This is a genomic window from Nesterenkonia sp. AN1, from assembly GCF_000582475.1.
GTDB classification, from domain to species: Bacteria; Actinomycetota; Actinomycetes; order Actinomycetales; family Micrococcaceae; genus Nesterenkonia; species Nesterenkonia aurantiaca.
Genome location: NZ_JEMO01000025.1, coordinates 1 through 57534, shown reverse-complemented (window position 1 = coordinate 57534; position 57534 = coordinate 1). Strand labels below are relative to the sequence as shown.

Below are 57534 nucleotides of genomic sequence, written 5' to 3'. Positions count from 1 at the left end.
GTCGCGCGAGCTTGCGCAGCTCAGCCGCCGCTGAGGCGCTCCTCGAGCCGGGTCACCTTCTCGCTGAGCTGACCGGTGAAGCCGGGCCGGATGTCGGCCTTGACCACGAGACTGACCCGCGGACTGACCGCGCTCACCGCCTCGGTGGCGCGTCGGATGACATCGAAGACCTCGTCCCACTCACCTTCGATGGTGGTGAACATCGAGGTCGTCTCGTGCGGAAGCCCAGAATCACGCACCACTCGGACGGCTTCGGCCACGGCTGCGCTGAGCGAACCATCGGGGGTGTCTGCGGCGACGGGCGCAACGGAGAAGGCTGCCAACATGGGTCATAGATTACGCCAGTTCCTCGACCAGGCCCAGCACCACCGGAATCACCCCCAGCAGGATGAATCCCGGCAGGAAGCACAGCCCCAGCGGCAGCACCATCTGCACCGAGAGCCGGGCTGCCTGTTCCTCCACCGCGGCGCGGCGACGTCGGCGCGCCTGGAGCGCGGTCAGCTCCAGCAGCTCCACCGTCGGCGCGCCGGTGGCATGGGCGAACGCCAGCTCTTCGCCGAATTCGCGCAGCTGGGGCTGGGAGTCCACGCAGGACCAGGCCTGTCTCCACGGCTGTCCGGCCACGAGTCGCCGGTGCACTCGGCCCAGCGGCGCACAGCCTGGGACATCTTCGGAGATCCGGTGCACCGCGGGCTCGATGCCCACTCCGGCGCGCAGCATCGCCGCCGTGAGGTCGAGCAGCGTCGCGGCATCGGGGGTGTCCCGCGGGGACGCTCCCGATGCCCGCTTGTGGGCTGTCCTCGCCCTGCGGGAAGCACGCCGCCCGGCGGCTGGCCGTCGGCGCGGCGGTGAGGACGCAACCGGCAGCAGCAGCACGAGGAGCCCCATCAGCAGGATGCACGCAAGCCCCAGAAGCACCTGTCCCTCAGCCATGCGGCGTCACCGCGCGGATCATCCGGGCGCTCCAGCGCCAGCCGAGCAGCAGACAACCCAGACCCGACACCAGGCACCCCCACCCCAGAGTCGAGCCGAACAGCACCGCGAGGGGCTGCGCCCCCATCAGTGCACCCATGGCCAGTCCGCCGAGAGGCAGCGCCGCGAGGATGAGCTGGGTCAGTCGCGGGCCGGCGGCCGCGGTTCGCACGGCGGCGTCCAGCGCAGCGGAGTCTTCCAGCGAATCCGCGGCCTTGCGGCACAACCTCGAGAGGGGTGCGCCGGTGGACTGTGAGAGCGCATGGATGCTGATCAATCCCTGGAGCACCTCGGTGAGGACCGCCGCGGCACCGAGGCTGAGACCGGGGCCGGGACCGGCACCGGCATCAGCGGCGGGCTCGGCAGCAGTCCTGGACTCGGTGACCACATGGCTCCAGCCGACGGGCCCGGCCCTGGGGCGGTGCGCCGCGGCGACCTCCGCGAGGCTCCGCCGAAGCCCGACCACCGCGCCGAGACCGGCCTGCTCCGCGGAGGCCGCCCGTTCACAGATCTGCGCCAGCAGCTGCGCGTCCTCTCGCGAGCGCCAATGATCACTCAGGTCAACCCAGGCCTGGGCCTGGGAGCGTCCCGACTGCAGCAGTGCGGCGTACTGGTGCAGCAGAGACCCTGCGCTGCCGCGCAGATCATTCACCTCGCCTCCTTGGCCGGATCTCCACCTCCGCGGCAGCGCGCGAAGCCAGATCCACCCGATCAGCAGTCCAGAGCGCAGCGGCCTGGGGCGCCACGGCCCGCTTGAAGCTCCCCGACGTGGGGTGATGCCCAGAAGCCCAGCGACGATCATGGCACCGCTGAGGACCGCCAGCAGGGGCAGCTGCGCAGGATCAGTCATCGCAGTCCGATCCTCCGGGTCAGCTCATCCCAGCCGACCTGAGTCTGCACGCCCGGAGGGTCCCCTGAGTCGAGGTCTTCTGCGAGAAGCGCCGGCACCATCTGAAGCGCCCGCCCCATGCAGCGGACCATCGAGATCGCGACGGGCATCCGTCGACCTCGGCGACGCTCCATGTGGATGACCGCATCCAGGGCGGCCCCCGCCTGAAGCGCCACGGACTCCGGAGGCAGGTCGGCGAGCGCTCCCATCGCGATGAGTCTGGCCGGCACCGCATGCGGCGAGTTCGCGTGGACCGTCCCCACCGCGCCCTGGTGTCCGGTGTTCATCGCGGTGAGAAAGTCCTTGAGCTCGCCTCCCCGGCACTCCCCGACGATGAGCCGGTCCGGGCGCATCCGCAGCGTCTCGCGGACCAGCTGGCCCATCCCGAGCTCACCGGCTCCCTCCACGTTGCCCCGACGCTGCTGCAGATGCAGCACATGCGGATGATCCGGCCGCAGCTCGGTGGTGTCCTCGACGATGATGATCCGTTCCTGGTGCGGGCACGCCGCGAGCATGGCCCCCAGCAGACTGGTCTTCCCAGAACCGGTGGCTCCAGAGATCAAGCAGTTCAACCGGGCGTCGACGACGCCGCGGATCACCGGGAGCCACACCTCGGGGGCATCCCACTGGAGGGCAAGCTGCTCCAACGTCACCGCGGAGCCGCGCGAGATCCGCACCGAGATCATCGTCCCCTCCACCGCCACCGGCGGGATCACGGCATGGACCCGACAGTCACCGATCCGCCCGTCGGCACAGGGCTGGCCCTCATCAAGCCGACCCCCGGACAGCGCGATGAGCCGCCTGGCCAGTCCGCGCACCTGCTCTTCCGTGGCGAAGCGCACCGCGGTCTGGGCCAACCCTTCCGGGCCGTCGGTCCACACCTGACGGTGACCGTCGATGAGCACATCGGTGACACCGGGCTGTTCGACCAGCGGCTGCAGCGGGCCGAGCCCGACGAGCTCATCGCGCAGCGTCCTGACCAGCTCCCCGGTGGTGCGTGACCCCAGCGCCAGTCCCGAGGCGCGGACCGCTTCAGCGATCCGGGCGGCGGTCACCGGCTCGGCGGAGCTGGTCAGGGTCTCGCGCAGCGCGTGAAGCTGCTGGTCACTCATGCCGCACCTGCTCCTCAAGGTCCAAGACCTCCAGCAGCGCCCCGATGAAGGCCGCACCGCGACGGGAGCGCAGCAGCTCATAGGCGGCATCGAGGGCATCTTCCCGGCGGAGCCAGCGCTGCTCCGGGATGTCCCCGGCCAGTGGGAGATCCGTGGCCACCGCCAACTCCTGTGGACTCCACCCGGCGTGTGAGGCGCCGTTGGCCACCAGCCTCAACGGCACCCCCGTCTCTGACTCGCCCAGCTGCCGTGCGGCCGCGGCGCCCCGTGCGGTGCAAGGCGTCACCAGGAGCAGCTGATCCAGGTGCTCGCGCACCAGGGACACCGCGTCAGAATCGCGCCCGACATCGATGACCACCGTGTCGAAGACCCGCCGGGCCGAGCGCACCACCGGTTCAAGCATGCGCCGCCGCACCTCGACGCCGGGCGCTCCGCTGAGCACATGGAACCCGTCGTGGATCGGCAGTGCGGCCGCCAATTGTGGGGAGGCGAGCTCTCCTTCAAGAGCGGCGAGCTCCGCCCATCCAAGCGCCTCGCCGAGCCCGGCCTCCCCGCCGCCGCGACGTAGCGACCGGACGCGTCGGTTTCGGTCACCGGACCGTCCCTCCTCAGCGCCCAGCAGCCCGGCGAGACCAGCCCCGGGGGCCGGGTCGGCATCGACGAGCAGCACCGAGGCTCCTCTCACCGCCTGTTCGGCGGCGAGCAGGTACGCCACGGTGCTCGCTCCGACGCCTCCGAACACGCCGGCCACCGCCAGCACCCGTCCAGGGTTCCGATCCAGCACCCGCGCGCCCAGATGTCTGGCCAGCCAGGCCTCCCCCGCCGGCAGCGGGACAGGCTGCAGCCCTGGTTGTTCCGCCGCGAGCTTCCACAGCTGCTGCTCCTCACACTGACTCTGGCTCTGGCTCTGAGCTTCCCCGGTGATTCCCAGCAGCAGCGTTCCCCGTCCCAGCCATGAGCGCGGCGGCAGGCGGTCGGTCCCACACATCAGCACTGCCCATTCCCTCGGCACCACTGCCTCCCAGCGCGGGCGGGACTCGAGCGCGGCCCCTACGGTGGCGGCGATCAGCGCGACGTCATCGCGCAGCGCTCGATCCTCGGTGATCAGCAGCAGGCGAGGTGCGACGTCCATGAACCCACCCTGCCGGGTTCGGCATCGGCGGAGCGCGGGGACGGCGGGGCTGTGGGCAGCGACTCTGCCTCGCGCAGTTCATACCAGGGTGGGGAAAACGCTGGCGGCACCCGGCAACGCGGCGGGGCACCCGACAACGCTGCGCGGCAGCCGGCACCAGCCCCTCCGCCCGGACACCCAGCCGCTCCTAGACTGGGCAGATGAGCAAAGATCCCGCCGCCCTGCCCGAGTATCCCGACGCAGAGCTGCGCCGGGTCCTGTGCGTCGTGGCGCACCCAGACGACATGGAGTACGGCGCTTCGGCCGCCGTCGCCCGCTGGACCGCCCAGGGCGCCGAAGTCTCCTACCTGCTGCTCACCGCGGGGGAGGCCGGGATGCGCAGCCAGGATCCCGAGGAGGCCGCCGCGATCCGCGCCGAGGAGCAGCGCCGGGCCTGCGAGCTGGTCGGGGTCACAGACCTGGTGATCCTGGATCTGCCCGACGGCACGCTTCAGGCCTCGTTGGACGCCCGACGGCAGATCGCCCGACGCATCCGAGAGCTGCGCCCCGAGGTCGTGCTGACCCAGACCTGGGCGCTGGAGGTCGGTTGGGGGCTGAACCATGCGGATCACCGCGCCGCTGGACTGGCCACCCTGGACGCGATCCGCGACGCGGACAATCCCTGGGTGTTCCGTGAACTCCTGGAGCAGGAACGGCTCGAGCCCTGGGCGGTGCGCGAGCTGCTGGTGTTCGGAGCCGGGCCGACCCATGTGATCGATATCAGCGGGGAGCCGCTGCAGCGAGGGCTCGCCTCATTGGAGGCGCACGAGCAGTATCTGGCCGAGCTGGGCGGCGCCGCCGAGACCCGAGAGATGCTCGAGTCCATGGCCGCTCAGCAGGCCCAAGGCCTGCCCGGGGTGGACCACGCCCTGGGCGTGGCCGTGCACCGCATGGCCTGACTCGCGCCGCAGCGCCCAGCGACCCGAACCTAGAGACCCGGGAGGTAGTCCTGCGGGTCCACGCTGCGACCGGGGTCCCAAGGCTCCTCCCAGCCCAGGCGATTGAGCACCCGATCCACCAGGATGCCGGTGAAGCCCCAGATCAGCGTGCCCTCCACGAGGAACGCCGGGGCCTTGAACACCGTGCCCGCCCGATGCAGGGCCGCGGTGCGACGGTTCTCCGGGTGGATCAGCGCCTGCAGGCTCACGGTGAGCACCCGTTCCACCTCTCCGGACTGCGGGCGCAGCAGACCGGTGTGTCCGGCCATGCCGATCACCGGCGTCACCATGAAGCCGCTGATCGGCACCGGAGCCGGGGGCAGGGCGCCGAGCACCCGGACCCGGGCGGGGTCCAGCCCCACCTCTTCCTGAGCCTCGCGCAGCGCCGCGGCCGTCGAGTCGCGATCAGACTTCTCCTGAGCGCCGCCGGGGAAGGATATCTGACCAGGGTGCTTCTTCAGTCCTGGGGAGCGCTCGGTCAGCAGCAGGTGCGCCTCGTCGTCCTCGGGCGTGGGGGCGCAGAAGAGCATCAGCACCGCCGCCTGCCGGGCGTCCTGCATCCCGGCCGGGGTGCTCCGGGGCGCTGTGGTGGCCGGACGCTGATTCCACCAGCCGCCGGACCCCGAGGACTCCGGATGCGCCAGGACGTAGTCGCGACCCTGCTGCAGCAGCGCCTCGAGCCTGGTCGGGACCGTGGCGCCGGTCAGCGAGAACCCCACGGGCGCGTCCATGCCAGGCGTATCGGGACCCTGCGGGGCAGTCTCGGCGTCACGCACTGAGCGGGTACCCCTGGGCGCGCAGCTGCCTGCGGGTCTGCCCGGCCTGCATCTTGGCCAGCAGCTCCTCGCGTCCCGGCGCCAACTCATACTTCAGCAGCGTGGCGGCGGTCTCGGGGTCGACCTCTCCGGCCCCGAAGGAGGGGCACAGCGAGGCGATCGGGCAGGCACCGCAGGCGGGTCGGCGGGAGTGGCAGATCCGACGACCATGGAAGACCAGCCGGTGGGACAGATCGGTCCAGTCCCGCCGCTCGAAAAGCTCCGCCACCTCCTGCTCGACCTTCACCGGGTCCTGCTGCTGGGTCATTCCCAGCCGGCGGGCCAGCCGGCCGAAGTGCGTGTCCACGGTGAGCCCAGGCTTGCCGAAGGCATCCCCGAGCACCACGAAAGCGGTCTTGCGGCCCACCCCGGGCAGCTTGACCAGCGCGTCCAGTGAACCCGGCACCTCGCCGTCGTGATCGCTGACCAGCGCATTCGAGAGCCCCAGCAGCGAACGGGTCTTGGCGCGATAGAAACCGGTGGACCGGATCACCTCGGCCAGCTCCTCCTCCGGGGCGTGGGCCATGGCGTGCGCATCCGGCCAGCGCCGGAACAGCTCAGGCGTGACGGCGTTGACCCGCACATCGGTGGTCTGCGCGGAGAGCACGGTGGCGATCAGCAGCTCGAAGGCATTGCTGAAGTCCAGCTCGGCCACGGCGTAGGAGTACACCTGCCCCAGGACACGGTGAATCCGGCGCACGCGGCGCTTCTTTCCCAGCAGGGTCTCTTCAGGCATCGAGACCATTCTACGAAAGCCCAGGAGGGGTGTCCGCTATGTGATATTCGCCTCAGGCCCACGGCGGCAAAGGATGTATTGTGAGCGGCAACACAGGAGTATCCAAGGAGGAGCCACATGACCCCGAATCCCCAGCAAGAGAACAAACTGGACTCGATGCAAAAGTCGGGTCAGGTCTTCCCCCCGAGCGAAACCTTCGCGAAGAACGCCGTGGCCACGCAGGACCGGTATGACAAGGCCGCCGAGGATCGTCTCGGCTACTGGGCCGATCAGGCCCGTTCCGTGCTGAGCTGGGACAAAGACTTCACCGAGGTGCTCGACTGGTCCGAGGCCCCGGTGGCCAAATGGTTCGTCGGCGGCGAGGTGAACGCGGCCTACAACGCAGTGGACCGCCACGTCGAGGCCGGCAACGGCAGCCGCATCGCGCTGCACTTCGAGGGTGAGCCCGGTGACTCTCGCAGCATCACCTATCAGGAGCTGGCCGACGACGTCGCCCGCGCCTCCAACGCCTTCGAATCCCTCGGCCTCACCAAGGGTGACCGGGTCGCCATCTACATGCCGATGATCCCCGAAACTATCGTGACCATGCTGGCCTGCGCCCGCATCGGCGCGATCCACTCGGTGGTCTTCGGCGGGTTCTCCTCCGATGCGCTGCGCTCCCGCGTGGATGACGCCGAGGCGAAGCTGGTGGTCACCGCCGACGGCTCCTACCGCCGCGGCAAACCCTCCACACTGAAGCCAGCCGTGGACGACGCGCTCGCGGCGCCCGGGCACACCGTGGAGCACGTGATCGTAGTCAAGCGCAACGGCGAGGAGGTCGCCTTCAACGAGGACCTCGACGTCTGGTGGCACGATGTCGTGCCGCAGCAGTCCACCGAGCACAGCTACGTGGCGCACGATTCCGAGCACCCGCTGTTCATCCTCTACACCTCCGGCACCACCGGGAAGCCCAAGGGCATCCTGCACACCACCGGCGGCTACCTGACCCAGACCGCGGTGACCCACCGGGACACCTTCGACCTGCACCCAGAGACCGACGTCTACTGGTGCACCGCCGACGTCGGCTGGGTCACCGGGCACTCCTACATCGTCTACGGCCCGCTGGTCAACGGTGCCACCCAGGTCATCTACGAGGGCACCCCGGACACCCCGCATAAGGGCCGGCTCTGGGAGATCGTGCAGAAGTACGGGGTGACGCAGTTCTACACCGCGCCGACGCTGATCCGCACCTGCATGAAGTGGGGCCGGGAGATCCCGGACCAGTTCGACCTCTCGACCCTGCGGGTGCTGGGCACCGTGGGCGAGGCGATCAACCCCGAGGCCTGGCTCTGGTTCCGTGACGTCATCGGCGCCAACAACGGCGTCGGCAAGGCTCCCAAGGAGGAGCCGGCTCCGATCGTGGACACCTGGTGGCAGACCGAGACCGGCGCGCACATGATCGCACCGCTTCCCGGTGTCACCGCGACCAAGCCAGGCTCCGCGCAGACCGCGGTGCCCGGCATCTCCATCGGCATCGTCGATGAGATGGGCACCCCGCTGGAGAAGGGCGAGGCCGGCCTGCTCGTCATCAAGGAGCCATGGCCCGCCATGCTGCGCGGGATCTGGAAGAACCCGGAGCGTTACCAGGAGACCTACTGGTCCCGCTTCGGTGACGTGTACTTCGCCGGCGACGGCGCGCGCACCGACGAGGACGGCGACGTCTGGCTCATGGGCCGGGTGGATGACGTCATGAACATCTCCGGACACCGGCTCTCCACCACCGAGATCGAATCGGCGCTGGTCTCACACCCGGCGGTGGCTGAGGCCGCCGTCGTCGGAGCCAAGGACGCGACCACCGGCGAGGCTGTTGTGGCGTTCGTGATCCTGCGCGGCGATTCCGAGGGCGGCGACAAGGCGCAGATGGAGCAGGATCTTCGCACTCATGTGGGCAAGGAGATCGGCCCGATCGCCAAGCCGCGCAACGTGCTGGTGGTGCCTGAGCTTCCGAAGACCCGCTCCGGCAAGATCATGCGCCGACTGCTCAAGGATGTGGCCGAGGGTCGCGAGGCCGGAGACGCCTCCACGCTGGCCGATCCCACGGTGATGCTGCAGATCGCGGAGGACATGCGCGCCAAGCACGGCGCCTCCTAGCCGCACCGCTCACCCCGTGTTGAGGGGCGGATTTTCCGGGCATTATGCCCCCTTCGAGGGGCTGAATACCCGGAGAATCCGCCCCTCAGCGCGTGGTGGGGGTCTCAGCGTGGCCGGTAAGGTGTGAACATGCCCACTGAGACTCCGCGCCTGCTGATCATCAACGGACCCAACCTGAACCTGTTGGGGACCCGGGAGCCCGGAATCTACGGCTCCTCCACGCTCGCCGACATCGAAACCCTGTGCCGCGAGTCCGCCGCCGCGCTCGGTTTCGAGGCGGAGCTGCTGCAGTCCAACCATGAGGGCACACTCATCGATGCGATCCAGGCCGCGAAGGACAACGCCTCGGGGATCGTGATCAACCCGGCGGCCTACACCCACACCTCGGTGGCGATCGCCGATGCGCTTCGCGCGGTGAACCTGCCGGTGGTGGAGGTGCACCTCTCCAACGTCCACGCCCGCGAGGAGTTCCGCCGGCACTCCTACGTCTCCCCCGCCGCGGCGGCGGTGATCGCCGGCGCAGGGCTCAACGGCTACCGCTACGCCATCGACCACCTGGCCTCGCTGCTGCGCGAGAACTGAGCTGCTCAGGCTCCCATGGAGCTGCGCCACGCCGCGTCGAGCTTGGCGTAGTAGCCACCCTGCGACGCGAGCTCCTCAGGTGCTCCGTCCTCCACCACCCGGCCGTCGTCGATGACCAGGACCCGGTCCGCGATCGCCACGGTGGAGAGCCGGTGCGCGATGATCAGCGCGGTGCGGTTCCCCAGCAGTCGCTCCAGCCCCTGCTGCACCAGCGCCTCACTGGGCAGGTCCAGCGAGGAGGTCGCCTCATCGAGGATCAGCACCGCAGGGTCTGCCAGGAACGCCCGGGCGAAGGAGATCAGCTGCCGCTGGCCGGCTGAGAGCCTTCCGCCACGCTTGTTGACATCGGTGTCATAGCCCTCGGGCAGCTCCAGGATCAGGTCATGACAGCCCACGGCCTTGGCCGCGGCGACGATCTCCTGCTCGGAGGCCTCCGGCCGGCCCAGCGCGATGTTGCCTCGGATGGTCCCGGAGAACAGGAACGCCTCCTGGGTCACCATGGCCACGTGGCGGTGGTGATCGGCCGTCGCGAGGTCCCGCAGGTCCACGCCGTCGAGGCTCACCGCGCCGCTGCTCACGTCGTAGAAGCGCGCCAGCAGCTTCGCCAGAGTGGACTTCCCGGCACCGGTGCGTCCCACCACGGCCACGGTCTGACCTGCTGGGATGTGCAGGTCCAGGGAGTGGAGCACCACCGGGCCGTCCTCGGCGTAGCGGAACGAGGCCTGGCTGAACTCCAGCTCGCCACGGGCCTCGTTCAGATGCCGCGGGTGGCGGGCCTCGGTGACGGTGGGGCTCTCCTCCAACAGCCCGGAGACCTTCTCCAGGGCCGCGGTGGCCGACTGCAGGGAGTTGTAGAACATCGCGATCATGTCCAGCGGCTGGAAGACCCGCTTGGTCGCCAACACCAGGGCGACCAGCACACCGATCCCGAGATCACCTTCGAGCACCCGGTAGCCGCCCCAGAGCAGAACCGCGGTGACCGTGACATTGCCGATGAGCATCAGGGAGGGCTGGAGCACCCCGAAGAGGGAGATCGAGCGGACCATATCCTCTCGATAGTCTGCCGCCAGGCGCCGGTACTGCCGGGATCGCGAGTCTTCTCGGCGGAAGGCCTGCACGGCGCGGATGCCGGTCATGGATTCCACGAAATGCACGATCATCTTGGCCGAGGAGACCCGGGTGCGCCGGTAGGCCACCTCGGAGTTGCGCTGGTACCAGCGACCCAGCACCGCGATCGGGAACAGCGCGGCGACCAGGATCAGGCCCGAATGGATGTCCATGATCCAGATGGTCACACCGGTGAAGAACATGAACATCACACCCTGGACCAGCGAGTTGATCCCGCCGTCGAGCAGCTCGCGCAGCGACTCCAGGTCCGAGGTCTGTCGGGAGATCACCTTGCCCGAGGTGTAGTCCTCGTGGAAGTCCAGGCTCAGCGCCTGAGTCTTGCGGAACACCTCTCCGCGCAGGGTGAAGAGCATCTGCTGCGAGGCCTCGGCGGTCATCCGGGTGTAGTGGAAGATCAGCACTCCCGCGATCACCGCGCAGGCGATGTAGGACAGGCCGGGGAGCCACATGCCCGAGCTCTGCCCCTCGATCATCCGTGGCAGCCCCCAGTCGATGGCCCAGGCGACGATCAGCGGGATCGAGGCCTGGGCGGCCTGGGCGATCACCACGAAGATCGCCGTGAGCAGCAGCTTGCGCCGCACCCCGACGGAGAGCTGGACCAGCAGCTTCCAGGAACGACGTCGGATGAACCGGCGCTCGGCCTTGTCCAGCTGGATCTGTTCCTCGCCGGCGGTGCCGCGCAGGTGCGCGAAGCGGTCATCGGCGGCGAAGTTGGCCCCGGCGTCGGGGACGCCAGCGTGGGCGGCCTCGGCGTCGGGGGGCCTCACCCGCGACGGCGCGGCGGCCTCCGCCGGTCGCTCGCTCGGAAGCCTCACTCATGGCTGAGCACCTCCTCGGCGCTGATGGGGCGCACGCTGGCGCTCATGACCTCGCGGTAGGCGGGGCTGCGCTGCAGCAGCTCCGAGTGGGTGCCGACGTCGCTGATCCGGCCGTGCTCGAGCATCGCCACCCGGTCCGCCATCGCCACGGTGGAGGGTCGGTGCGCGACGATCAGCGTGGTGGTCCGGTTCAGCACCTCGCGCAGCCGGTGCGTGACCGCCTCCTCGGTGCGGACATCCAGGGCGGAGAGCGGATCATCGAGCAGCAGCACCGAAGGGGCGGAGGCGATCGCGCGGGCCAGCGCCAGGCGCTGACGCTGACCGCCGGAGAGGCTCAGCCCCTCCTCCCCGACCGGGGTGTCCACACCCCGGGGCAGGGTGTCGACGAACTCGGCGTCGGCGGTGGTCAGGGATCGGCGCAGCACCTCGTCGAGCTCATCTGGTGCTGGTGCGGCGTCACGGTGCGGGTCCTGCGGGTCGTCGACGTCGCGCAGGTGGGAGGTGCCCAGCAGCACGTTGGACTTCACCGAGGTGGAGAACAGGATCGGGTCCTCGAAGGCGACCCCGATCCGGGAGCGCAGATCTGCCAGGCTGAAGTCCTTCACGTCCACCCCGTCGATCCGGATCGCACCGCCGGTGGCCTCATAGAGCCGGGGGATCAGGTTCAGCAGCGTGGAGGTGCCCCCGCCGGTGGCGGAGACCAGTGCCATGGTCTCGCCCGGCCGGACCTCCAAGGTGACCCCGTCGATCAGGTCCCGGTCCCCGGGCTTGGTGTCGGGGTAGCGGAAATGGACGTCCTCGAGTTGAAGCACCCCGCGCTCCGGGGCCACCACGGGGGCCTCCGGCGAGGTGATCTCGGTGGCGGTGTCCATCACGTCGGCGTGCCGGTCGATGGCGGTCTTGGCGGTGAAGGTCATGCCCAGCATCATGCCCACGCCCTCGATCGGGCCCTTGAGCACCGCGGCGGTGGCGAAGAATGCGGCCAGCGCGCCGATGGTCACGCCGGTGGTCTCCTGGTTGGCGACCTGCCACAGCCCGATCAGCAGGCACAGCCCGAGGATCCCCTCGGGCAGGATCACCATGGCCATCAGGAACTTCGCCAGCGTGCGAGCCTTAGAGACCTCGAGGTCGCGCAGCTCGTCGGCCTCCTCGGTGAAGCCCTCCTGGGCGTAGTCCCCGCGGCCGAAGGCCTTCAGCACCCGGATGCCATGCACCGATTCCTCGACCTTGGTGGCCACGTCCCCGGCCTGGTCCTGCGAGGCCCGCGAGTAGTACACGAACTTCTTCCGGAACCGCGGCCCGATGATCATGATCGGCAGCGCGGCGCAGAGGAAGACCACCGCCAGCAGCGGCGAGAGCGTGGCCATGAGGGTGAAGCCCACCAGCAGGCTGACCACCGAGGTGATCAGCATCAGCGAGCCGAAGGCGAACCATCGGCGCAGCAGGTTCAGGTCGGCGATCGCGCGGGACTGCAGCTGCCCGGCTCCCCAGGCGGCATGGAAGGAGGCGGAGAGGTCCTGGAGCTTGTCGAAGAGCCGGGTGCGCATGGAGGTCTCGGCATCCGAGGCTGGCGGGATCACGAAGAACCGGCGCAGGTAGACCAGTCCGGCCTCCAGCACGCCCAGCGCGAGGATCACCGCTGCGGCGCCCCACACGGCGCTGAGCTGGGCGTCGTCATCAAGCAGCGAGTTCACCAGGACCTGGAGGACCTGCGGGATGGACAGTGCGACGATGCCGGCGCCGATTGCTGCGATCAGGCCCAGGGTCCAGCGGAGCTTGAGGCCCTCGAGATAGGGGCCGAGCCGAGCCAGGGCCTGCCAGAGCGTGCGACTGCGCCCGGAGGTCTCGGTTCTCTCAACTCCAACTACTCGTTGCATCAAGCAACTAACCTATGTCGTTTCGTGCTGAACTTCAATGATGGTGGCCTCCGGAGGGCAGAACAGCCGCACCGGGGCGGTCCGGGAGGTTCCGATGCCTGCGGAGACGTGGAGCGGGACGGTCCGGGCGGGCTCCTCCGGATGGCCTGACACCTTCCGTGCCGGGACCTGCACCGAGCTCAGGCCCTTGGCCTGAGGACGCGGCAGGTCACAGTTGGTGACCAGGGCGTGACCACCAGGCAGGCAGACCTGCCCGCCGTGGGTGTGCCCGGCGAGGATCAGCTCGGCGCCGCTGCCGGCCAGCGTGTTCAGCGCCGCGGAGACCGGAGCGTGGGCCACACCGATGCGCAGCGGGTCGGCACTCGAGTCCTGTTCCGGCGAGGCGGCCGCGTCTGCGGGCCAACCCCGGAAGTCGTCTCGGCCGATGTGTGGATCATCCACCCCGGAGAAGCTCAGGGTCTGACCGGCCACGCTCAGTTCGGCGGTCCGGTTGTTGAGGTTCTTCCAGCCGCTGGACTCGAAGGCGCTGAAGAGGCGCTGCCAGTCCAGATCCTCGGGGTGCGCATCGAGTTTCGAGGGGCCTCGGAAGTAACGCAGCGGGTTCTTCCAGGTCGGCGCGAAGTAATCGTTGGATCCACCGACGAAGACTCCCGGGAACCGCAGCAGCGGCCCCAACGCCTCCAGCACCTCTCCCACCGCATCAGGGTGCGAGAGATTGTCCCCGGTGTTGATCACCAGGTCGGGGTTCAGCTCCGCCAGGGACTGCAGCCAGGCGAACTTCTTGCGCTGGCCCGGGACGTAGTGAATATCGGAGATGTGCAGGATCCGGAGTCCGGCCCCGGCACGCAGCGGCACAGGAACATGGCGGACCTGGAAGTCATTGACACCCAGGCCCACCACCTTCAGGGATGCGGTGGGGCTCAGTCGTCGTCTCCGTCGGAATCGTTGTTGCCGCCGTTGTTCGAGTTCTCGTCGTCGGAATCGTCGTCGGAATCGTCCTCGGAATCGACAGCGGAGCCGTCGGTGCCGGGGTCACCACCCTCGGAGACGGTGCCGCCGTCGCGGTAGCGCTCACGGTCGCGCCGGTCTTCGAACGGGGAATCATCGGCTTCACGGAAGTCTGAGGTGTCATAGTCGCCTCCGACCTGCTCCATGTAGTCCAACCACATCGGGGCTGCCAGGGTGGAGCCGAAGAACTCTTCGTAGAACTCGCCGGCCACGGTGCGTCCGCGGTAGCCCTGGTTGCTCTCGGGGTTGCCGATCCAGCTCGCGGTGGACACTCCGGAGGAGTACCCGACGAACCAGGTGTGAGCCGCCTCGTCGGTGGTTCCGGTCTTACCGGCCATGGGGAACGGCGGGTCGCCGGCGGCGATGGTGCCCTCGGCGATGTTGATGGTGATGTCGTTGACCTGGGCCACGATGTCCTCGTCGATGACCTGATCACAGTTGGCCTCGGGCACGTCGTACTCGTTGCCGTGGGTGTCGGTGACCTCCAGGATCGCGCGGGGCTCGCAGAAGGTGCCGTCGGCGGCGAAGGCCGCGTAGGCGGCCGCCTGGGTCAGGGGGGCGATCTCATCGGTGCCCAGCACAAACGAGGGGTTCTGCGGGGAGAGCCCCTGGCTGGTGTCGGTGGCCCGGTGGACGCCGAGGCGGTCGGTGAGGTTGGTGATCGCGCAGAGGTCCATGTCCGACGCGGTGGCCAGCGTCGCGGTGTTGACCGAGAAGTAGACGCCATAGTCGATGGTCATCCGACGGTTGGAGTCTTCCTCGACGTTGCCCACGGTCCAGTCCTGGTCCGAGGTGGTGTACCCGCGCTCCAGGCAGCTGGCCTCCCAGCGCGAAGTGTCACCCCATTCGTCGACGGAGGCGTCGACGACGTCGTCGGTCTCCCCGCCTTCTTCGAGATAGGCCGCGACCACAAAGGGCTTCAGCGAGGATCCGGGCTGGAACCCGTTGCCGCCGCCGTCCTCCGCATCAACGTTGTAGTTCAACGTGGTGTTTCCGTCGCCCGGCTCCGGGGTGAAGACGCGGTTCTGCGCCATGGCGAGGATGTTGCCGGTCCCCGGCTCCACAGAGGAGATCGCGGCACCGGCGCCAGAGCTGTCATCGGCGGGAACGGTCTCCATGACGCCCTCCTCGGCCGCGGTCTGCGCGTCCGGGTCCAGGGTGGTGGTGATCCGCAGGCCGCCCCGGTCGAGCAGCTCTTCTCGGGCCGCCTCGTCCGGGCCGAAGGTGTCGCTGGCGAGGATCTCGCGGCGCACGTAGTCACAGAAGTACTCGCCCATGCTGGCGGAGACGCAGCCGACCTCTTCGCGGCTGATGTCCAGTCCGAGTCCGGAGGCGACGGCTTCGTCGTACTCCTCCTCGGTGATGACCTCTTCGTCGAGCATCGAGCCGAGCACGATGTCCCGGCGAGCCTGGGAGGCCTCGGGGTCGACCTCGGGGTTGTAGCCGTTGGGCGACTGCACCATGCCAGCCAGCACCGCGGACTGGGCCACGTTGAGCTCAGAGGCCGGGATGCCCCAATAATATTGCGCGGCCGCCTCCACGCCGTAGGTGCGGCCACCGAGCAGCACGATGTTGAGGTAGCCCGCGAGAATCTCGTCCTTGGTCATCTCCTGCTCCACCGCGACGGCGAGCTTCATCTCGCGCAGCTTGTCGGCGTAGGTCTTCTCCCCGGTGCCGGAGATCGTCAGGCGGCCCTCACCGGTGATCACGACCGCGTTGATCAACATGTTGTTCACATACTGCTGGGTGATCGTGGAGGCGCCCTGTTGGGAATCCGAGGTGGCGTTGTGCACCAGCGCGCGGGACAGGCCGCGGGGGTCGACGCCGCCGTGCTCGTAGAAGCGCTCGTCCTCGATCGCGATGATGGCGTCGATCATCTCCTGGGAGATGTCCTCCAGTGCCACCGGCTGACGGTTCTCGGCGTAGAAGGTCGCCAGCTCGGTGCCATCGGAGGCGTATATGTGAGAGGGCACGCTCAGCGGCTCCTCCGCCAGCTCGGCGGGGATGTCCTCGAGGATGTCCGTGCCGGCGGCCGCGGCGGCGCCTCCGGAGGCTGCCAGCGGAAAGATCAACCCTGCTGCCAGCAGGCCACAGAGAGCACTCACGCCCAGGAAGGACATGATCTTGCCGACCGTGGTGGCAGTATCAAACAGGGGAGATTTACGCGACGCCATGGGCTTCATCCTAGCGGCAAGGTCAAAGCCACGCGGGAGGTGACGTCACACGGACCTGGGTGCGGATCGGGGCGGGGATCCGGGCGCGGATCGGCGCGGATCGGGTCGGACGCTTCTTGGTCGCGGCGGGCGTCCGTTAGTCTGAGAATATGAGTGCATCTGAGACCCAATGGGAATACGCGACGATTCCGCTGATCATCCACAACACCAAGGGCATCCTTGACCAGTGGGGCGAGGACGGCTGGGAGCTGGTCACCGTGCTGCCCGGCCCGGAGGGCAACGCCCCCGTCGCCTACCTCAAGCGCCCGCGAAACTGAGCCAGACATATGGCTGAGCAGATCTCTGCTGTTGAAGCGCGCCTGGCCGAGCTCGGCCTGAGCGTCCCCGAGGTGGTCCCCCCGGTGGCCGCCTATCAGCCGGCGGTCATCGCCGACGGCGTCGTCTATGTCTCCGGACAGCTGCCCTTCATCGACGGCGCGCTGCCGATGACCGGCAAGGTCGGCGCCGAGGTCACCGAGGAGCAGGCCTATGAGCTCGCACGGCAGTGCGCGCTCAACTGCATCGGTGCGCTGAAGGCGGCCGTGGGCGACCTCGACCGGATCACCCGGATCGCCAAGGTCAGCGGCTTCGTCGCCTCGGTGCCGAGCTTCACCGGTCAGCCCAAGGTGCTCAACGGCGCCTCGGAGCTGCTCGGGGCGGCCTTCGGCGAGGCTGGGCAGCACGCACGCAGCGCCGTCGGCGTGCCGGTGCTGCCGCTGGACACCCCGGTGGAAGTCGACCTCATCGCCCATGTCCGCTGAGGCCTCCCCGGTCCTGACCCAGGACCCGCGGTGGCAGGAGCAGGAGCGCGCCTGGGCCGAGGTCGGCTTCGCCCCGGTGATCATCGGCGGCGACGCCGGCGCCTATGGCGCGGCCCGCGCCTTCCATGAGGCCTACGGCATCACCTCACTGGTGCTCTCGAAGCACCAGATGTGGATGATCAAGCATTCCAAGATCATCACCCATCTTGAGATCGAGAACGGCACGGTGATGGAGCATGTGCGCACCGGGCTGAACCTCGCCCCGATCCGGCGGCTGCGGGATCAGGGCATTCCGATCCTGCTGCTGGGCGCCATCGACTCCACCGTGCAGGCGATCATCGAGCTGCGCGAGGCCCACCCCGAGGACCTGGGCCAGGACGTCGTCGTCCCCTATGTCGACCGGGCTCGGTTCGACGCCGCGACCGTGAAGGACAACTTCACCGCGCTGGCCGAGAATCTCGGCGTGGACCATCCGGTCACCCGGGTGGTGGACTTCGGCGCCGATCTGGACACCCAGCTCCCGCTGGAGCTCAGCTTCCCGGTCTGGGCGAAGCCTGCCGATGTGACCGCCTGGTACTGGACCGAGTTCGAGGGCAAGCACAAGGTCCACCGGGTGCAGACCCCGGAGGAGCTCGCCGAGCTCTTCGGCAAGGTCCACGCCGCCGGGTACCGGGCCAGCTTCGTGGTGCAGGAGGAGGTTCCTGGCGACGACCAGAACATGCGGGTGCTGACCTGCTATGCCGATCAGAACTCGGTGATCAGGTTCGCCTCCTGGGGCGAGACCGTGGTGGAAGACCACTCCCCCGCCGCGCTGGGCAACCCCTCGGTGATCCTCACGACGAAGAACTCCGAAGCCGTGGATCAGGCACAGAAGCTGCTCACCGAGCTGGACTGGGTGGGCTACGCGAACTTCGACCTGAAATACGATCCGCGCGACGGCAAGACCAAGTTCTTCGAGCTCAACCCGCGCCTGGGCCGCTCCAGCTACTACATCACCGGGGCTGGCAACAACCCGGTCGAGTACTACGTGCGGGACTTCATCCGCGGCGAGCTCTCCGCCGATGGCGAGACGACCCGCGTGGAGGACCAGGCCGAGACGGTCTACACCGTGCTGCCGGGCTGGCTGGCCAGCCGCTACGTCTCAGACCCGGAACGACGACGCCGGATCGCCCGGATCCTGCGTTCTGGCGGCAGGCGGAACCCGTTCTTCTACGCGGCCGACCGCAGCCCGCGCCGCATGGCGCTGCTGCTGGCCGCGCAGGCCTCGCTGGTGCGCAAGTTCCTGCGGTTCTATCCACCCTCGCGGGTCACCGGGGAATAGTCTCCAGGCGCACCTCGGCCGATCCTGCGCGATCCCTGCCGGTCGCGCAGCCCCGCCTCCCCCACAGACGCAGGCAGACACAGAAGGAGCGCCCGGCACTGAGCCGGGCGCTCCTTCTGTGTCTGCAGACTCATCTCTGGAGTCGGTGCTGGGCGAAGCCAGCGGGCTCAGCTCAGCGCGAGCGCTGGCGGATCCGCTGAATGTCCAGGATCACCACGGCGCGCGCCTCCAGGCGCAGCCAGCCGCGCTGGACGAACTCGGCCAGGGCCTTGTTCACGGTCTCGCGGGAGGCTCCGACCAGCTGGGCCAGCTCCTCCTGGGTGAGCTCGTGGGCCACCAGCACGCCGTCCGGAGCCGGACGCCCGAAGCGGTCGGCCAGGTCCAGCAGCGCCTTGGCCACACGGCCGGGCACATCCGAGAAGACGAGGTCCGCGAGGGACTCGTTGGTCCGGGTCAGTCGCTTGGCCAGGGCCTGCAGCAGCTGGACCGAGACCTCGGGGTTGGTGGTGATCACGTTGCGCAGGCTGTCGTGGCGCAGCCCGGCGAGCCGAGTCTCGGACACCGCGGTGGCTGTGGCGGTGCGGGGCGCGGGGTTGAACAGCGCCATCTCACCGAAGATCTCACCCGGGCCGAGCACGGCCAGCAGGTTCTCCCGGCCATCCGGTGTGGTGCGTCCCAGCTTGATCTTCCCGGAGATGATGAAGTAGAGCTGATCACCCTGGTCACCCTCGTGGAAGACCGATGACCCGCGGGAGAGGTCGACCTCATTGAGCTCTTTGATGAGGGCGCTGAAGACGTCGTCGTCGAGCGTGGCGAACAGCGGTGCGCGGCGCAGTACTTCAAGGTCCATGGGCGATCCGTTCTTCCTGGATGTGTGAGATAACAGAGTCTCGTTGCTTAGAAGTTACCAGTTCGCCTCGACGTGCGGAAACGTTCAGCAAGCAGCCAAGGATTCTATGTCATTCTTTGGGGACCGATCCGTGCGGCCCGAGGCTCGACGCAGCGGCCCCGGCGCAGCAGTCCCGAACCGCCGCCCCGAGCCGCATTTCCTCGCCGCGATCCCGGGCAAGAGCCAGAGCCACCTGAACCATAAGGAGTCCGCCACCGATGGGAATCACCCTACTCGACGTGATCTTGGTGGTGGTGCTGCTCGGTTTCCTCCTGGCAGGCCTGCGCAAGGGCGTCTGGGCCACCCTGGGCGGGGTCTTCGGCTTCCTGGTCGGCGCCACCGCGGCCTTCTTCGCAGTCCCGCTGGTCGCGTCCTGGGTCCCTGATCCGCTCTGGCGGGTGATCGCCGTGCTCGCCTCCGTCATCGTGCTGGTGACCGCCGGCCACGGGCTCGGCTCAGCAGCCGGGGCCGAGGTCCAGCGGATGTTCAACTCCCGCGCCGTGCGCGGAATCAGCTCGCTCGTCGGCGGGCTGGTCAACGTGGTGGTCGCCGTGTTCGTCATCGCGCTGCTGTCCTTCTCCATCTCCGCCATGGGCTTCCCCGCGGTGAACCAGGCGATGAAGCAGTCCACCGTGCTGAGCACCATCGACTCCGCAGTCCCTGACCAGGCAGAGTCCTGGTTCGCCCAGGTCCGCACCGCGGTGCTGGACTCTGACATCCCGGAGATCGCTCAGCTGGTGCCTGAACCTGCGGAGCTGCCCGAGGACCAGGATCTCAACGACGCCGGCCTCGCCTCCGCCGCCTCGGTGGGTCGGATCACCGGAGTCGCCGAACAGTGTGGACAGTCCCAGTCAGGGTCGGGCTTCGCGGTCTCCCCCACCCGTGTGGTGACCAACGCTCATGTCATCGCCGGGGTGGCCGAGCCCGCTGTGGAGATGCCCGACGGTGAGGTGCTCAGCGGTCGCGCCGTGCACTTCGATCCGGCCTCCGACTTGGCTCTGATCGCCGTGGAAGGGCTGGATGTGGCGCCGCTTCAGATCAGCCAGGGCCTCGACGTCGGGGACTCCGGCTACGTGATGGGCTACCCGGCCGGGGGCCCGTTCTCCGCAGGCAGCGCGGTGGTCCAGGCGCGCGACGTCTCGCAGGTCAACAACATCTACGGCAGCTCCCCGAGCACCCTGGAGATCTTCCAGCTCAGCGCCGATGTCCGGCAGGGCAACTCCGGCGGACCGCTGATCGATCAGTCCGGGGATGTGGCCGGGGTCGTCTTCGCCCGCGCCGTGGAGGGCAGCAACGTCGGCTTCGCGATCACCGCAGACCAGGCCGGGCCGGTGCTGACCGACCCGGACCGCTACTCCGAGACGGTCTCCACCGGGCAGTGCACCGACCGCTGAACGCGGCTCCGCGGGTCAGAAGATCAGTTCGGTCCCGGTGATCCGCTGGTAGGCGTCCAGGTAGCGCTGACGGGTGGCGTCGGTGACCCGCTGCGGCAGCGCCGGCGGGGCCTGGTTCGAGCTCCGGTCCCACCCGGACTCGTCCGAGGTCAGCCAGTCCCGGACGAACTGCTTGTCGAAGGAGGGCTGCGCCGCGCCGGGCTCCCAGCTCTCCGCGGGCCAGAAGCGTGAGGAGTCCGGGGTGAGCACCTCATCGGCCACGGTGAGCGCCCCGCCCGGGTCGAAGCCGAATTCGAGCTTGGTGTCGGCCAGGATCACCCCGGCCTCGCGGCAGATCTCCTCGGCCAGGACGTAGATTCGCAGCGTCGCCTCGCGCAGCTGCCCCGCCACCGGGACTCCGACGTTCTCGGTGAGCGTCTCGAAGCTGATGTTCTCGTCGTGGTCACCCTGGGCGGCCTTCGAGGAGGGGGTGAAGATCGGCTCCGGCAGCTGCGAGCCGTCGGTGAGGCCCTCCGGCAGCAGAAGTCCGGTCACGGTGCCGTTCTGCCGGTACTCGGCGAGCCCGGACCCGGTGAGGTAGCCGCGGGCGATGCATTCGGCCGGGATCATCTGCAGGTCTCGGCAGATCATGGCGCGTCCGGCCACGGCCTCGGGAACCTCCACCGAGACCACGTGGTGGGAGATCCCTGCCGCCTCGAGCTGGTCGAACCACCACAGGCTCAGCTGAGTCAGGATGATGCCCTTGTCCGGGATGGGCGTGGAGAGCACGTGGTCATAGGCGCTGATCCGGTCGCTGGCGACCATCAGGACCACGTCCTGTCCGGCCCAGGCCGATCCGGGGGCGGGCCGGTAGAGGTCGCGGACCTTCCCGGAGGACAGGTGCACCCAGCCGGGGAGCTCCTGCTCAGACGCGGCCACGGACCCGGCGTCAGTGGACCCGGTCTCGGCGGGGCGCGCTGGTTCGCCTTCCGCTGACCCGCGAGGTCCCCCGCCGAGCTTGATCTCTCCGGCGAGCGCCTTCGCGGCGATGTCGGTGCGGTGCTGCGCGCCCGTCCAGCTGATCTTCTGCACGCCGGCATAGGCGCGGTCCACGGCCTCGGCCAGCGACGCCCCGGTCCCGACGACGGCGAGCACTCGCCCGCCGGCCGTGGTCAGCCGGCCCTGCTCGTCGGCGGCGGTGCCGGCGTGCAGCACGGCCACACCCTCGAGGCTCTCGGCCTCCGCGGTGCCGCTGATCAGGTCACCCTTGCGCGGGGCCTCCGGGTAGCCCGCAGCGGCCAGCACGACGTCGGCGGCGTAGCCCTGCGCCCAGTCCAGGGAGCGGGCGGAGCCGAGCGAGCCGGTGGAGCAGTCCAGCAGCAGCTGACCCAGCGGGGTGGCGAGACGCTCGAGCACCGCCTGGGTCTCCGGATCGCCGAAGCGGGCGTTGAACTCGATGACGCGCACGCCGCGGGAGGTGACGGCGAGCCCGCAGTAGAGCACCCCGACGAAGGGGGTTCCGCGGCGGGACATCTCGGCCAGGGTCGGAGCGGCGACGGTGTCGACCACGATCTGCACGAAGTCGCGCTGCACGCCGGCGGCGTCGGTCTCGGTGTAGCCCTCCAACCAGTCCAGCGGGGTGTAGGCGCCCATGCCGCCGGTGTTGGGGCCGGCGTCGTCGTTGAAGATCCGTTTGAAGTCCTGCGCCGGGGACAGCGGCACCAGGTTCACCCCGTCGGAGAGCACGAAGAGCGAGACCTCGGGGCCGTCGAGGAACTCCTCGATCACCACGGAGCCCCCGGCGGCGAAGCAGGCCTCGGCATGGGCCAGCGCCTCGGCGCGGTCCTCGGTGACCACCACACCCTTGCCGGCGGCGAGGCCGTCGTCCTTGATGACATAGGGCGCGCCGAACCGGTCCACCGCGGAGGCCGCGGCGGCGAGGTCGGTGACATGCACCGCTCCGGCGGTGGGCACCTCGGCGGCGGCCATGATCTCCTTGGCGAAGGCCTTGGAGGCCTCCAGCCGCGCGGCGGCGGCGGAGGGCCCGAAGGCCGGGATCCCGGCGGCCCGGACGGCGTCGGCCACCCCGGCGGCCAGCGGCGCCTCGGGACCGATGACCACCAGATCGAAGCCTCCGGAGACGGCGAGCGCGGCCACCGCGGCCCCGTCCTGGGCATCGATGCTGTGGCAGCGGACCTGCGCCGCGATGCCGGCATTGCCCGGCGCGGCCTCCACGGTGGTGACTGCTTCATCGCGCAGCAGTGCTCGGACGATGGCGTGCTCGCGGCCTCCGGGGCCGACTACAAGTACCTTCACGTCGCTCAGCCTATCGAACGGCACACGGACGCAGGTCCGCTCCGGCAGCGTGGGGCCCGCACTCCGTAGACTGAGGCCATGAATGATGCGCGCCGCTCACCCGTTGCACCCTCGGTGCCGTCCTCCTCCGGAGCCTCCGCGGGAGCCTCCGTCGGGACCTCCGCCGGATCCGATGCCGGAACCTTCGAGCAGCCGGGCCTGGAGCCGGCCTCGGTCGCGGAGTCCGCCGAACTCGCCGTGGTGACCCGCGCCGGCGTCGTGGAATCCCGACATATCGGCTCCGCGGTGCTGGTGGGTCCCGACGGGGTGGTGCTGGAGTCCATCGGCGCTCCTGAGCGGCTGATGTTCCCGCGCTCCACGCTGAAGCCGTTCCAGGCCATCGCCTCGCTGCGGTCCGGCGCGCTGATCTCCCCGGAGGCGGTGGCCCTGGCCTGCGGGTCCCATGTGGGCTCGCGCAAGCATCAGGAGCTCGCCGCGAGCGTCCTCGCCGCCGAGGGCCTCGACGCCTCGGCGCTGAAGTGCCCGGCGGCCTGGCCCGCCCGGCACCAGGACCTGCGGGTGCACCTGGAGGCCGGCAAGACCGAGACCCCGCTGGCCTTCAACTGCTCCGGCAAGCATGCAGCGTTCCTGGCCGCGACCCGCACCAACGGCTGGCGGCTCAACACCTACCTCGAGCGCTCCCACCCGCTGCAGCGGGTGATCATGGACGTGATCACCGAGTACTGCGGCGAGACCCCCACCGTGGTCGGGGTCGACGGCTGCGGCGCGCCCGCCCCGGCGCTCTCGCTGACCGGGCTGGCCCGCGGCTTCTCCAAGCTCGCCGCCGCCACCTCGCGCCGCGACGCCGAGGTCCACGCGTTCACGGTGAACCAGGCGATGCTGGACTACCCGTGGGCGGTGCATGGTCGCGGCGAGGCCAACACCCTGGTGCTCGAGGAGCTGGGCCTGACCGCGAAGCTCGGCGCCGAGGGCGTCCTGGTGGTCGGGGCGCCGGACGGCACCGCCGTCGCGGTCAAGGTCCTCGACGGGTCCTCCCGCGCCACGAACCTGGTGGCACTGAGCATGCTCGCGGCCCGCGGCGTGATCGAGCTCGACGCCCTGGGACCGGTGCTGCGCAAGATCGTCAAGCCGATCACCGGTGGCCTCGGCGCGGAGCAGGTGGGCAGCATCCGGCTGGCCCCGGCGCTGCTCGAACGCCTCTGAACCCCGGTTCCAGGCCCCGCCGCCGCTGCGGCAAGGGCTCCCGGCGAGACCTCCCGGAACAGGTGTGCTGCACGCTGTTTTTATTCCTCAGATCGTTCCGGTTTCGCGCAGTGGTGAACTACCCCCGCTCAGCGCCCGATCGGCTTGTGCCGCACCGCGCGGAGCCATACCGTCGATGAAGTCCGCCGCGTCGGCGGACAGGTCACCTATCGACCACTGAAAAGCGAGGCACAGATTCCCATGGCCGACTACAAAGTCACCAACCCAGCCACCGGTGAGGTCGAGGCGGAGTTCGCCACCCTCACCGACGATCAGCTCCGCGAGACGCTCGATCACGCCGCCGAGACCTTCACCAGCTGGTCGAAGACCGAGCTCTCCGAGCGCGCCGAGCTGCTGCGCCGCGCGGCCGCGATCTACCAGGAGCGCAAGGACGAGCTGGCCACGATCATCACCCGCGAGATGGGCAAGCCGATGAAGCAGGCCCGCTCCGAGCTCGACATCGTGATCTCGATCTTCCACTACTACGCCGACCACGGCGCCGAGTTCCTCGCCGATGAACCGATCACCGACGCCCCGGACGGCAGCGCCGTGATGCAGAGCCGCCCATTCGGCGTGCTTCTGGGCATCATGCCGTGGAACTTCCCGTACTACCAGGTGGCCCGCTTCGCGGTGCCGAACCTGATGATCGGCAACACGATCATGCTCAAGCACGCCTCACAGTGCCCCGAGTCCGCCGCGGCGATGGAGCAGATCTTCCGGGACGCCGGCTTCCCGGAGCACGCCTACACCAACGTGTATGCCTCCAGCGGGCAGATCGCCGACATCGTGATCCCGGACCCCCGCGTCGCGGGCATCTCGCTGACCGGCTCCGAGCGCGCCGGCACCAAGGTCGCCGCCACCGCCGGGGAGCACCTGAAGAAGGTCGTCCTGGAGCTCGGCGGCAACGACCCGCTGCTGGTGCTGGATCGCGAGATCCTGCCCCAGGCGGTCAAGGGCGCGGTCCAGGGCCGGATGGCCAACGCCGGGCAGGCCTGCAACGCCGCCAAGCGTGTCATCGTCCCGGCGGAGTTCTACGACGAGTTCCTCGAGCAGTTCCAGCAGGCGCTCTCGAAGATCGAGCTGCTCGATCCGCTCTCCGAGGAGGCGTTCATCGGCCCGATGTCCTCGGTGCAGGCCGCCGAGGATCTCCACGAGCAGGTCCAGGACGCCGTGGAGAAGGGCGCCACCCTGCACCTGGGCGGAGACTTCGACCAGCGTGGGGGCGCCTGGTACCAGCCCACCCTGCTGACCGGGATCACCCCAGAGATGCGCGCCTACGGCGAAGAGCTCTTCGGACCGGTGGCCATGGTCTACAAGGTCGCCGACGAGGAAGAGGCTGTGACACTGGCCAACGACACCCAGTACGGCCTTTCAGCCTCGGTGTTCGCCACCGACGTCGCCCACGCCCAGCGGGTGGGCGAGCAGATCCACACCGGCATGATCTTCGTCAACGAGCCCGCCGGCACCTCCGCCGAGCTGCCCTTCGGCGGTGTGAAGCGCTCCGGCGTGGGCCGCGAGCTCGGCCCCTACGGCATGGCGGAGTTCGTCAACCGGCGTCTGGTCAAGATCGCCGGATGATGAGCCGCTGAGCATGCCACGACGTCGCATCAGCGCCGAGGACGGCAGGGCCGCGGTCCGCGCGTGGGAGTCAGGAGACTCCGACCGCAGGACCGTGGCCGCTGCCGTGCGGTACTGCCTCGAGGAGCTTGCCGAGCTGGCCCCGGGGAACTCCGTGGAGGTCCGGGTCCCGCCCTTCGGGGTGACCCAGTGCATCGAGGGGCCCAACCACTCCCGGGGTACCCCGCCCAACGTGGTCGAACTCGCCCCGCAGGACTGGCTGGAGCTCGCCACCGGGGCCACCGGCTGGGCGAGCGCCAGTGCCGCCGGGCGGATCTCCGCCTCCGGCACCCGCGCGGACCTCTCGGCGCTGCTGCCCCTGCTGCCGCGCCACCGGTGAACCCTCCCCGGCCCCGCCGCTGCGGCCGATCAACCCGAGCACCAGTTCGCAGGTGCCAGGCACCCAGGCTGGGCCGGTAGCATGGGGGATATGTCTTCACGCGAGCAGTCCGGCGAGTCGGAGCCTCGGCAGGTGACCGTTCGTCCCACCCCCAGACTGAGCCCCTTCCTCATCGCAGGTGTGTTCGCGGCCGTGCTGGCCGCCGTCGTCGTCGTGCTGGTCACCGGACCGGCTGATGACTATTCGCTCGGCGGTTCGCTGGGCTATCTCACCGTCGCCTTCGCGATGCCTGGCCTCGCCCTGGGCGCTGTGACCTGGCTGTTCATCGACTGGCGCTCTCGGAAGCGCACCCGCACTTATGACCTGCAGAAGCTCGACTCTGCAGAGAGGACTCCTGCGCATGACCCGGAATGATGGTCGGCTGAACTTCAATCTCCTCGACGAGGACCCGCTGCCGCAGGACGAATGCGGTGTCTTCGGCGTCTGGGCACCCGGAGAGGAAGTCTCCAAACTGGCCTACTACGGGCTCTACGCGCTGCAGCACCGCGGCCAGGAGTCTGCCGGGATCGCCGCCTCCGACGGCAAGAGCATCCGGGTCTACAAGGACCTCGGCCTGGTCTCCCAGGTCTTCGACGAGTCCACGCTGAACTCGCTGACCGGGCACATCGCCGTCGGGCACTGCCGCTACTCCACCACCGGGGCCAGCCAGTGGTCCAACGCCCAGCCCACCCTCGGGGACACCCCGCACGGCACCGTGGCCCTGGGCCACAACGGCAACCTGACGAACTCCGCAGATCTGCGCGACCGGATCATCGAACGCCACGGACGTGCCGACTTCGGCGAACTCAACCAGGGCAACACCACCGACACCGCGCTGGTGACCGCGCTGCTGAAGGAACAGCCCGGAGACAGCCTCGAAGCTCAGGCGATGGCGCTGCTGCCCACCCTGGAGGGCGCATTCTGCCTGGTGTTCATGAACGAGAACACGCTCTACGCCGCCCGGGATCCGCACGGCGTGCGCCCGCTGGTGCTGGGACGCCTCGCCAGCGGCTGGGTGGTCGCCTCGGAGCAGTCGGCGCTGGCCACCGTGGGCGCCTCGGTGATCCGCGAGATCGAGCCCGGCGAGCTGATCGCCATCGACTCCGACGGCGTGCGCTCCCACCGCTTCGCCGCCGCCAACCCTTCGCGCTGCGTCTTCGAATACGTCTACCTGGCCCGCCCGGATGCCAACATCAATGGCCGCTCGGTCTATGAGTCCCGGGTCGAGATGGGCCGCCAGCTGGCCCGCGAGGACACCCACGACGCCGACATCGTGATCCCGGTCCCCGAATCCGGAACCCCGGCGGCGGTGGGCTACGCCGAGGCCTCCGGGCTCCCGTTCGCGCAGGGGTTCATCAAGAACGCCTATGTCGGTCGGACCTTCATCGAGCCCTCGCAGACCCTGCGCCAGCTCGGGATCCGGCTCAAGCTCAACGTCCAGGACCATGTGGTCCGCGGCAAGCGCGTGGTGGTCGTGGATGACTCGATCGTGCGCGGCAACACCCAGCGTGCGATCGTGCGGATGCTCAAGGAGGCCGGCGCCGCCGAGATCCATGTGAAGATCTCCTCCCCACCGGTGAAATGGCCCTGCTTCTACGGGATCGACTTCGCCTCCAGGGCCGAGCTGATCGCCAACGGCGCCACCATGGACGAGATCACCCAGGCGGTGGGGGCCGACTCGCTGGCCTACATCTCCGAGGACGGGATGATCGCCGCCACCCAGCAGCCCCGCTCCACCCTGTGCACCGCCTGCTTCTCCGGGGTCTACCCGATCAAGCTTCCGCCGGAGAGCCGCCGGGGGAAGATGCTGCTGGAGCAGCCGGCCGATTCCTCGCAGAACCCTGGCGGCGGCTGCGACCCAGGACCCGATGCCGAATTCGAAATCGACGAAATCCCCCTCGCGGAGGCCAAGAAGTGACTTCTGAGAACACCAGCGCCGAGACCAGCTCCGGCGCTCCGATCACCTATGCCTCCGCCGGAGTCGACGTCGAGGCCGGTGACCGCGCCGTGGAGCTGATGAAGGCCCATATCGAGGCCACTCACACCCCGGCGGTGCTCGGCGGTGTGGGCGGCTTCGCCGGGCTCTACGACGCCTCCGAGCTCAAGCGGCTGCCCCGGCCGCTGCTGGCCACCTCCACCGACGGGGTCGGCACCAAGGTGGCCATCGCCCAGGCGATGGACATCCACGACACCATCGGCTTCGACCTGGTCGGCATGGTGGTCGATGACATCGTGGTGATGGGCGCGAAGCCGCTGTTCATGACCGACTACATCGCCACCGGCAAGGTGGAGCCCGCCCGGATCGCCGCGGTGGTCTCCGGGATCGCCAAGGCCGCCGCCGAGACCGGCACCGCGCTGATCGGCGGGGAGACCGCCGAGCACCCCGGACTGCTGGCCGAAGATGAGTACGACGTCGCGGGCGCGGCCACCGGCGTCGTGGACGCCTCCGCCGTGCTGGGCCCGGAGCGGGTCCGCGCCGGAGACGTGATCATCGGCATGGCCTCCTCCGGCATCCACTCCAACGGCTACTCGCTGGTCCGCCGCGTGGTCTCCTCCGCAGGCTGGGGCTACGAGCGCGAGGTCGAGGAGTTCGGCCGCACGCTGGGCCAGGAGCTGCTGGAACCCACCCGGCTCTACACCACGCCCTGCCTGGACCTGGTCACCGCGCTCAACGGCGACCCGACCGAGGGTGAGATCTCCCCCGAGGCTCCGGTGCGCGGGTTCAGCCACGTCACCGGCGGTGGCCTCGCGGCCAACCTGGCGCGCGTGCTGCCCGCGGGGCTGATGGCCACCGTGGACCGTTCGACCTGGTCCTGGCCCGCGGTGTTCTCGCTGATCGCCCGGCTGGGCTCGGTCCCACAGGCCGATCTGGAGCGCACGCTGAACCTCGGTGTGGGCATGGTCGCGGTGGTCTCCGCCGAGAGGGCCGAGGACGCCGTGGCTCACCTCACCGCCTCGGGCCAGACCGCCTGGGTGATGGGCGAGGTCAGCGCCTACCGTCCCGAGGAGTCCCGAGTGGCCGACGCCGGCCTGGACTTCGTGCAGGGCGCCAAGGGCGTCGACGGCGGCGGCGTGCTGCTGACCAATCGCTACGGCTCCTGAGCCCACCTCGCCTCGACGCTGCGACCGCTGAGCGAGGCCCCCACCCCGGAACCCAGGGGTGTCTCATCGCAGGTCAGGAACGATCGTCCGGTGTCCCATGGGCTCGGAGGAGACAAGGAGAACCCGGATGATCGTCTTCGACCAGGTGTCGAAAACCTACCCGGACGGCACCGTGGCCGTCGACAGCCTGAGCCTCGAGGCTCCGCAGGGCGAGATCACCGTGCTGGTCGGGCCCAGCGGCTGCGGGAAGACCACCTCGATGCGGATGATCAACCGGTTGATCGATCCCACCTCGGGCAGCATCACCATGGACGGCGAAGACACCTCCGGCATCGACAAGGTCGAGCTGCGCCGTCGGATCGGCTACGTCATCCAGAACGCCGGGCTCTTCCCGCACCGCACCGTGGTCGACAACGTCGGTGCACTCCCCCGGCTGCTAGGGACCAAGAAGTCCCCGGCACGAGAACGGGCCATGGAGCTGCTTGAGCTGGTGGGACTGGATGAGTCGCTGGCGCAGAGGTATCCCTGGCAGCTCTCCGGCGGCCAGCAGCAGCGCGTGGGAGTGGCCCGGGCCCTGGCCACCGACCCGCCGTTCCTGTTGATGGATGAACCCTTCAGCGCGGTGGACCCGATCGTCCGGGCCCAGCTGCAGCAGGAGTTCCTCCGGCTCCAGGAGCGCATCGGCAAGACCATCGTCCTGGTCACCCACGACATCGATGAGGCGCTCATCCTCGGCGATCAGATCGCGGTGCTGCGCCAGGGCGGTCACCTCGCCCAGGTCGCGTCACCGGAGGTGCTGCTCCGGGATCCGGCCGACGCCTTCGTCGCGAACTTCGTGGGCCGCTCACGCGGGTACCGTTCGCTCGGCTTCACCGGGGCAGATGAACACACCCCGATCCTGCAGACGGCGTCTGCGGTGCTCGGCGAAGCTGCCGAGGCGCTGCGCTTCCGCCCGGACGGGTGGCTCGTCGCCGTCGACGCCCAGCGTCGTCCCATCGGCTGGGCGCACCGTGACCAGGTGGGCGCCGCACTGCAGGACTCCGCCATCAACCACGCCGGTTCCACCGCCTCGCTCGGCGCACCGCTGCGCGATTTCCTCGACGCCGCCCTCTCAAGCCCCAACGGGACGGGATCGTCACCGACGCCGAGGGCGCCCTGCTCGGGGTGGTCAGCACCGACGACGTAGTCGCAGCCATCCGCCGCGCCAAGGGTGCCGCAGCCGCCACCCGGGCCGCGTCGTGAACCTGACCTGGCTCAGCTCCAACCTCTCCTGGATCCTGGAGCTGACGCTCGCGCACCTCTGGCTCACGCTGATCCCCACCGTGGTGGGACTGGCCCTGGCACTGCCGCTGGGCTGGTGGGCCCACCAGGTTCCGCGACTCTACGGGCTGATCGTCGGCACCTCGGGGCTGTTCTACACCATCCCCTCCCTGGCCTTCTTCGTCCTGCTGCCCGGAGTGATCGGCACCCAGATCCTGGACCCGATCAACGTGGTCATCGCGCTGACCATCTACACCCTGGCCCTGATGGTCCGGGTGGTCGCCGACGGCCTCGCCGCAGTGCCCCGCGAGACGGTGGAGGCCGCTGAGGCGATGGGGTATCGCGCCTTCCAACGCTTCACCCGGGTGCAGCTTCCGGTCGCGGTGCCGGTGATCCTGGCCGGGCTGCGGGTGGCCGTGGTCTCGAACATCAGCATCGTCACCATGGCCGCGATCATCGGCGTCCAGCAGCTCGGCTCGCTCTTCACCCAGGGCTACTCGCTGGGCCTGATGACCCCGATCGTCACCGGCATCATCCTGTGCCTGCTGATCGCCGTGGTCCTGGACCTGCTCATCCTCGGGCTCTCCCGGATGCTGACCCCCTGGCGGCCAGCCGCAGCCCGGTCCGTCACGGCCCGGTCCGCCAGCGCCACCAAGACCCGGCCCGCCAGCGCGGGCGCCACCACAGGCCCGAGCCGGCCATCACCCTCCGAGGGATCCGGCAAGGGGGTCCTGTCATGAGCGGACTCATCGAATTCTTCGCGGATCCGGGGAACTGGAGCGGGAGCACCGGGATCCCGGTCCGGATCGGATATCACCTGCTCTACTCGCTCATCGCACTCGGCCTCGCGCTCGCGATCGCCGTCCCGCTGGGGATCTACGTGGGGCACACCGGACGCGGCGAGGCCGTCGTGGCGGGGATGGCGAATGCGCTGCGCGCGCTCCCGACCCTGGGTCTGCTGATCGTCGTGGTGATGCTCGCCGCCCCGCTGTTCAGCAGCTCGCTGGTGTTCACCGCGCCGGCCATCCTGGTCCTGGTGCTGCTGGCCATCCCCTCGATCCTCACCGGGACCTCCACCGGGATCCAGACCGCAGACCGCAGCGCCGTGGACGCCGCCACCGGGCTCGGCTACACCCCGATGCAGGTCCTGACCCGGGTCCAGCTTCCCTGCGCGCTGCCGCTCATGATCTCGGGCGTCCGCGGCGCCATGCTTCAGATCGTCTCCACCGCCACCGTGGCCGCCTATGTCTCACTCAACGGGCTGGGCCGGTACATCATCGATGGGCGGGCGAACAACGACTTCGGCCAGATGGCGGCCGGCGCCGCACTGGTCGCCGTCGTCGCGCTGGTCCTGGAGCTGGGGTTCCTGCTCGCCGGGCGCCTGACGATCTCTCCGGGGCTGCGCCGCTCCGAGCGGCGCCTGAAGGTCACCGCGGGCGCCGCGCCGGCGACCTGAGGGCCAGCCCCGACACCGAGGCTTCCACACACACGCATCCACACACCCACACACCAGAGCACCCCAGACAACGACATCCGCACCCGCACAGGAGAACCCTTGAGACGACTGACCCTGACCTCCGCCGCTGTGGCCGCAGCCGGCCTGCTGACCCTCTCCGCCTGTGGCGGAGATCCCCTGGAGAACGACGACGCCGCTGGCGGTGACGCCTCCGAACCGGGCGCCGTCACCATCGGTTCGGCGGACTTCCCGGAGAGCCAGCTGATCGCGAACATCTACTCGCTCGCGCTGCAGGACGCCGGGATCGAGGTGTCCGAGAACTTCAACATCGGCAGCCGCGAGGTCTATATCGAGGCGGTCCAGGATGGCTCCATCGATCTGGTCCCGGACTACGCCGGGGCGCTGATGATGCACCTCGACGCCGAGTCCGAGGCCACCGAGACCGAGGACGTGCTCACCGCGCTCCAGGAGCTGCTCCCGGAGCGCGGACTGGCAGGCCTCGACGCCGCCGAGGCGCAGAACCGCAACGTCCTTGCGGTCACGCAGGAGACCGCCGAGGAGTACGAGCTGGAGACCTTCTCGGACCTCGAGCCGCACGCTGAGGAGCTCGTCCTGGGCGGACCGCCCGAGTGGATCGACCGGTACAACGGCGTGGTCGGGCTTCAGGACGTCTACGGACTCGAGTTCCAGGACTTCCAGGTCCTCGACGCGGGCGGACCGCTGACGCTGACCGCGGTCACCAGCGGGCAGATCGACGTGGCCAACCTCTTCAGCACCGATCCCCAGGTCGAGGAGAACGGGCTCGTGGTCCTCGAAGATGACCAGTCGCTCTTCGCCGCGGAGAACATTCTGCCGATCCTCTCGGAGGGGGCCGCCACGGAAGAGGTCGCAGAGGCGCTGGACGCCGTCTCGGCCGAGCTGAGCACCGATGACCTCATGACCATGAATCAGCGCGCCACCGACGGTGAGAACATTCGGGGCATCGCGGAGGACTGGCTCAGCGAGAACGGGCTCCGCTGAGCCGCAAGCGGGCTGCCTGCGCTCGGTGATCGCTGGTGATCCCGGGTGATCCCGGGTGATCCCGAGAATCCGTATCTTCAAGGTCGTGGAGTCTCGCTGTTCGGCGGCGACCAGGCTGTGCACCCGGTCGTAGACGTCCTCAACGATGTCTCCTGCGGGGCGTGAGCCGTCGGTGTACATGTCGATGAAGATCAGCACCTCGGATCCCTGGGTGACGATGTCGACCACGGTGGCCTCGGCGTCCTCGGCGTCCCCGGCGCCGAGGAGCTGACTGGTGGTGGCGGTGAGCGCCTCGCGGCACGCAGATTCTCAAAGATTCTTTCGAACGGCGTCATCACTGCCCCGGGCACCGCTCACCGCAGCGCCGCCGCGGGGTCCCCCGGCGCCGTGCCAGCGGCCGCCAGCTCCCGCGCCATCCGGGTGGATTCGGTCCGCTCCGACCGGCTCGGGCGCATCGCCAGCAGCGCCCACAGGATGCAGGCGAGGTCGACCACCTCCTGCAGCCAGGCACCGACGATGGCCGGGAGCAGGCCGGCCGCGGCGATGAGCATCAGCACCACGGACATGCCCACGCCGATCCAGATCGCCTGCCAGGCGACCCGCATGGTGCGCCGACCGATGTGCACCGCGCGTGCACTGCGGCCGAGGTCATCGACCGTGATGACGACGTCGGCGGACTCGCTGGCGGCGCTGGAGCCGCGCGCCCCCATCGCCACCCCGACGTCGGCGACCGCAAGCACCGGCGCATCGTTGACCCCGTCGCCCACCATCATCACGGGCCGCGGCTGCGCGGCCTGCACCGCGGTGACCTTGTCCTCGGGCAGCAGGTCGGCGCGCACGTCGTCGATGCCGGCCTGCTGCGCAATATGGCGGGCCACGTGCTCTCCGTCGCCGGTGAGCATCATCGTGGTGTTCACCCCCGCCCGGTGCAGCGAGGACATCGTGGCCCGGGTCTCCAGGCGCAGCTCGTCGGCCAGGGCGATATAGCCCGCGTAGCGGCCGTCCACGGCCACGTGGACCCCGCTGTGCCCCACCGGCGGGGTGTCCGGGGTCGAGCCGGTCTCCCGGGCGATGAACCGGACGCTGCCGACCAGCACGACGCGACCCTCCACCGTCCCACGCACCCCGTTGGCCGGGACTTCGGTGACCTCCTCCGCGGGCGGCACGCCTGCTCCGCCGGCGCGGGCGGCGGCGACCACGGCGGCGGCCAGTGGATGCGAGGAGTACTGCTCGACTCCCGCGGCGAGCGCGAGCATCAGCTCTGGGGCGAGGCCGAGCGCGTGGACCTGGGTCACCTCTGGCCTGCCGTGGGTCAGGGTGCCGGTCTTGTCGAAGGCGGCGGTCCTCACCCGAGCCAGCTGTTCCAGCGTGCCGCTGCTCTTGACGATGATCCCGTTGCTGGCCGCACGGGACATGCCCGCCATGAACGCCACCGGCGCCGCGATGATCAGCGGGCAGGGCGTCGCGACGACGAGCACCTCGGCTGCGCGTGCGGGGTCCCCGGAGAGCGCCCAGGCCCCGGCGGCCAGTCCCAGCGCGCCGAGGGTGAAGGGCACCGCGACCCGGTCGGCGAGCCGGACGAAGGGGGCCTTGGATTCCTGGGCCTCTCGGACCAGCGCGATGATCCGCTGGTACTGGGACTCCGAGGCGCCGGCGGTGGCGCGCACCTCGATGGCTTCACCGCCGTTGACGACTCCGGAGAGCAGGTCCTCGCCGCGGACACGTTCCACGGGCAGCGATTCCCCGGTGAGTGAGGACTCATCGAAGGTGGCGGCGGCAGAGGTGAGCACGCCGTCCACCGGCACCACCTCGAAGGGCCGCACCAGCAGCCGGTCACCGACCCGGACCGCTTCCACCGGGATATCTGTGGGGCCGCTGTCGGGGCCGCTCTCCGGGCCCAGCCGGTGCGCGGTGTGCGGGGCGTTCTCCAGCAGGCCGGTCAGCTCCCGGCGGGCACGGCCGGCGGCGTAGTCCTCGAGCGCCTCGCCGCCGGAGAGCATCAGGCAGACCACCAGTGCGGCCCAATACTCCCCCACCGCTACGGTGGAGCCGATGGCGGTGACCGCGAGCAGGTCGATGCCGTAGGTTCCGGCGCGCAGGTCCTTGACCATTCGACGGACCTGCAGCAGCGCGATGACCACGGCGAATCCGGAGATCAGCCAGCGAGCCGCAGGTCCCTGAGCACTCAGCTCCAAGGCACCGCCGAGCAAACCGACGGCAAGGGTCGCCAGGACCATCGGATAGCGTCTGAGGCCCGCAAGGAGTGCCTTCATACCTCATTGATACGCCTGAATCTCGGAGACGTATAGAAAGGTGCTGCTGGCACGATTACGGCCGAGGCTTCGGAGCTAATCGGCGCCGGCACCTATGGGCGCCGATACAGAGCTTCCCCGATGCGGTGCTGCCAGACCGCCCGCATCTTTCAGAGAGTGCCCCAGGGATTCTCCACCCCGATGTACTGGGTGCTGGTGTACTCCGCGATGCCTTCCGCTCCTCCCTCGCGGCCCAGTCCGGACTGTTTCACACCGCCGAAGGGGGCGGCTGCGTTGGAGATCACGCCCACGTTGAGCCCCATCAGGCCGAACTCGACGCGGTCTCCGATGCGCAGGCCACGCGAGATGTTCTCGGTGAATACGTAAGAGGCCAGGCCGTACTCGGTGCTGTTGGCCAGAGCCACCGCTTCGGCTTCATCGCGGAATGTGATTACCGGGGCGACTGGACCAAAGATCTCTTCCCGGAGCACCCGGGCATCCGAGGCGACGTCACGCAGCACCGTCGGTTCGAAGAAGTACCCGGCGCCTTCTGCGCGCCTGCCACCGGTGACCACCTGCGCACCGCCGCCAACAGCATCGGCCACGAGCGATTCCATCGATTCGCAAGCCCTGGCATCGATCAGCGGCCCGACATCGACACCGTCCTCGAGCCCGGAACCCAGCGTCAGCACAGACATCTTCTCAGCGAGCCGGGCGACGAACTCATCAGCCACCGATTCATGGACCAGCAGGCGGTTCGCCGCCGTGCAGGCCTCACCCATATTGCGCATCTTCGCCGCCATCGCCCCTGCGACGGCCTTGTCCAGATCTGCATCCTCGAAGACGATCAGCGGTCCGTTGCCGCCGAGCTCCATGGAAGTTCTCAGCACGTTCTCGGCAGCCAGCTTCATCAGGTGCTTGCCCACCGGCGTGGAGCCGGTGAAGGAGACCTTGCGCAGCCGGGGGTCCCGCATGATCGGTTCGGAGATTGCTGAGGCATTATTGGTCGAGACGACGTTGAGCACGCCATCGGGAAGTCCTGCATCAAGCATGATCTGAGCGAAATACTGCGCGGTCAGCGGCGTCAACGCAGCGGGCTTCAGAACCATCGTGCAGCCTGCGGCGACCGCGGGGGCTACTTTGCGGGTCGCCATGGCCAGCGGGAAGTTCCACGGAGTGATCAGCAGGCAGGGCCCGACTGGCTTCCGCGTGACCAGCATGCGCAGACTGCCCTCGGGGGTCTGGGCGTATCGGCCATAATCACGGACGGCCTCCTCAGAGAACCAGCGCAGGAACTCTCCACCGTAGGCGACCTCCCCCCGGGACTGGGCCAGAGGCTTGCCCATCTCGAGGGTCATCAGCAGTGCGAGCTCCTCGGCCCGCTCCTGGACCAGATCGAAGGCTCGCCGCAGGATCTCCGCCCGCTCCCGGACCGGGGTCCTCGCCCATGGTTCCTGGGCCGCGGCAGCCGCGTCCATGGCCGCACGGGCATCTTCTTCGGTGGCCGAGGACATCGTCGCGATGACCTCCTGGGTGGCCGGGTTCTCCACCTCGAAGGTCGAGCCGTCAGAGGACTCCCCCCAGACGCCATCGATGAGGAGCCCCTTAGGGGTGGCAGCGAGCAAGGCGTCTATGCGGTCCTGCACCCCCTGCGTGAGCGGGGTCTGGTCTGAGCTGTTCATCTATGAGACTTTCTGATCGGCGCCACGGCACGTCCGAGCCGGAGGACCTGGCGCGAGGTGGCGGATGGGGAGACCGGCGAGCTCAGGCTGCGGTGAGCGCGTCGGTGATGACTGTGAGGCCTTCTTCGAGCAGCTCGTCGCTGATGGTCAGAGGGGGAAGCAGCCGAACCACATTGCCATAGGTCCCGCAGGTCAGGGCGATGACACCCGCTTGGCGCGCCGCGGACGCGACCGCGGAGGTCAGCGCCGCGTCGGGTGCCTGAGTCTGGGGATCTACAAGTTCAAAGGCAAGCATCGCCCCTCGCCCGCGGATCTCTCCGATGCGGGGGTCCTGGCGCTGGATCTCCTCCAGATGCGCGAGGACCAGCTTCTCAATCCGCAGCGCCTCCTGATCCAGACGACCCTCTTCGATCGTCTCGATGGCAGCCAGGGCGGCTGCACATGCGACGGGGTTTCCGCCGTAGGTTCCCCCGAGACCCCCAGGGTGAGCCGCGTCCATGATCTCTGCCCGTCCAGTGACCGCCGAGAGCGGCATGCCTCCGGCGATGCCCTTGGCCGTGGTGATGATGTCTGGCTGCACGTCCTCGTATTCTGAGGCGAACCAACGACCGGTGCGGGCGAATCCCGTCTGGATCTCGTCCGCGATGAACACGACATCGTTCGCGTTGCACCACTGAACGATATCCTTCAGGAACCCGGGTGCTGGAACGATGAATCCGCCCTCACCCTGGATCGGTTCCATGATGACCGCCGCAAGGTTCTCGGCGCGGATCTGCGTCTCCAGCTGCGCGATGGCGCGGGCCGCGGCCGTATGACCATCGAGCTGGTCCCGGTATGGGTAGGAGCCCGGCACCCGGTAGATCTCGGGAGCGAAAGGGCCGAAGCTGTGCTTGTACGGCATCGACTTGGCCGTGAGCGCCATCGTGAGCGTGGTGCGTCCATGGTAGGCATGGTCGAAGGCCGCGACGGCCTGCTTCCCGGTGTACGCCCTGGCGATCTTGACCGCATTCTCCACCGCCTCGGCGCCGGAATTGAACAGTGCGGTGCGCACCGGACCTGAGACGGGGGTGATCTCCGCGAGCTTCTCGGCCACGGCCACGTAGCCTCATAGGGGGTCACCATGAAGCAGGTGTGGGTGAACTCAGCGACCTGCCGCTGCACTGCCTCGACCACCTTCGGCGCACTGGCTCCAACGCTTGTGACGGCGATGCCCGCCCCGAGGTCGATGAGCTGGTTCCCGTCGACATCCTCAAGGATCCCGTCCTGGGCTCGGACGGCGAAGGTGGGCATCAAGGTGGAGACACCGCGGGCCACCGCAGCGTCCTGCCGCTCCATCAGCGCGCGAGCTTTCGGGCCAGGCAGCTCAGTAATGAGGCGTCGAGTCTGTTCCATGGGGCACTCCTTACACGGTGGGGGTCAGATGACCATTGATCTGATGGTCACCTAGGCGGGAGCATGCTGTCGAATGCCTAGTGCTGATACAAACCATGCCTTAAGCGCATGGGATGCTGGATAGGTGAACCATAGACTGCTCAGGTACTTCGCCGCTGTCGCTGATGAGGGGACTGTGTCAGCGGCCGCAGAGACCCTGCACATCACCCAGCCAGCGCTCTCCCGACAGATCAGGGAGCTCGAGAAGAACCTCGGACTTCAGCTGTTCCGCCGCGGGGGCAATCGACTGATCCTCACGTCAGAGGGCGCAGAGTTCCTCTCGGTCAGCCGAGAGGTGCTGCGCGTCCACAGCCACGCCGAGATGATCGCCGAGACGCTCGCCTCAGGCACCATGCGCAACCTCACGATCGGTGCGCCGCAGACCACCCTGATCGACATCGTTGCCCCATTCGTCGCGACCTTCTCCCAGAACGACCCGACCCCGCACGTCTCCGAGATTGCGCTCAGCCCAGAGATCACCAAGGACAGCTCCGATCACGATCTGATCATCACGCCACAGCGAGCGGCCAATGACCATGCGTCACTTCTGCTTGCCACACTTCCCATCTGGGCCTACGTGCCCCGGTCACACGAATGGGCGTCTCGAGACTCGATCGACCTCGGGTCTCTGTGTGAACAGGCGCTGATCCTCGTGCCAACAATGCAGAAATCCCGACAGATGCTCGACGCCGCACTGAACCTCGCGAACCTTGCACCCCGCAACACCATTGAAGTCTCACAGGGAAGGCTGGCGCAGGCCCTGGCCGCAGCCGGACGAGGAGTCGCGGTCCTCTCGGACGACACACACTTCGCTCTGCACCCCCTGAGGATTCTCGACGAACGGGGGCAGGCTCTCCGATTCCACCTCTACGCCGCCTGGCGGAGGGATCACCATGGAAGCGCAATGCTGCTGAACATGGCGCAGCGGCTGCGCGACTTCTGCCAGCTCCGATACGGCCGGAGCACGGCCCCAGCCCCGGAGGACGACACCCTGGAAGACATGTCCACAGACACATGTTGACCAGCGGTGAAATGATGCAAGGAACTCTGCCCTTGCACAAAGCCGCGGACCCGCAGTGGGCACCTACACGATGCCTTTGCGCCGTCGCGCAGCATGTCGCCTGGTCGGTCGCCCAGGTCATCGCGTCCGACGACTCACGCGACTCTGGATCTTCACCTTCAGGGTCGCAATCCGGGTCTTTCGAAATCCTGGAGGTAGGTGTTGACGGACCGCGCTTGCTCGATGGACGCAACATCTACTTCCGCAAGCGCAACGCCTTCACCGTCCTCGATGAGCGCAGCCAGGCGGCCGTAGGGGGTCGCGATGCAGCTGTGGGCCGTGAAGCCAGGTGCCGCATGGTTCGCATAAGCAATTACGACACCATTCTCGAGTGCCCTCGCAGGAACCTGCAGCAGGGAGGTCTGTGTTGCGTCGTAGCTCCACGCGGCATCACGGTGAGGATCTTGAAAGTTCAGCGTCGGGACAGCCGTAGGAACGAAGAACACCTGCGCCCCCAACCGCGCACCATGTCGCACGAACTCCGGAAACTCAATGTCGTAACAGGTGCCCATAGCACAGCGGAGTCCGCGCCAGGAGAATACTGAACCGTACCCCATCGTATCGATGCACCCTTGCTCTATTGGGCCGAATAGGTGAGCCTTCCTGCTGCGCGCTAGCTCATGACCCGAAGCATCTACGAACGACGCGGTGATGTAGTACTTTGCCTCACCCCCCACGCACCCGCTTTCGATAGTCGATCCAACGACTGCCACATGGTGGCGTCGCGCGAGATCGGCTATCTGAGCACGGATCCGCTCACCGTCATGAAGCACGGCTTCGGCTGGATCGTAACCTGTCGCAAAGAGCTCAGGCGTAACCACGACATCAGCCCCCTCATTCGCCGCGCAGGCGATCAGCCGCTCCAAGACAGCAAGGTTCTCCTCGATGTCACCGATCGAGGCCTCCCCCTGAGCCACTGCGACTACAGCGCAAGATGTCCACGGACTGCTCTGAGGTGTCGTCTTCTTGGGCACTTCGCCATCCTCCCATTCCGCTCGAACCTGCCTGCCATCGAGCTGACATTAATCCACCCGGCACCTCTTGACGAGACGTAGGTCACATGTGAAGATTCTAAACCAAATGCAGTTTGATTAAGCGACGCCGAGCGGCGCCGCCTTGTTCCTAAGGAGCACCTATGACACGGCCACCTTCACCGCCGGTCAACTTCGTAGAGACGATGACAAGTAGCGGCACACCGAGAAGCATCGCCGAGGAGCTAGAGCGCCGCATCGAGATCGTAGAATCGGCAGAAGCCCACCAGGATGCACGGCAACCCTTGTCCATCGCGGACATTGGCGTCTACGTGGCCGCGACCGTTCTGGCCTGCCTGATCGGATTGGCAGTGATGGCGCTGTGAAGAAGACACCCGGCGCACACGCTGACGCTTTGCCAGTCGATTCCGAGGAACTTCGTCGGGAGCATATCTACGGCACATTCCCGTTGCTGGAGTCCGAACGAAAATGGTCGGGCTGGGATTTCACTTGGGTCAACACTGCCCTAGCCATCGCAACATGGGCGTTCTTGGTCGGAGGCTCAACGGCCCTGCTGGTGGGCTTCAAAGACGGCATCGCCGCCATGCTCATCGGCAATGCGATCGGCCTGTGCTTCATGGTGCTGGCCGCAGTCCCCGCTTCCCAGCGGTACGGCACGGAGCAGTACACACTTCTGCGCGGGGCTTTCGGGGTCGTCGGCGTCGGAGCCATCGTCTTCACCATCATCTTGATCACCGAGATGGGGTGGTCTTCACTGCTCGCGGTCATGGCGGGACGTGCGACCAATGAAGTAGCCGGCTCCATCACTGGGGCAGAGATGAACCAATACGGGCCGATTGTCACCGTAGGCGCGCTAGCGGCAATCCTGATCTCCTGGTTCGTCCTCTCCCGAGGTCCAGTTGTCATCGGGCGACTCAACAAGATCGTCGCTCCAGGCCTCGTCATCATCACAATCGCCATGATGATCGTACTGGTCAGCGCTACATCCTGGGACACTCTGCTCTCCGCCGCACCGTTGGCGCCTTTCGACGATGAAACGCTCAACTTCATGGTCGCCGTCGAATTCAACGTTGGCGTCGGAGTCTCCTGGTACCCCGTGATGGGTTCGCTGAGTCGCATGACTCGCCACCGCAAGGCCGCACTCTGGCCGGCCTATGGGGGCCTGTTGGTAGCGACGCTCATTGCACAGGTCGTTGGCATGGCTGCAGCACTGACCATCGGCGATTCTGACCCAACCATCTGGATGGTCCCATTCGGAGGACCCGTTCTGGGCGTGGCGGTGTTGGCGTTCATCGCCTTCGCCAACATCACCTCGATGTCCTCGATTGTCTATTCAACAATCTTGGCCCTGCGCCAGTCCTCCGGCCGCCTACTGGCCCGCGTGCCGTGGAAGTTGCTGACAGCGGCATTCTTCATCCTGCCTGCGATCATGTCCTTCTTCCCGCAATTCATGTACGAGCAGTTCATGACTTTCGTTCTACTCTCCGGTGCCTTCTTGACGTCGATCTGCGGTGTTGCCCTCACGGACTACTTCTTCCTCCGGCGGCAGAGCATCGATTTGCGGCAGCTGCACCTGGCCAACCGCGGCCAGCTATACGCCTTCGCCGGGGGTGTCAACTGGGCGGGCCTCGCAGCAGTGCTCATCGGAGCAGTGTTCTATCTGTGGCTCTACAACCCAATCACCCTCGAGACCGCTGCAGTCTTCTCGATCGTCACAGCCAGCCTTCCCGCAGCTCTTGTGGCGGCAGTCGCTTACCTCGTACTGTTCCACCTCCTCTACCGGCGGCGACCTACGCGCCCGTCCCCCCTTCAGGAGGCATGATGTCCACTCCTTCACGTGCAGCACTACACACACGCACACCAAATATCGACATCGTTGATCTGAGGGTCAAAGATCCCGGCGAGGGTGAAGTCCTCATACGCATGGGAGCCTCAGGAGTGTGCGGCTCGGACCGACACGTCCTCGACGGCGAGTGGAAAATGCCCTCGCCGACTGTCATGGGCCACGAGGGCGCCGGCGTAGCCGTTTCTGTCGGTGCGGGCGTCACTTCGGTCACCCCCGGAGACCACGTGATCCTTGCCTGGTTCGCTCCTTGCCTGAAATGTCAGGCATGCGCCGAAGGCAAGACATGGGTATGTACGGGGTCACACTCTGAGACCGGCCTTCTCCCCAACGGCACTTCTGCCATGACCCGAGAGGACGAGACGGTGTATCCATATCTGGGCATAGGGTCGATGAGCGAATACACCCTGGTGCCCGAGCAGGCAGCCATCGCGGTCCCTCGGGAAGTACCGTTCGACGTGGCCTGCTTGATCGGCTGCTCGGTGGCTACGGGTTTCGGCGCTGTCGTTAACGACGCGGCGGTACCCCCTGGCCGCTCCGCAGTCGTCATCGGTGCTGGCGGCGTCGGACTGAGCATCATCATGAGTCTCCACCTCGCCGGAGCGACACCGATTATCGCCATCGACGTCACTGACGAAGCGCTCGAGCTGGCACGATCTTTTGGAGCCACACACACTTTCAAGGCGAACAGCGATACAGCCAGACATGTCAAAGAAGTGACCGATATGGGAGCAGACTTCGCATTCGAAGCTATCGGACGGCCAGCTTCTATCGCAGAGATGCCCGGCTACCTGAAACGCGGGGGCACCGCAGTGGTCGTTGGCCTGCCGTCAGGAGAACACCCGGTGCCCATCGATGCGCTGGCTCTCGCAGAGCATGGACAACGCCTCGTCGGTTCCAATTACGGATCAACAGTTCCGCGTCGTGACTTCCCCCTGCTGGCATCCCTCTATCTGAGTGGCAAACTGCCAGTGGATCGGCTCATCAAGCGACGGGTTCCACTCGAAGAAGTGGACACAGCGTTCGAGGCTCTCCGCACTGGCGCTTACGGGCGCTCCGTCATCGTCTTCTGACCGACCCATCATCGTCATCATGCCGCGCCCCAGACGGAAGATCCTTTCCAGACGCATCATCGCCGAGGCAGCCCTTAGCGTAGCTGAGCGCGAAAACGACTTCACGATCCCAGCGATCGCCAGAGAATTGGGCGTCCATCCGTCGTCTTTGTACCACCACGTCAAAGGCGGGAAGAACGAAATCATCCATTTGATGCGGGCAATGCTCTACGAACGCATAGACCTCACTCGGTTCTCAGTTCAAGACCGATCTTGGCGTGATCGATTCACAGAATGGGTCGAGGCATACAGTGCATCCATGGCGCTGTTCCCTGAGGCGCTCCCATTACTGGTTCGCGAACCCGTAGACGACGACCTGACGCTGAAACTCTACGAGGCGGCCTTTGCCCTCATGGCAGAGGCTGGGATCCAGGAACATGAACAAGTCGATGTGCTCACTCTGATCGACATCGTAGTCCTCGGATCGGCACTTGACTCGATGGCCCCAGTTCCCCTCTGGCAGCCGGGGGAAGTCCACGTACCAACGCTTTTCCGCGCCTCTCACCATGGCGACGACGCAGGCCGCAGTCTCCGTGGACTGCAGCTCGCCATCTCCGCGATCGCCGATCACATCATCAAGGTCGGCTCACGGACAGGCGGGCAAAGCCCAGCGCTGACCACTGAAGAAGAACCCTGAGACGAAACCGTGAGCTCCCCTTGGCCATCCGTGGGCACAGCCCCTGTGACTGCTGGCATCAGAAACCGCAGCGCCCAGCCGCCCCCGACGCTCAATCCGCGATGTAGAGAAGTCGCTTGTTGACGAACTCGTCCATACCGAGCGGTCCGAGCTCGCGGCCGTAGCCAGAGTTCTTCACGCCCCCGAATGGCATCTCCGGACCTTCCGCGGCGGGCGTGTTGACACTGGCCATCCCCACCTCAAGCTGAGAGGCGACTGCCGCCGCACGCTCGGTGTCCACGGAGAAGACCGCACCCCCCAGGCCATACTGACTCTCGTTGGCAAGTCGGATCGCTTCCTCGTCGCTTCTGCACTTGTAGACCACGGCGACTGGGCCGAAGAGTTCTTCGCTATAGGCGCGCATCTCCGGCGTGACCCCCGTCAGCACTGCGGGAGAATAGTAGAACCCCGAGGAGCCGGAGGTCTCTCCGCCTGCATGCAGCCGCGCACCTTTGGAAACGGCGTCATCGACCTGCTCCTTCAGGAGGCGCACAGCGCCCCGCGAAGACATCGGCGAATACGTCTCCGAAGTCAGGGCCAAGGGGTCTCCGGGCCGCAGGCCCGCAGCGCGCACCGTCAGCTGCTGGACGAACACATCGTAGATGTCCTCGTGGACGATGATCCGCTTGTTAGAGTTACACGCCTGACCCATGTTGTACACGCGGGTCTCCCATGCGGTGTCAGCGGCAGCTGCCACATCCTCGGCGTCCAGCACGATGTAGGGGTCCGAACCTCCAAGCTCGAGCACGACCTTCTTCAGATGGGCTCCGGCCTGTTCGGCGACAGCCGCTCCGGCGCGCTCAGATCCGGTGAGCGAGATGCCGCGCAGTCGCGGATCAGCGATCATCGTCGCGACCTGCTCGTGAGTGGCGAAGATGTTGGTGTACACGCCGACTGGCACGCCCGCGTCGTGCAGAATCTGCTCGATGGCGAGGGCTGAGCGGGGACACGACTCCGCGTGCTTGAGGATGATCGGGTTTCCCAGGATCAGGTTGGGCGCGACGAAACGGGCGACCTGGTAGTACGGGAAGTTCCAGGGCATGATCCCCAGCAACGGACCGATCGGCAGGTGCTCGATGACGGCTCGTCCGCCTGAATAGCTTTCTATCTCCCGGTCGGCGGTGAGCTCGGCCGCCTTCTCCGCGTAGTACGCGAAGATGGCGGATGCGAACTCGACTTCTTCTTCGGACTCGCTCAGCGGCTTCCCCATCTCGATGCTGATCGTCCGCGCCAGTTCATCGATTCGCTCAGCAAACAGCTCCGAGATCCGAAGGGCTGTCCTCGTTCGACTCTCCAGGGAGGTTCTCTTCCACTCCGCAAAGGCTTCTGTCGCCGCGGCCAGGACGGCCTCCACCTCCTCGGGGGTTGCGGCTGGAAAGCTTTCCAGCGTTTCCCCCCGTCGCAGGATTCGTGACGTGGTAAGTGTGCGATGGTGTCATGGATCGTCTCCTAGTTTTCAGCTCGCGAAGCGGGGTTCTCGCTCATTCGTGGCAGTCAGAACCGGACGCCGGTCAGACTGCTGCTCGACACATCATCGTTGCGCGGCCATGGCAGAGATCACCTCGTAGGCGACATGAGAGCCCGCGACGGCCGTGAGCTGAGCGTGGTCGTAGGGGGGCGACACCTCCACGACGTCGGCACCGACGAGCCTCGTGTTCGAGAAGGCCCGCAGCATCCGAAGCAGCTCCCGACTTGTCATACCCCCAGCTTCAGGGGTGCCGGTGCCCGGAGCATGCGCAGGATCAAGCACGTCGATGTCGATCGACAGATATACCGGTCGATCACCGATGCGACGATGCATCCGCTCGATCGCCGCTTCGACGCCTTCGACCTCGATGTCGTGCGTGGATATGATGGCGAATCCCAGACGCTCGTCGTCTCGAAGATCCTCTTTGCCGTAGAGCGGACCGCGGATCCCGACGTGCAGGCTGGCCTCCATGTCGATGAGGCCCTCCTCGGATGCCCTCCGGAACGGCGTGCCGTGGGTGACGGGCGCACCGAAGTAGGTGTCCCAGGTGTCGAGGTGTGCATCGAAGTGCACCACAGCCACAGGGCCGTGCGTCTTCGCGACTGAGCGAAGCATCGGAAGAGCGAGCGTGTGGTCCCCGCCGATCGCCAGGATCCGCGTGCCCCCGGCCCGAAGCTCGTCGGCGGCGCGCTCTATATCGAGGACAGCCTCGTCGAGGCTGAACGGATTCACCGAGATGTCACCAGCATCGGCTACCTGCACCTCGGCAAAGGGGGAGATGTCGGCGGCAGGATTGTACGGACGCAGAAGCCGCGACGCCTCACGCACGTGCGCCGGACCGAACCGCGCGCCAGGACGGTAGCTCACTCCAGAGTCGAAGGGCACACCCAGAACCGCGATATCGACGTGGTCCACCTCCTCTGCCCTGGGAAGCCGAGCAAAAGTCGCGATTCCCGCGAACCTGGGCGACTTGCTCGCATCGGCGGGGCCGACGTTCCCCGAGCTGAACTTCACATACTCCGTCGCTGACATGGGTACATCCGATCTCTCGCCACTTCCGGGCCAGGAATAGTTATAGAGAATATTTGTACTCTATTAGACACCCTAGGCGAAAGAGCAGACAGCCTCAGCGGCAAGGGATCAGACCAACCCGCTCCACGGCGCAGGCACGAGCACCCAGAGCGCGGCACTCTCCACGGGTGCCCACCAGCTATGCGGCTCATTGCCTGGAAACGTGATGGTATCCCCGGCATAGAGCACCTCACTCGACGCAGCGAAGCGAATATGCAGCTCTCCGCGGATGATGTGCAGCGATTCGACTTTGCAGTTGATCGTGTAGAGATTCTCACCGCCGTGAGCTCCGCTTGCGATCTCCGAGTGGATCACCTGCACCTGAGACTGGCCGCGCGGTGTGACCATGTGCTCGACTGCCCCGATTCCGCCCAGATTGATCAACGGTGCATCGTCGAGGCGCACGATTGCACTGTCCGGCTCCTCAAAGAGCTGGCCCAGCGATAATCCCAGCACCTGGCATATGGACATCAGCGACGCGACGCTCGGCGACGTGTCATCTCGCTCCACACGGGAGATGTAACCCTTGGTGAGATTCGAGTGCTGGGCCACGACGTCAAGCGTGAGTCGCTGAGCCTGTCGAGCGGCACGCAGCTTCGCGCCGACGGGAGGTGGTGAGTCATTTGCGGCGGGATTGACGTTTCGCATTCATCCTCTTTCTCGTCGATCCGAGACCCCAGCGTATCGGGCAGCGGAACAATGTTGACTCATGTACAACTCTTGTTGCATGCTGACCCCTGTATCGAGCGTCACATCAATCGACCCACAGCGGAGTCGAGGTGTCGCACTGAAGGGTTGGATCCGATGACTGAAATACTTCCACACCACATCTCGTCGGCCGCAGAAGCGATAGTGCGGGCATTCGAACGTAATGATGAAAACGATTACTTCAGCCGCTTCTCACCCACCTGCACGTTCATATTTGCTCCCGACGATACCGTTCATGCTGACCGTGCGAGCTGGCACTCTGCGTGGGGCAAGCTCCAGGAGTCGGGCTGGCGGGTCGTCTCGTGTCGCACGCTGGAATCTGGAGTCCGGATCCTCGCCGAAGGCGGCGTCTTCTGGCACGTGCTGGAGACGACCGCGATCGTCGACGGTGAACCGCAGACATACCGCGAACGCGAAACCATAGTCTTTGAAAAATCCCAGGAGGGGCTGCTCGCCGTCCATGAGCACCTTTCCTCGGTCACCGAGGAAGGTACTGCCCTGTGAACAGCTCCCCGAAGAACGCAACGTTGACCGCAGACGCAGAAGAAGAACAGGTGCCACTTCGGGGCACCCTCGGCGGCGGTCGAATCATGCTGATCTGGCTGGCCGCAAACCTCGTCGTCACGACCCTGCTCACCGGCACACTGTTCGTCCCAGGCATCTCGTTCGGCGATTCTCTGCTCTGGATCGTCTGCGGCACCGTTCTCGGCGCCGGCGTGCTCACCCTGGTCGCGGTCATGGGTGTTCGCACCGGCCTCTCGACCATGGCACTGACCAAGGGATCCTTCGGGCTGCGCGGTTCGATCGTTCCCTCGCTGTCGAACCTGGTCATCCTGATGGGTTGGTCCTGGGTGCAGGCCATGCTCGCCGGAATCTCGGTCGACTACCTCATCCACTCGTGGACCGGGTACTCCAACCCGATCCTGTTCGCAGCGCTGTGTCAGGCGTTCGTCGTGTTCCTTGCCATCTTCGGCCACGTCGGGATCTCCCGCATTGAACCGCTCTTCGGGCTCGTCATTGTGAGCATCATCGCCTATGTCTTCGCCGTCGCCTTCTCGACGCACCCCCCGGCCGAGTATTTCGCCATCGCGATCGATCCCGCACTGGGAATGGACGGCGCGCTGGTATTCGACATCGTGTTTGCCACCGCGATCTCCTGGACGGTGCTCAGCGCGGACCTGACCCGCACGGCTCGCAGCGTCCGCGCCGGAGCAACAGGCGCAGCCATCGGATACACCACCTCGACGATTCTCGCGATGACGCTCGGCGCCACTGCGATCTCCTACGTCCTGCTCGAAGGCGACGAGGCTATCGCGTTTGACCCGACCGTGATCATCATGGCATTCGGAGCACCCCTGGCTGCGGTGATGTTCCTGTCCGTCATGGCGACGAACACGATGGTCATGTATGGCATGACCCTCTCGCTGCAGCATGCTTTTCCCCGTCGCCGGCCGCTGCCGTTCCTGCCGACCGCGCTCGGGCTCGGCGTAGTCGCGGTGATCGGCTCTACCTGGCTCGGGCTGCTCGACCAGTTCACGAACTTCTTGGCAACGATCGGCGCGCTGTTCATCCCAGTCTTCGCTGTGATGATCGTCGATTACTACTTGGCTCGTCGACGCAGCTACCACCGTGAGATTCTGAATCACAAGGGTGGGAAGTATTGGTTCACCGGTGGCTGGAACATCGGCGCGATCCTGGTCTGGGCGACCGGCGCAGGCTTGTACACGCTCCTGACGACCGTCTGGTTCTCACCCGTCGGGGCCGCCCTCCCGACAGTGCTGTTCTCGGGCTTGTTCTACTGGCTGTGGACCAGGATCGCGGGAATCTCTGAACCCCAGGGCGTCGAATCGCAGCACCTCGCAGACCAGCTCGAACTCACGACGACGAAGTAGGAGATAGGACATGGCGCGGTGGGTTGATCTGTCTCATGAGGTGCTTTCAGGGATGCCGGTGTTTCCCGGCGACCCACAGGTGTCGATCCAGCCTGCCGCGACAGTCTCCGTCGATGGATTCGAGGTGCACTCCTTGCACCTGGGTACGCACTCCGGCACCCACGTCGATGCTCCCTCCCATGTCATTCCCGGCGGTCACACAGTTGATGCCATCGATGTCCAGGATCTCATCGGAGAGGCGATCGTGCTTCGCGCCGGGGCGTTGAACCCTGGGGCCACCGTGACTCTTGAGAGTGTGGAGGAGCAGTTCGCCGATGGCCTTGGAGACGCTCGGATCGTCCTGGTGGCAACTGGGTGGGATCGGCACTGGGGCTCCGAGCTGTATCGAGATCACCCGGTTCTGGAGCCCCAGCTCGCCGAGCGCCTGCTGGAGGTAGGGGCCCGCGTGATCGGAGTCGACACGTTGAATCCCGACTCCACCCGCGCTGCCGATCAGGGCCTGCCTGTGCACGACATCGTGCTTGGCAGCAAGCGACTGATCGTCGAGAACCTGAGGGAACTCACACAGCTGCCCGCTCGCGTCACTTTCGTAGGGCTCCCGCTGCGGCTCTCAGGCATGGACGGGTCACCCATTCGAGCAGTGGCACAGCCTCTGTGAGCACCATCGGGCACAGCGTCGTGGCAGCCGTTCGGAAGCCCGGCATACTCCGCTGAGCCGCTGCGTCAGTCAGAGAAAGCTGGGCATCGGGGTTGCGCCCCGTGTCTCGATGCTCACCGGCACGGGCCGCGCGGAGCAAGCGCGGCAATCGCTGAACGCCGGGTAGAAGACGCCCGACCCCTGCACGGCGAGGTGGACCTGGGTGCCGGCCGCAAGCGGCACTGCGTTGAGCTGGCGCAGTCGCAGTGGCGCCTCCACACCCTCGAGCTGGACCAACGCGGTGGTGTCATGGCCGAAGTACTGGGAGCTGAGCACGGTACCGGCCACGCCCTGGTCGCTGAGCGTGATCTGCTCGGGTCGCAGCATCACCTGACCCGCAGCCCCGCTCACCGTGAGGTGCGCGGTGGCCAGGTTCGGGCAGACCAGCTCCACGTTCACGCTGCCCAGCGGGGTGGTGGAGTCCCACACCGCACCGGCCTTGCCGGTGAGCTGGCCTGGGAGCTGGCTCGTAAGCGCTCCGGGCAGCAGCACGGCGTCGCCGAGGAACTGCGCGGTCTCCACGTCGCAGGGACGGGTGTAGACCTCTTCGGGCGCACCGATCTGGCGCAGCCGCCCGTCTTTGAGCACCGCCACCTGATCGGCGAAGGAGAGCGCCTCGTCCTGGTCGTGGGTGACCAGGATCGTCGTGGTCCCGGTGATCCGCAGGATGTCGCGGATCGCCTGGCGGGTGCTCTCGCGCAGCCCCGCGTCCAGGGCCGAGAACGGTTCATCGAGCAGGATCATCTCCGGCTGGCGAGCCAGCGCTCGGGCCAGGGCCACTCGCTGGCGCTGGCCGCCGGAGAGCTGGTCCGGACGACGGGAGGCCTGGTCCGCAGTGAGGCTGACCAGTTCGAGCAGCTCCGTGACTCGGCGGTGCCGCTCGCGGCGGGAGGTGCCGCGCGGCAGTCCGAAGGCAATGTTGCCCGCCACGTCGAGGTGCGGGAACAGCGCTCCGTCCTGGGCGACCAGACCGATGCTGCGCCGGTGGGCAGCGACGCTGGTCACATCCTCGCCGTGGAGCCGGACCTCACCGTGCTCGGGCACCAGGAATCCCGCGATCACACGCAGCAGCGAGGTCTTGCCGGAGCCTGAGGGGCCCACGATCGCCGTCGTCGTCCCTGCTCGGACCTTGAGGTCGATGTCATGGAGGACCCGCTGGTCACCGAATCGCACCTCGATCCCTGAGACCTGAAGCATCGTGGTGTCGTTGTCCGTGGCGTTCATCGAACCTCCTTGAGCAGTCGTGAGATCATCATCCAGGCCGGGACCGCGGCGACGAGCACCAGCATTGCGGCGAAGGGCGCGGCGGCCGCATAGGACTCACCGCCGGTGTAGGTCCACAGCCGGGTGGCCAGGGTGTCGAAGCCGGTGGGGCGCAGCATCAGCGTGGCCGGAAGCTCCTTGATCGTGGTCAGCAGCACCAGCAGCGCACCGGAGAGGATCCCGGGCAGCATCAGCGGCAGCGTCACCCGCAGGTAGCCCGCGCCCGGGCTGCTGCCCAGTGACTGCGCGGCCTCCTCGAGCTCTGGCGGCGCCGAGAGCGCGGAGGCGAGCACCGGGCCCAGAGCGAGCGGCAGCATCAGCGCGCAGTAGGCCAGGGTCAGCATCCACATGGTCTGATACAGCGCCGGCAGCACCGCGATACCGAGCATCACCACCGAGAGCCCGATCACCACGCCGGGCAGCGAGTGCGCCAGGTAGGCGGTGCGTTCCAGCAGCCGGGCGAGCCGCGAGGGACGGCGCGCGAGCCACAGCGCGAGCGGGATCGCGATCGCCGTGGTGGCCAGCGCCGCGAGCCCGGCGGCCCAGAGCGAGTTCAGCAGCGCCGAGCCGATCTCGCCCAGTGAGCCGGGCCGGGAGACGCCGCGCACGCTCCAGACCAGCAGGGCCGAGAGCGGGACCGCCAGCGCGATGAGCACCGGGGCCCAGGCCAGTGCCATGATCGGCAGCGTGAAGCGTCCCATCGAGAACCGGGCGGGGCGGGCTCGCCCCTCCCCGGACATGGTGGAGTAGCGCGTGCCGGTGCGGCGGACCCGTCCTTCGAGGATGAGCAGGCACAGGGTGAAGACCAGCAGCACCGAGGACAGCGCCACCCCGCCGAGCCGGTCGAAGCCCATCGAGAAGCTGGTGAACACGGCGCGGGTGAAGGTGTCCACGCGCAGGATCGAGACGGCCCCGAAGTCGGCGATGACGTAGATGGCGCACAGCAGGGTGCCCGCGGTGATCGCGGGGGCGGCCTGGCGGACGGTGACGCTGAAGAAGGTGTCCACCGGTCCGCGGCCCAGCGCCCGGGCGGCCTCCTCCTGGGCGGGATCCACCGAGACCAGCGCGGCGACCACCGGCAGGTAGATGTACGGGTAGGTCACCGAGGTGATCACGATCGCCGCGGCGAGGAACCCTTCGAAGCTGGTGCCCGGGTTGATCAGGGCGTTCATCGACTGCCAGCCGAAGGCCGCGACGTAGCTGGGGACCGCCAGAGGCAGCGCGGCGGCAACGCCGAGGATCAGCCGTCCGGGGAGCTGGGTGCGGGTGACCAGGAAGGCGAGTCCCACGCCGAGGATCAGGCACAGCACGGTGACCGTGCCGGTCAGGGTCAGTGAGGTGTAGGCCAGCCGGGCGCTGCGCGCACTGAACACCGTGTCCAGGAAGTCCGGGAGCGGGAACTGGGCCATCCGGATGATCAGGTAGAACAGCGGCAGCATCGCGACCAGCGTGGCGATGACCGCGGCGGCACGCAGCCACAGCGGCACCGCCACACGCCCGTTCCCGGCGGAGCGGGAACGGGCGGCGGTGCGCGTTGGAGCGTGGGCCGGGGCGGTGATGGGTCAGCCCACCAGACCCGATTCGACGATCATCTCCACGGAGGTCTCCAGGTCATCGAGCCGGTTGAGGTCGATGTCGGGGGCGTCGAGCTCTTGGAGGCTCGGCATGCCCTCGGGTCCCTCCACGCCTTCGATCATCGGATATTCGGCGGTCTCCTCGGCGAAGTAGGTCTGGCCGTCGGTGCTGAGCATGAACTCGGCCAGCGAGGCAGCAGCCGGGTTCTCGGAGTTCAGCACGCCGACTCCCGCCACGTTGATCAGAGAACCGACGTCTCCGCCGCTGAAGAGGTGGTTCGCGACGTTGAGCTCCGCGGGGTCTTCGCCGAGCTCCTTGGCGCGGCCGTAGAGGTAGTAGTGGTTCACCAGGCCCATGTCGATGACCCCGTCGGCGACGTCGGTGACGATCTCGCCATTGCCCTCGCGGATCTGCGGATCATTCGCGGCCAGGTCGTCGAGGAAGGTCTGGGTCGCCTCCTCGCCCTCGATCTCGCGGTGGGCGGTCACGAAGGACTGGAAGGACGCGTTGGTGGGGGCCACGCCGACGCGACCGGTGTACTGCGAGCCGGTCAGCTCGTCCACGCTCTCGGGCAGGTCGGCCTCATCGACGGTGTCGGTGTTGTAGATCAGGGTGCGGACTCGTCCGGAGAGGCCCACCCACCGATCCTCGGCGTCACGGTAGGCCTCAGGCACCTGATCAAGCAGCTCGGCGTCGAGCTCATCGAACAGACCTTCCTCCGCCACGGCGCCGAGGGCGCCCGCGTCCTGGGCCAGGAAGACATCGGCCGGGGAGCCCTCGCCCTCTTCCAGCAGCTGCGCGGCCATCTCGGCGGTGCCACCGTAGCGGACGTCGACCTCGATGCCGGTCTCCTCGGAGAAGGTATCGATCAGCGGCTGGATCAGCTCCTCGTTGCGTCCCGAGTAGAGCACCAGGCTCTCCTGCTCGGCGGAGGTCTCGTCACCGTTGGAGGCGGGCTCGGTGGTGTCGCCACAGGAGGTCGCGGTCAGCGCGACGATCGCGCCCAGGGTGACCGCAAGGGAGGTTCTGCGCATGGAGGTGTTCCTTCTTTCCGCATCGGAGGCTCACCGATGCGAGCCTGACTGATCTGATCCAAGGCTACCCTAAGTTACGCAAGGTTGGTGTGTCTTAATTGAATAAGGCTCTGTGTTGCGCCGAGAGATTCCGCCGCACCCGGCACAATGGTGCAGGTGATCCCCCTCTTTCTGGACTGTGACCCCGGCATCGACGATGCACTCGCGCTGGGCTGGCTGTTCTGCCAGGACGACGTCGAGATCCTCGGCATCGCCGCCAGCGGCGGCAACGTCTCCACCGCCCAGGTGCTGACGAACACGCTGGGTTGGCTGCAGCTGGCCGGGCGCACCGAGCTCAGTGTCCACCCCGGCGCCGAGCACCCGCTGGCTGGGGCGAGCGAGTACGCCGAGGAGACCCACGGCGACACCGGCGCCGGGTACGCGCGCCTGCCCACCGGCGGGTTCACCGCCGACGAGCTTCCCGCCGCGCAGGCATGGGTCCGAGCGGCCCGGGCATACCCGGGTGAGCTGATCGGGGTGCTCACCGGACCGGCCACCAACCTGGCCCTGGCGCTGCAGCTGGAGCCCCAGCTCCCGCAGCTGCTGAAGCGGCTCTTCATCATGGGCGGGGCCTTCAACTACCGGGGCAACACCCGGCCCACCACGGAGTGGAACGTCAGCTACGACCCCGAGGCCACCAAGGCTGTGATCGACGCGTTCGGTGCATCCACCCACCTGCCGGTGATCGGCCCGATCGAGGCCACCGAGGCGGTGGCGCTGACGCCTGAGCGGCTGCAGCAGATGCTTGATCGGCCCCGGTCGGAGCCGTGGTCAGGCTTTCTGGATCAGCTGGCCGAGGCGCTGCGGTTCTACTTCGAGTTCCATGAGACCGACGGTCACGGCTATCTGGCCCATGTCCACGATCCCTATGTCACCGCCGCCGCCGTGGCATGGGCCCGGAACCAGACGGCGGCAGAACCTGAGCAGGATTCGTCCCCACACGGCGCAGCCGGGATAATTCCCTGGGCGCACGAGACTGAGAAGGCAGCGGTCGACGTCGAGCTCCTCGGCTCCCTGACCCGTGGCGAGACCGTAGCCGACTGGCTCGGGCGCTGGGGCCGCGTGCCCAATGCAGAGATCATCCGCAGCCTGGACGCCGAGGCGTTCCTGGAACACCTGACCATCACCTTGAGACAAGGACCACAACATCATGGCTCACACTGACCCGCACTCTGGGCAGGGGTCCGTCGCCGCGGCGGATCCCGGAGAAACCCCGAAGACTCGCGCGAAGAAGACCGGCACCCCCCAGACCCGCCACACCGACCGCGCCGGGAACCACCTCCGACCCGCTCCCCCGCTGTGGTCGGTCCTGGCGCTCACCGCCGGCGCCGCCGTCATCGTCGGCACCTATCTCTGGGTGCTCACCAGCCAGCCCGCCACCCTCGGCGCAGACCTGGGACACACCACCCTCGGCGTGATGGTCGGCTACCTGCTCGGCGCGGCGCTCATCGCCGCCGGCACGCTCCCGCGGATCCCGCGCAGCGTGCTCGCCCTGATGCCGGTGATGATCGCACTGAACATCGCCACCGGCCAGATCGTGGGCACCATGACCCCGATCCCGCTCTACCTGGATTCCCTGGGCACCGTGATCGTCGGTGTCATCGCCGGCCCCGCCGCCGGCGCCCTGACGGGGATCCTCACCAACGTCATCTGGGGCGTGACGATCAACCCGACGGTCATCGCCTTCACCGCCGGCTCTGCGTTCATCGGCGCCGCGGCCGGCTGGGCCGCCCGGCTCGGTGGCTTCCGCCGCATCTGGTGGGCCGTCCTCGCCGGAGCCCTGGCCGGCATCCCCACCGGCCTGATCGCCACCCCGGTGGCCGCGTTCATCTACGGCGGCGGACTCGGCGTCGGCACCGGCAGCATCGTCGCCGCCCTGCAGGGCGCCGGCGCCTCCATGCTCGGCGCCGCCACCATCCAGGGACTGGGCAGCGATATCGCCGATAAGGCGATCATCTTCGCGCTGGCCTTCCTCGTCATCGCCGCACTCCCGAACCGGCTGCGCAGCCGGTTCCCCTTCACCGAGCACTCCGCCGTGAAGCGGACTGCGGCGAGGCGTGGGACCCCGCACACCGCAGGATCCTCGCATGCGGCTGCACCCAGCCACTGAGCTGGTCCTGCTCGGCTGCGCGCTGCTGCTCGTCTACGGAGTGCCCTCCCCGCTGATCCCGGCCGCCGTGCTCATCGCCGCGGCGGTCGGGGCGGCGGCCTCTCCCCGAGTCCGCTTCCGCAGCTGGGCGCTGACCCTGGTGGTGCTGGCCGGGCCCATGCTGATCATGGTCGGCATCATCCAGGGACTCTTCTACCCCGGCGAGCAGGCCGAGGTCCTCACCGAGTTCGGCCCCGCGGCAGTCACCGTGGAGGGCCTCGCCCTGGCTATCCAGCTCTGGCTGCGGGTGGCCGCCATGGTCGCGGTCTGCGCGCTGTTCGCGTTCGGATCGGATCCTTCGCGCGCCTTCGACGGCCTGCTCACGCTGCGGCTGCCGCTGTCCCTGGCCTACGTGTGTGCCGCCGCGATGAGCCTGATCCCGCTGGCCCAGCATCGGGTCCGCGCCGCATTGGCCGCCCGCTCTGCCCGCGGCTGGGACACCGACCGGCTCTCGGTGCGCCTGCGCCTGCTCACCGGCGTACTCACCGGTCTGCTGGTCACCGCGATCACCCAGCTGGATCAGCGCCATGACGCCCTGACCCAGCGCGGATTCGGCCAGTCCTCGCACCCCACCCCGGCCCAGTTCTATCCCGCAGGCGCGGGCCAGCGCGGTCTGCGCTGGGGCGCCGTCCTCGGGTCGGTGCTCGCGGTGGGCGCCTCGCTGGCCGGGCTGCTGCCGCTGCCCTCGGCCACCGACCTCCTGAGAGCCTTCGATGCCTGACCTCACCTCCTCACGGCTGCCGTTGCTGCGCCTGTCCGAGTTCGGCTTCCGGTACCGCGGCGCCGAGACCCCCGCCCTGGAAGGCGTGGACCTCACACTTCACCCCGGGGACGCCCTGGCGGTGCTCGGGCCTCAGGGCGCGGGCACCTCCACCCTGGCTCGCGCTGCCGCCGGGCTGCTCGGGGAACACGGGCACAGCACCGGGGTGCGCGCGCTGCGCGGTGATCACCGCGCGGGCATGCTCGGCGATGACCCAGAGGCCCAGCTCACCGGGTTGACCCGCACGGTCCGCGAAGAGGCTGCGCTTCCCGGGCGGCTGCTGGGGCTGCCGCTGCCAGAGTGCCTGGAGCGCGCCGAGGCCGGCCTGCAGGAGCTGGGCCTCGCAGGCCTGGCTGAGCGGGCCCTGGACACGCTCTCCGGCGGGGAACGCCAGCTCACCGCGCTGTCCGGGCTGCTCACCCTGCGCCCGAGCGTGCTGGTGCTGGATCAGCCCTCACAGGCCCTGGATGCCGGCGCACGACGGCGCCTGGCCCGGTCCCTGCGCGCGTTCCGTGACGCCGGGGGCGCGGTGCTGCTCACCGGACACCAGCACGACGACCTCACCGCCACCTGTGACCAGGTGCTGTTCCTGGACCAGGGCCGCCCCGCCGCGATCACGCCCAGAAGGAGCGCGGCCGGACAGCGACCGCTGGACCCAGCACGGGAGTCTGGGACGCCCGGCGCGCTCCGGCGGTACAGGATCTG

Annotated in this window: 52 protein-coding genes and 1 pseudogene (1 of these 53 only partly in view); 30 read left to right on the top strand and 23 right to left on the bottom strand. The window is 67.8% G+C overall.

The features are described 5' to 3' along the window. Positions 1-34 carry the final stretch of a DUF4031 domain-containing protein gene (locus tag BG28_RS13045; protein WP_036477699.1) on the top strand. The gene continues 935 nt to the left of window position 1, outside the view, so the window shows 34 of its 969 coding nt (coding positions 936-969); its start codon lies beyond the left edge, outside the window; it ends in the stop codon at positions 32-34. On the opposite strand, the gene BG28_RS13040 is transcribed toward BG28_RS13045, so the two are convergent. Genes BG28_RS13040 through BG28_RS13020 form a run of 5 tightly spaced genes read right to left on the bottom strand, consistent with a single transcriptional unit; the run spans position 21 to position 4105 of the window. Next, on the bottom strand, positions 21-326 hold the full coding sequence (locus BG28_RS13040) for a thiamine-binding protein (protein WP_036477695.1): 306 nt from the start codon (positions 324-326) through the stop codon (positions 21-23). The two genes, BG28_RS13045 and BG28_RS13040, sit on opposite strands and share 14 nt — an antisense overlap. 10 nt (positions 327-336) lie before the next feature. Next, positions 337-933, bottom strand: a complete 597-nt coding sequence (locus BG28_RS16560; RefSeq protein WP_051501459.1) for a type II secretion system F family protein — start codon at positions 931-933, stop codon at positions 337-339. After that, complete coding sequence (locus tag BG28_RS14580) at positions 926-1822, bottom strand: type II secretion system F family protein (protein WP_051501458.1); 897 nt, start codon at positions 1820-1822, stop codon at positions 926-928. Before BG28_RS14580 ends, BG28_RS16560 begins: the two co-directional genes overlap by 8 nt. Then, positions 1819-2973 (bottom strand): TadA family conjugal transfer-associated ATPase, encoded by a 1155-nt coding sequence (locus BG28_RS13025; RefSeq protein WP_051501457.1) that lies wholly within the window; start codon positions 2971-2973, stop codon positions 1819-1821. The genes BG28_RS14580 and BG28_RS13025 overlap by 4 nt, the downstream gene beginning before the upstream one ends. Then, a complete protein-coding gene (locus BG28_RS13020; protein WP_036477692.1) occupies positions 2966-4105 on the bottom strand; it encodes a hypothetical protein in 1140 nt (379 codons plus the stop codon). The genes BG28_RS13025 and BG28_RS13020 overlap by 8 nt, the downstream gene beginning before the upstream one ends. A gap of 200 nt (positions 4106-4305) precedes the next feature. Between BG28_RS13020 and BG28_RS13015 the strand changes: the two genes are divergently transcribed. Further along, a complete protein-coding gene (locus BG28_RS13015) occupies positions 4306-5043 on the top strand; it encodes a PIG-L deacetylase family protein (protein WP_036477690.1) in 738 nt (245 codons plus the stop codon). Between the two features lie 29 nt (positions 5044-5072). On the opposite strand, the gene BG28_RS13010 is transcribed toward BG28_RS13015, so the two are convergent. Together BG28_RS13010 and nth are read right to left on the bottom strand one after the other, a co-directional pair. Then, on the bottom strand, positions 5073-5813 hold the full coding sequence (locus tag BG28_RS13010) for a CoA pyrophosphatase (RefSeq protein WP_200869347.1): 741 nt from the start codon (positions 5811-5813) through the stop codon (positions 5073-5075). A 37-nt stretch (positions 5814-5850) separates the two neighbouring features. Beyond that, positions 5851-6633, bottom strand: coding sequence for an endonuclease III (gene nth / locus BG28_RS13005; protein ID WP_235181115.1), 783 nt, complete (start codon positions 6631-6633; stop codon positions 5851-5853). Positions 6634-6750: 117 nt separating this feature from the next. Here nth and acs point away from each other — a divergent pair, with 117 nt between their 5' ends. Both acs and aroQ read left to right on the top strand, forming a co-directional pair. Further along, positions 6751-8763, top strand: coding sequence for an acetate--CoA ligase (gene acs, locus BG28_RS13000; protein WP_051501455.1), 2013 nt, complete (start codon positions 6751-6753; stop codon positions 8761-8763). Between the two features lie 129 nt (positions 8764-8892). After that, positions 8893-9345: a type II 3-dehydroquinate dehydratase gene (gene aroQ, locus BG28_RS12995; protein WP_036477684.1), complete on the top strand. Its 453-nt coding sequence runs from the start codon at positions 8893-8895 to the stop codon at positions 9343-9345. A gap of 5 nt (positions 9346-9350) precedes the next feature. On the opposite strand, the gene BG28_RS12990 is transcribed toward aroQ, so the two are convergent. The 4 genes from BG28_RS12990 to BG28_RS12975 all read right to left on the bottom strand — a co-directional run bounded on the left by BG28_RS12990 (position 9351) and on the right by BG28_RS12975 (position 16350). Then, entirely contained in the window at positions 9351-11156 is a 1806-nt protein-coding gene (locus tag BG28_RS12990; RefSeq protein WP_036477854.1) for an ABC transporter ATP-binding protein, read from the bottom strand. 128 nt (positions 11157-11284) lie between these two features. Further along, positions 11285-13168 carry an ABC transporter ATP-binding protein gene (locus tag BG28_RS12985; RefSeq protein ID WP_051501454.1) on the bottom strand — a complete coding sequence of 628 codons (1884 nt, stop codon included), beginning with the start codon at positions 13166-13168 and terminating at the stop codon, positions 11285-11287. A gap of 12 nt (positions 13169-13180) precedes the next feature. Then, the gene (locus BG28_RS12980; RefSeq protein WP_235181114.1) at positions 13181-14068 is read right to left on the bottom strand and encodes a metallophosphoesterase; all 888 of its coding nucleotides are present in this window, start codon (positions 14066-14068) and stop codon (positions 13181-13183) included. Between the two features lie 20 nt (positions 14069-14088). Next, the gene (locus BG28_RS12975) at positions 14089-16350 is read right to left on the bottom strand and encodes a transglycosylase domain-containing protein (protein ID WP_051501452.1); all 2262 of its coding nucleotides are present in this window, start codon (positions 16348-16350) and stop codon (positions 14089-14091) included. Positions 16351-16499: 149 nt separating this feature from the next. Here BG28_RS12975 and BG28_RS15905 point away from each other — a divergent pair, with 149 nt between their 5' ends. From BG28_RS15905 to BG28_RS12965, 3 genes are read left to right on the top strand one after another with little or no spacing between them, the layout of a single operon-like run. Further along, positions 16500-16667, top strand: a complete 168-nt coding sequence (locus tag BG28_RS15905) for a hypothetical protein (protein WP_166645872.1) — start codon at positions 16500-16502, stop codon at positions 16665-16667. A gap of 9 nt (positions 16668-16676) precedes the next feature. Then, entirely contained in the window at positions 16677-17150 is a 474-nt protein-coding gene (locus tag BG28_RS12970; RefSeq protein ID WP_200869346.1) for a RidA family protein, read from the top strand. Next, complete coding sequence (locus tag BG28_RS12965) at positions 17140-18471, top strand: hypothetical protein (protein ID WP_235181113.1); 1332 nt, start codon at positions 17140-17142, stop codon at positions 18469-18471. Before BG28_RS12970 ends, BG28_RS12965 begins: the two co-directional genes overlap by 11 nt. A 172-nt stretch (positions 18472-18643) precedes the next feature. Here BG28_RS12965 and BG28_RS12960 read toward each other — a convergent pair whose 3' ends face one another. Further along, positions 18644-19321, bottom strand: a complete 678-nt coding sequence (locus BG28_RS12960) for a Crp/Fnr family transcriptional regulator (protein WP_036477681.1) — start codon at positions 19319-19321, stop codon at positions 18644-18646. A gap of 257 nt (positions 19322-19578) precedes the next feature. Between BG28_RS12960 and BG28_RS12955 the strand changes: the two genes are divergently transcribed. Then, positions 19579-20754 (top strand): MarP family serine protease, encoded by a 1176-nt coding sequence (locus BG28_RS12955; protein ID WP_036477678.1) that lies wholly within the window; start codon positions 19579-19581, stop codon positions 20752-20754. A gap of 15 nt (positions 20755-20769) precedes the next feature. Here the strand turns inward: BG28_RS12955 and purD are convergent, their stop codons facing one another. After that, positions 20770-23049, bottom strand: coding sequence for a phosphoribosylamine--glycine ligase (gene purD / locus BG28_RS12950; RefSeq protein ID WP_036477675.1), 2280 nt, complete (start codon positions 23047-23049; stop codon positions 20770-20772). 78 nt (positions 23050-23127) lie between these two features. Here purD and BG28_RS12945 point away from each other — a divergent pair, with 78 nt between their 5' ends. The 10 genes from BG28_RS12945 (at position 23128) to BG28_RS12900 (ending at position 33125) form a co-directional block, all read left to right on the top strand. Then, positions 23128-24252, top strand: a complete 1125-nt coding sequence (locus BG28_RS12945) for an asparaginase (RefSeq protein ID WP_084479735.1) — start codon at positions 23128-23130, stop codon at positions 24250-24252. A 240-nt stretch (positions 24253-24492) separates the two neighbouring features. Continuing rightward, positions 24493-25869, top strand: coding sequence for an NAD-dependent succinate-semialdehyde dehydrogenase (locus tag BG28_RS12940; RefSeq protein WP_036477673.1), 1377 nt, complete (start codon positions 24493-24495; stop codon positions 25867-25869). A gap of 13 nt (positions 25870-25882) precedes the next feature. Further along, positions 25883-26248 carry a sterol carrier family protein gene (locus BG28_RS12935; protein ID WP_200869345.1) on the top strand — a complete coding sequence of 122 codons (366 nt, stop codon included), beginning with the start codon at positions 25883-25885 and terminating at the stop codon, positions 26246-26248. A 90-nt stretch (positions 26249-26338) separates the two neighbouring features. Continuing rightward, positions 26339-26662, top strand: coding sequence for a hypothetical protein (locus BG28_RS12930; RefSeq protein WP_036477668.1), 324 nt, complete (start codon positions 26339-26341; stop codon positions 26660-26662). After that, positions 26649-28205, top strand: a complete 1557-nt coding sequence (gene purF / locus BG28_RS12925; protein ID WP_036477665.1) for an amidophosphoribosyltransferase — start codon at positions 26649-26651, stop codon at positions 28203-28205. Before BG28_RS12930 ends, purF begins: the two co-directional genes overlap by 14 nt. Continuing rightward, the gene (purM, locus tag BG28_RS12920; protein ID WP_036477663.1) at positions 28202-29389 is read left to right on the top strand and encodes a phosphoribosylformylglycinamidine cyclo-ligase; all 1188 of its coding nucleotides are present in this window, start codon (positions 28202-28204) and stop codon (positions 29387-29389) included. Before purF ends, purM begins: the two co-directional genes overlap by 4 nt. Before the next feature lie 127 nt (positions 29390-29516). After that, positions 29517-30575 carry an ABC transporter ATP-binding protein gene (locus BG28_RS12915; RefSeq protein WP_369797258.1) on the top strand — a complete coding sequence of 353 codons (1059 nt, stop codon included), beginning with the start codon at positions 29517-29519 and terminating at the stop codon, positions 30573-30575. Between the two features lie 52 nt (positions 30576-30627). Next, positions 30628-31389 (top strand): ABC transporter permease, encoded by a 762-nt coding sequence (locus BG28_RS12910; protein WP_369797257.1) that lies wholly within the window; start codon positions 30628-30630, stop codon positions 31387-31389. Next, on the top strand, positions 31386-32105 hold the full coding sequence (locus BG28_RS12905) for an ABC transporter permease (protein WP_036477656.1): 720 nt from the start codon (positions 31386-31388) through the stop codon (positions 32103-32105). The genes BG28_RS12910 and BG28_RS12905 overlap by 4 nt, the downstream gene beginning before the upstream one ends. Before the next feature lie 99 nt (positions 32106-32204). After that, positions 32205-33125 (top strand): ABC transporter substrate-binding protein, encoded by a 921-nt coding sequence (locus tag BG28_RS12900; RefSeq protein WP_036477652.1) that lies wholly within the window; start codon positions 32205-32207, stop codon positions 33123-33125. 353 nt (positions 33126-33478) lie between these two features. On the opposite strand, the gene BG28_RS12895 is transcribed toward BG28_RS12900, so the two are convergent. The 3 genes and pseudogenes from BG28_RS12895 to gabT form a co-directional block, all read right to left on the bottom strand. Next, positions 33479-35362, bottom strand: a complete 1884-nt coding sequence (locus tag BG28_RS12895; RefSeq protein WP_235181112.1) for a heavy metal translocating P-type ATPase — start codon at positions 35360-35362, stop codon at positions 33479-33481. Positions 35363-35547: 185 nt separating this feature from the next. Beyond that, on the bottom strand, positions 35548-37059 hold the full coding sequence (locus BG28_RS12890; RefSeq protein ID WP_051501450.1) for an NAD-dependent succinate-semialdehyde dehydrogenase: 1512 nt from the start codon (positions 37057-37059) through the stop codon (positions 35548-35550). Between the two features lie 82 nt (positions 37060-37141). Then, positions 37142-38451 (bottom strand): annotated as a pseudogene (gene gabT, locus BG28_RS12885) (4-aminobutyrate--2-oxoglutarate transaminase). A gap of 124 nt (positions 38452-38575) precedes the next feature. Between gabT and BG28_RS12880 the strand changes: the two are divergent. After that, positions 38576-39511 (top strand): LysR family transcriptional regulator, encoded by a 936-nt coding sequence (locus BG28_RS12880; RefSeq protein ID WP_036477649.1) that lies wholly within the window; start codon positions 38576-38578, stop codon positions 39509-39511. Positions 39512-39669: 158 nt separating this feature from the next. Here the strand turns inward: BG28_RS12880 and BG28_RS12875 are convergent, their stop codons facing one another. Next, positions 39670-40524 carry a nitrilase-related carbon-nitrogen hydrolase gene (locus BG28_RS12875; protein ID WP_084479734.1) on the bottom strand — a complete coding sequence of 285 codons (855 nt, stop codon included), beginning with the start codon at positions 40522-40524 and terminating at the stop codon, positions 39670-39672. Between the two features lie 161 nt (positions 40525-40685). Here BG28_RS12875 and BG28_RS12870 point away from each other — a divergent pair, with 161 nt between their 5' ends. The 4 genes from BG28_RS12870 to BG28_RS15110 are packed head-to-tail and all read left to right on the top strand — an operon-like array spanning position 40686 to position 44134. After that, positions 40686-40907 (top strand): hypothetical protein, encoded by a 222-nt coding sequence (locus tag BG28_RS12870; protein WP_036477644.1) that lies wholly within the window; start codon positions 40686-40688, stop codon positions 40905-40907. Beyond that, positions 40904-42364 (top strand): cytosine permease, encoded by a 1461-nt coding sequence (locus tag BG28_RS12865; protein WP_036477641.1) that lies wholly within the window; start codon positions 40904-40906, stop codon positions 42362-42364. Before BG28_RS12870 ends, BG28_RS12865 begins: the two co-directional genes overlap by 4 nt. Beyond that, entirely contained in the window at positions 42361-43458 is a 1098-nt protein-coding gene (locus tag BG28_RS16520) for an alcohol dehydrogenase catalytic domain-containing protein (protein ID WP_084479733.1), read from the top strand. Before BG28_RS12865 ends, BG28_RS16520 begins: the two co-directional genes overlap by 4 nt. A 19-nt stretch (positions 43459-43477) precedes the next feature. Continuing rightward, on the top strand, positions 43478-44134 hold the full coding sequence (locus tag BG28_RS15110; protein WP_084479732.1) for a TetR/AcrR family transcriptional regulator: 657 nt from the start codon (positions 43478-43480) through the stop codon (positions 44132-44134). A gap of 91 nt (positions 44135-44225) precedes the next feature. Here the strand turns inward: BG28_RS15110 and BG28_RS12850 are convergent, their stop codons facing one another. The 3 genes from BG28_RS12850 to BG28_RS12840 all read right to left on the bottom strand — a co-directional run bounded on the left by BG28_RS12850 (position 44226) and on the right by BG28_RS12840 (position 47360). Then, positions 44226-45527 carry an NAD-dependent succinate-semialdehyde dehydrogenase gene (locus BG28_RS12850; RefSeq protein WP_369797256.1) on the bottom strand — a complete coding sequence of 434 codons (1302 nt, stop codon included), beginning with the start codon at positions 45525-45527 and terminating at the stop codon, positions 44226-44228. Between the two features lie 177 nt (positions 45528-45704). After that, positions 45705-46673, bottom strand: coding sequence for an agmatinase (gene speB, locus BG28_RS12845; RefSeq protein WP_051501448.1), 969 nt, complete (start codon positions 46671-46673; stop codon positions 45705-45707). A 108-nt stretch (positions 46674-46781) separates the two neighbouring features. Continuing rightward, complete coding sequence (locus tag BG28_RS12840; protein ID WP_036477632.1) at positions 46782-47360, bottom strand: helix-turn-helix domain-containing protein; 579 nt, start codon at positions 47358-47360, stop codon at positions 46782-46784. 156 nt (positions 47361-47516) lie between these two features. Here BG28_RS12840 and BG28_RS12835 point away from each other — a divergent pair, with 156 nt between their 5' ends. Genes BG28_RS12835 through BG28_RS12825 form a run of 3 tightly spaced genes read left to right on the top strand, consistent with a single transcriptional unit; the run spans position 47517 to position 49970 of the window. Next, complete coding sequence (locus tag BG28_RS12835) at positions 47517-47924, top strand: nuclear transport factor 2 family protein (protein WP_036477629.1); 408 nt, start codon at positions 47517-47519, stop codon at positions 47922-47924. A 23-nt stretch (positions 47925-47947) separates the two neighbouring features. Beyond that, a complete protein-coding gene (locus BG28_RS12830; protein WP_036477822.1) occupies positions 47948-49312 on the top strand; it encodes a cytosine permease in 1365 nt (454 codons plus the stop codon). A 10-nt stretch (positions 49313-49322) separates the two neighbouring features. After that, positions 49323-49970: a cyclase family protein gene (locus BG28_RS12825; protein WP_036477627.1), complete on the top strand. Its 648-nt coding sequence runs from the start codon at positions 49323-49325 to the stop codon at positions 49968-49970. Between the two features lie 69 nt (positions 49971-50039). Here the strand turns inward: BG28_RS12825 and BG28_RS12820 are convergent, their stop codons facing one another. From BG28_RS12820 to BG28_RS12810, 3 genes are all read right to left on the bottom strand, one after another. Next, positions 50040-51233, bottom strand: a complete 1194-nt coding sequence (locus BG28_RS12820; RefSeq protein ID WP_084479730.1) for an ABC transporter ATP-binding protein — start codon at positions 51231-51233, stop codon at positions 50040-50042. Next, the gene (locus tag BG28_RS12815) at positions 51230-52765 is read right to left on the bottom strand and encodes an iron ABC transporter permease (protein ID WP_036477624.1); all 1536 of its coding nucleotides are present in this window, start codon (positions 52763-52765) and stop codon (positions 51230-51232) included. Before BG28_RS12815 ends, BG28_RS12820 begins: the two co-directional genes overlap by 4 nt. Positions 52766-52834: 69 nt before the next feature. Then, positions 52835-53881, bottom strand: coding sequence for an iron ABC transporter substrate-binding protein (locus BG28_RS12810; RefSeq protein ID WP_036477621.1), 1047 nt, complete (start codon positions 53879-53881; stop codon positions 52835-52837). A 147-nt stretch (positions 53882-54028) separates the two neighbouring features. On the opposite strand from BG28_RS12810, the gene BG28_RS12805 reads away from it, so the two are divergent. From BG28_RS12805 to BG28_RS12790, 4 genes are all read left to right on the top strand, one after another. Further along, positions 54029-55084, top strand: coding sequence for a nucleoside hydrolase (locus BG28_RS12805; RefSeq protein WP_036477618.1), 1056 nt, complete (start codon positions 54029-54031; stop codon positions 55082-55084). Beyond that, positions 55071-56030, top strand: a complete 960-nt coding sequence (locus BG28_RS12800; RefSeq protein WP_200869344.1) for an ECF transporter S component — start codon at positions 55071-55073, stop codon at positions 56028-56030. The genes BG28_RS12805 and BG28_RS12800 overlap by 14 nt, the downstream gene beginning before the upstream one ends. Continuing rightward, positions 56008-56790 (top strand): CbiQ family ECF transporter T component, encoded by a 783-nt coding sequence (locus BG28_RS12795; protein WP_084479729.1) that lies wholly within the window; start codon positions 56008-56010, stop codon positions 56788-56790. The genes BG28_RS12800 and BG28_RS12795 overlap by 23 nt, the downstream gene beginning before the upstream one ends. Beyond that, positions 56783-57534: ABC transporter ATP-binding protein (locus BG28_RS12790; protein ID WP_051501445.1), on the top strand; the 752-nt coding region annotated here is incomplete at its 3' end. The genes BG28_RS12795 and BG28_RS12790, both read left to right, overlap by 8 nt.

Coding starts and splice junctions, on each gene's coding strand:
- BG28_RS12840 (WP_036477632.1), bottom strand. CDS start 47,360: ATGCGAAACGTCAATCCCGCCGCAAATGACTCACCACCTCCCGTCGGC.
- BG28_RS14580 (WP_051501458.1), bottom strand. CDS start 1,822: ATGACTGATCCTGCGCAGCTGCCCCTGCTGGCGGTCCTCAGCGGTGCC.
- BG28_RS13020 (WP_036477692.1), bottom strand. CDS start 4,105: ATGGACGTCGCACCTCGCCTGCTGCTGATCACCGAGGATCGAGCGCTG.
- BG28_RS12800 (WP_200869344.1), top strand. CDS start 55,071: ATGGCTCACACTGACCCGCACTCTGGGCAGGGGTCCGTCGCCGCGGCG.
- BG28_RS12945 (WP_084479735.1), top strand. CDS start 23,128: ATGAATGATGCGCGCCGCTCACCCGTTGCACCCTCGGTGCCGTCCTCC.
- aroQ (WP_036477684.1), top strand. CDS start 8,893: ATGCCCACTGAGACTCCGCGCCTGCTGATCATCAACGGACCCAACCTG.
- BG28_RS12970 (WP_200869346.1), top strand. CDS start 16,677: ATGGCTGAGCAGATCTCTGCTGTTGAAGCGCGCCTGGCCGAGCTCGGC.
- BG28_RS12810 (WP_036477621.1), bottom strand. CDS start 53,881: ATGCGCAGAACCTCCCTTGCGGTCACCCTGGGCGCGATCGTCGCGCTG.
- BG28_RS13015 (WP_036477690.1), top strand. CDS start 4,306: ATGAGCAAAGATCCCGCCGCCCTGCCCGAGTATCCCGACGCAGAGCTG.
- BG28_RS12895 (WP_235181112.1), bottom strand. CDS start 35,362: ATGGTCCTGGCGACCCTTGCCGTCGGTTTGCTCGGCGGTGCCTTGGAG.
- BG28_RS15905 (WP_166645872.1), top strand. CDS start 16,500: ATGAGTGCATCTGAGACCCAATGGGAATACGCGACGATTCCGCTGATC.
- BG28_RS15110 (WP_084479732.1), top strand. CDS start 43,478: ATGCCGCGCCCCAGACGGAAGATCCTTTCCAGACGCATCATCGCCGAG.
- BG28_RS12940 (WP_036477673.1), top strand. CDS start 24,493: ATGGCCGACTACAAAGTCACCAACCCAGCCACCGGTGAGGTCGAGGCG.
- BG28_RS12870 (WP_036477644.1), top strand. CDS start 40,686: ATGACACGGCCACCTTCACCGCCGGTCAACTTCGTAGAGACGATGACA.
- BG28_RS16560 (WP_051501459.1), bottom strand. CDS start 933: ATGGCTGAGGGACAGGTGCTTCTGGGGCTTGCGTGCATCCTGCTGATG.
- nth (WP_235181115.1), bottom strand. CDS start 6,633: ATGCCTGAAGAGACCCTGCTGGGAAAGAAGCGCCGCGTGCGCCGGATT.
- BG28_RS12965 (WP_235181113.1), top strand. CDS start 17,140: ATGTCCGCTGAGGCCTCCCCGGTCCTGACCCAGGACCCGCGGTGGCAG.
- BG28_RS12820 (WP_084479730.1), bottom strand. CDS start 51,233: ATGAACGCCACGGACAACGACACCACGATGCTTCAGGTCTCAGGGATC.
- BG28_RS13025 (WP_051501457.1), bottom strand. CDS start 2,973: ATGAGTGACCAGCAGCTTCACGCGCTGCGCGAGACCCTGACCAGCTCC.
- BG28_RS12795 (WP_084479729.1), top strand. CDS start 56,008: ATGCGGCTGCACCCAGCCACTGAGCTGGTCCTGCTCGGCTGCGCGCTG.
- BG28_RS12930 (WP_036477668.1), top strand. CDS start 26,339: ATGTCTTCACGCGAGCAGTCCGGCGAGTCGGAGCCTCGGCAGGTGACC.
- BG28_RS12985 (WP_051501454.1), bottom strand. CDS start 13,168: ATGCAACGAGTAGTTGGAGTTGAGAGAACCGAGACCTCCGGGCGCAGT.
- BG28_RS12890 (WP_051501450.1), bottom strand. CDS start 37,059: ATGAACAGCTCAGACCAGACCCCGCTCACGCAGGGGGTGCAGGACCGC.
- BG28_RS12960 (WP_036477681.1), bottom strand. CDS start 19,321: ATGGACCTTGAAGTACTGCGCCGCGCACCGCTGTTCGCCACGCTCGAC.
- BG28_RS12935 (WP_200869345.1), top strand. CDS start 25,883: ATGCCACGACGTCGCATCAGCGCCGAGGACGGCAGGGCCGCGGTCCGC.
- BG28_RS12835 (WP_036477629.1), top strand. CDS start 47,517: ATGACTGAAATACTTCCACACCACATCTCGTCGGCCGCAGAAGCGATA.
- BG28_RS12975 (WP_051501452.1), bottom strand. CDS start 16,350: ATGGCGTCGCGTAAATCTCCCCTGTTTGATACTGCCACCACGGTCGGC.
- BG28_RS12805 (WP_036477618.1), top strand. CDS start 54,029: ATGGTGCAGGTGATCCCCCTCTTTCTGGACTGTGACCCCGGCATCGAC.
- purF (WP_036477665.1), top strand. CDS start 26,649: ATGACCCGGAATGATGGTCGGCTGAACTTCAATCTCCTCGACGAGGAC.
- BG28_RS13010 (WP_200869347.1), bottom strand. CDS start 5,813: ATGGACGCGCCCGTGGGGTTCTCGCTGACCGGCGCCACGGTCCCGACC.
- BG28_RS13040 (WP_036477695.1), bottom strand. CDS start 326: ATGTTGGCAGCCTTCTCCGTTGCGCCCGTCGCCGCAGACACCCCCGAT.
- acs (WP_051501455.1), top strand. CDS start 6,751: ATGACCCCGAATCCCCAGCAAGAGAACAAACTGGACTCGATGCAAAAG.
- BG28_RS12915 (WP_369797258.1), top strand. CDS start 29,517: ATGATCGTCTTCGACCAGGTGTCGAAAACCTACCCGGACGGCACCGTG.
- speB (WP_051501448.1), bottom strand. CDS start 46,673: ATGTCAGCGACGGAGTATGTGAAGTTCAGCTCGGGGAACGTCGGCCCC.
- BG28_RS12825 (WP_036477627.1), top strand. CDS start 49,323: ATGGCGCGGTGGGTTGATCTGTCTCATGAGGTGCTTTCAGGGATGCCG.
- BG28_RS16520 (WP_084479733.1), top strand. CDS start 42,361: ATGATGTCCACTCCTTCACGTGCAGCACTACACACACGCACACCAAAT.
- BG28_RS12905 (WP_036477656.1), top strand. CDS start 31,386: ATGAGCGGACTCATCGAATTCTTCGCGGATCCGGGGAACTGGAGCGGG.
- BG28_RS12955 (WP_036477678.1), top strand. CDS start 19,579: ATGGGAATCACCCTACTCGACGTGATCTTGGTGGTGGTGCTGCTCGGT.